Here is a 55,722-nt window from a genome sequence, read left to right as displayed (position 1 = left end):
AACCTCCGGCAGCTCGATGCCGTTCTGTTCACCCACGAGCATAAAGACCATACCGCAGGCTTAGACGAAATCCGGGCCTATAATTTCCAGTCGGGTAAAGACATCCCCGTTTATGGCCGCCCTACTGTTCTGGCGCAGTTGCAGCGTGAATTTGCCTATGTCTTTGCCGAGCATAAGTATCCGGGTACGCCCCATGTTCGGCTGCACAACGTTCAGAATGAGCCATTTGATGTGCTGGGCATCCCATTTATACCCATTGAGGTAATGCACCACAAACTGCCCGTTTTTGGCTACCGCGTGGGCGATTTCACTTATCTCACGGATCTTAACTACATTGCTGACGACGAATTAAAAAAGGTTTATGGGACGCGAATTCTCGTGCTCGACGCCCTTCAGCGGCAGGCCCATATCTCCCATTTCACCCTCGACCAGGCCGTTGCCTTAGCCCAGCGCATCGGAGCCGACCGCACTTATTTTGTGCATATCAGCCATAAACTTGGCCTGCACAACGAGGTTGAGAAAGAACTCCCTCCCACCATTCGGCTGGGGTACGACGGTTTGCAGATTCACCTGTAAACCAATCGCTTCTACGCGTCGTTATGCGTTTAGAACTTCCCTGCCACGATGCCAACACGGATTAAACCTTCCCGCACTTTTCCCAATCAGTTGTTAGACCATTACCGGCAACAGGGCGATGCCCCTGCCGATGCAGTCATTACGGCGGTAGTTGACGCCGGAGGTCCCGCCGGGTTGCGCTCACTGATGGGCTGGCTGGCCAACCCAGCCGATGGTTCAACCGTTGGCCAGCATCCGTCCGTACAGAATTTTTTTGTGACGTGTGCCGCCCTGCCCACCTGGGCTGATCCAGCCCGAATGAAGCGGGGCATGGCTTTTTTTCAGAAACATGCACAGCAAATCGGGTTAGTACTGGGGTTTTTCTCGTTGCCCTACACCTATCTGGGAGCCTATGGCGTACAGGTGCTCTGGTTAACCGAACGAATTAAAAACGATACCGCACGCCGATTACAGGAAACCGGTGAGTGGGTATTTGCTGTCAATAATTCCAACGAATGGGCTACGGGGAAAGCCATCACCAAAACCCTGAAAATTCGCCTGATTCATGCGGGGGCAAGGTGGTTTTCGCTGCACAGCAGCCGATGGACGATGGCGTGGGGTTACCCTGTCAATCAGGAAGATATGGCGGGAACGAACCTGGCCTTTTCATACATTGTGCTGCTTGGATTACGCAAACTGGGCGTAGCCGTAACGGAGCAGGACGAGGAAGATTACCTGCATCACAGCAACGTGGTTAACTACCTCATTGGTGTAACCGAAGAACTCCTGCCCCAAAACCTCCGCGAAGCCTACGTGCTGAGCCAAACCATTGCCCGGCGGCAGTTTGCCCCCTCCGAAGCGGGCGTAGGCCTGACCCGTTCGCTGCTGAAGGCCATCGTGGGCCTGATCAGCCAGCAGGCAAACCGAAAAGACCGGACCGAAACCCTCCGGAACCTCACAGTCGGTGAAATGCGTTTCTTCCTCGGCGATGACTATGCCAACTGGCTCGGCCTGCCAAACGCGCCTGTTGAAAAGCGATTGGCAGGGTTAGTTAGTCGACTGCCTATTTTTCCCAACCTGTAGAAACGCAAGGTGTTACGTCTCTACAAACCTCAAAGCACAAACTTGTACCAGTTAGAACCTATTGCTGCCTTAGCTACTGCGCCGGGAATCGGGGCCATTGCTGTTATTCGGGTGTCGGGCGAGGAAGCTATCGAGATTACTAACCGTATTTTTCGGGGGAAAGACCTCACCCGGCAGGCGAGTCACACCGCCCATTTTGGTACGCTGCGAAATCGGCCCCACCCCGGCCTACCCAACGCATCGGGCGACGGAAGCATTATCGACGAGGTGCTGGTAACGGTTTTCCGGGCGCCAACGTCATTCACCAAAGAAGACGTTGTCGAGATTTCGTGTCATGGCTCAGAGTTTATCATCCAGCAGATTCTGCGTCGGCTCTCGCAGGAGGGCGCGAGGCTGGCCCGACCGGGTGAGTTTACCCAACGGGCTTTCCTGAACGGTCAGTTTGATTTGGTGCAGGCCGAAGCCGTTGCCGACCTGATTGCCTCCGATTCGGATGCCAGCCACCGGGCCGCCCTCACCCAACTGCGTGGGGGATTTTCCCGACAACTGAAGGACCTCCGTCAGCAACTGATTGATTTTGTGGCTTTGGTTGAGTTGGAACTTGATTTCGGGGAAGAGGATGTGGAGTTCGCCCACCGCGACCGACTCCGGCAACTCATGCTGGATATTCGGCGGGTATTGCATCCCTTAATTGACTCATTTTCAACCGGAAATGCTATAAAAAACGGCGTGCCCACCGTGATCGTTGGTAAGCCCAATGCGGGTAAATCGACGTTGCTGAACGCCCTGCTGAATGAAGAAAAAGCCATTGTTTCCGATATCCCCGGCACCACCCGCGATGTTATTGAAGACGAGCTATTCATCGATGGCATCCGGTTTCGGCTCATCGACACCGCCGGGCTGCGACAGGCCACTGACCAGATTGAGGCCATCGGCATTGAGCGAACACAGCAGAAAATGCGCGATTCGGCCTTAGTTATTTATCTGTTTGATGGAAAGAACGTTGATCCTGTTGACTTGCAGACGGCAATTGCTGAAATACGCTCATCGGGCAAGCCGTATCTGCTGGTGGGGAATAAACTCGATGCCATTACAGACGCCAGGAAGCAGCATCTGGAGACCATTGCCACTGAAAAAATAGCCTGGATTTCAGCCGCTCAACAAACGCATTTAGATGAACTGAAAGCGGCCCTCTCGGCCCGCGTGCGTACTGATGCCGCTGTGCAGACAGGCAGTGCGGTTGTGACGAATGCGCGTCATTACGAACACCTTACTGGCACAGACGATGCACTCGTGCGGGCCATCACCGGCCTGGATACAGGCGTTACGCCCGACTGGCTGGCGATGGACCTCCGTGTGGCCCTGCAGCACCTCGGTGAGTTAACCGGCGAAATCACCACCAACGATTTGCTGGAGTCAATTTTCAGCAAATTCTGCATTGGAAAGTAACCGCACTTACTAACCCGATTGCATTCTGCTACTGTATAGTACCTAAAGCCCTGATAATGGGATTTTTCTATTCTGTATACTATCAGTTTATTAAGTTATAGTGTTCGTTTGTTCAGTAAATATTTGTACCTTCGTTGTATCTCCATACCGGGCTTTTAGTAGATGCCCGTTTTTTAGGCGAAATTATGGCACAAGCTGACACGTTCATACCGTGTACGACACTAACCGGCAAATACTTACATTATGAGCACCAACATTCGAGTTAAACGTATCTGCCAGCAGTGTGGTAAAGAATTTGAAGCCCGGACAACGGTAACAAAAACCTGTAGCGATACCTGCGCCAAGCGAGCCTACAAAGCTCGTCAGCGAGCCGCAAAAGTTGAGGTGAGCAATGAGCAGACGAAGCAGGTAAAAGCGAAGCCACTCGAAGATTTACGCCAGTATGAGTTTCTGACGGTCGATGAATCAGCCCGGCTCATTCGGATTAGCCGCCGTAGTCTGTACCGGCTCAACGAACGGGGAGAACTGCCCTTTGTTAAACTTAACCGCCGTACTGTAATTCGACGCTCAGACATTGACCGGCTATTTGACCGACCCGCCGAACTTATGCAGCAAAGCCGACCTGCCCCGGTTGCGCTGGTCGATTGCTACACCATGAAAGAGATACGGGAGAAGTACGGAATTTCCGAAAAAGCATTGTATTCGCTAATCCAGCGCAACGAGATACCTAAGCGGTACAGTGGCCCATATGCCTATGTGCCAAAGGTCCGTATTGATGAATTACTGTCTACCACGCCCATGCAGCCATGATTAAAGTCCACCTGCGTAAGAAGCCAATCAGTGACGGGCGTACCAGCCTGTACTTAGACTACTACCCTCCTATTCCTCATCCCGACACGGGCAAATCGACCCGGCGCGAGTTTCTGGGGTTGTATCTATTCAATAGGCCAAAGACCCCGGCTGACAAAGAGCAGAACAGCGAAACGCTGGCCCTGGCTGAAACCATACGGGCCAGACGGCAAATCGAGGTCCAGAATGGAGCGTATGGATTCCTCTCAAAAAAGAATCTGAATACCTGTTTTGTGGCCTATTGTGAAGGATTAGCCGCTCAGCGCACGGGCAGCAATAAAGACGGCTGGGACAGTGCCCTGCATTATCTACGGGACTTTACAGGCGGTTCGCTCAAGGTATCCAGTCTGACGCCAAAGAAGTGCCGGGATTTTCGGGCTTACATGATAGGCGCTCTGAGCCAGCGCAACAATGAGCCACTGGCTATTAACTCTACGGTCAGTTATTTTAACAAGTTCAAGGCTGCCCTGAAACAAGCCTATAAAGATGGGCTGATAAGCACTGACCTTAACGCGAAGGTAGATAGTATCAAACCCGAAGAGACCCGGCGCGAGCATTTGACCTTAGCCGAATTACAGGCTCTTGTGCAGACAGACTTACCCGCTCTGCCTGTACTCAAACAAGCGGCCCTGTTTTCAGCTCTCACAGGGTTACGCTACTCCGACATTGAAGCCCTGACGTGGGGAAAGATTCGCTATGATTCCCTAAGCGGCTACACGATTGATTTCCGGCAGGAGAAGACTGAAGGTGTAGAATACATGCCGGTTTCGGAACAAGCGGTTTTGTTGCTGGGAGAACGGTCGGCAGACGACCAGCCCGTACTACCCGGCTTGATGTATTCAGCTCACTGGAACGAAAAATTAAAGCAGTGGGTCAAGGAGGCCGGGATTAAAAGGCCGATTACCTTCCACAGCTTCCGCCATACCTATGCCACGCTGCAATTGTCACTTGGAACGGACATTTACACGGTCTCCAAGATGCTGGGGCACCGCGATCTGAAGACTACGCAGATTTACGCTAAAATCATTGACCAGTCTAAGCGGGATGCTGCCGACCGCATCAAGTTATAAGTCCACTCTTATGTCTGTTTCCGTCAAATTCACGAGAATTGTCCAAGAGGCTGTCTCCCCTAAATTACCGGGAATATTTTCTATGCTGGATGGTCCAGATGCCAATATAGACCCGGCACTCGACAGCATAATTAACTGGTTTGAATTACCCCCATACGAAAAGGCATTAGCTTATTACAAAAGTGCTCATCTGGAAGAAGATACCAACATCGAGCCGATGACAGTAACTTACTGTTACATTTGGATACTTAAAGAATTTAAAGATGAGGTTAACATAAACAGGCTTGTCGTGGACGACCAGGCCGAATACTTGAGACGTCTACATGAATTTTTTGAAGGTTTGGAGGAGGCAAAAGAAGCCTATTTGTCTGAGATTGAGAAGTTGAAAAGCTTACCTGATGCCGTGACTATTGGCTACTCCACGCAGATAGATATTTTCTGCCGGGCTGCAAAAGGTGCCGTTGAAGTAATTGAGAAAGGCTCAGAGTATATAAACGCACTTACCATTGTACACCACCCCACCAAGAATAATACTGAAGCCGAAGCGAAAGATGATAGAAACTATTGGAAGGACAAAGAAAATAAATTCAACGATATGCTTTTAGATGAGGTAAAACGCTTCTTCATGTTATTGGCGAATACTAACAACAAAGATGGCCGCCCGTTTTTAAGTGAAAGTGACGTTAATCTTTTTATTAAACGAGCATTTGCTAAAGAAGTTGAAATTGATCTCTTAACATTAGATGTAGCACATGGAGACAAGGGGAAAGTGTGTAGTCTTTTCTATATTTTTTTTCACCATTGCACTACGTATCACTACCCCAAAAAAGGCACAATAGAAAAGTGTGCTTATTGCCAGGAAAAGTATATAAAGTTGCTGGCTGAAAATTTTAGTAATTTTTCTATCAAGCAAATTAAAAGCCATTTTAGAAGAAGTAACATATGGACAAACCCTTTGCGTCTATCCTAACTTTTACATAGTTTTTACATCACTCACATAAGTTATTCCATCACTTACATCTGAATAAAGATAGTCATTTACGCCCTCTAATATTGCTCAGCGCATTAGAAAAGTGCATTGAGCAATATGGAGATCTTACCTATTACTTTTGAACAACTCCCGGCCGCAATCTATGAATTGGGTCGCAAAGTAGACGACTTGACCGGCCTGTTAAAGACAATGGCTGCTCAGCAACACCCCCCCGCTACCCGTCACTTCGACGTGCGCGAATTGTGTGCATACTTGCCCGACCGACCCGCCGTATCGTCGGTCTATGGCCTTGTTCAAAGAGGTGAGATACCATTTGGGCGTCGTGGGAAAAAATTAATTTTCTATCAGCCCGACATCGATTTGTGGTTGGCAAGCAAGAGGGCCAAAACAACCGCCGACTTATCAGCCGTAGCCGAAAAGTACCTAAGTAATAGGACGATTTTGTCGCGTCGGAAGGGCGGGCAGGGCCATGTCTAACTCCTTCAGCCACGTAGCAAGCAGTGGGCAACCCCCAATTTTAGCAACTGCCTGCGCCCGTGAAATCAAGAATGTCGGCGGGCGGATTTGGTATCTTCAAAAGGCGGACTTCGGCCTACAAATTCGGGCTGAAATTGGACAAAAACAAGTCAGAATCGTTCTTCGGCCCCTATCCGGGGAAGGGCCCGCCGTGCCGCTGGAGTCTAATTCTTCTCTGCTCGTCGTCAAAAACATCGACGACCTGCGCGTGTTTCTCGGCGAATTATGAAACATAAACGGGCAGCCGCTGTCCTGCCGCTACCCGTTTAAAAAAAAACTTAATATGACACCCAAAGATAGTGAATCGTTCGGCTCGTTCGTCGGGTCATCAGGTCGTTTATACGTTCGCCAACGTCTCGCGGACGGAAGCGGTTTTAGCGACCGATGCACCGTTTGGGCGACGGTCCAAGATTACGATCAGCGAAATCCTGGACCATTATTTTTCTGCGATGTCTCTGACGCGCTGGCAGATTTTAGTTATGAAGTGCTGATAAATACCGAAAATTTGACCACCTCATGGACAGCCGAGCATGATGAAACGGACACCGGCCTAACACTCGTCCGAAATCTGTGGGCTAATAAATTTATGAAGGCGAGGGGGCGCCAAGGTCATGTCGCCAGAAACTTCTGTTTTTGCTAACGTAAGCCCCACATCGTTCAAGGGCGATTTTACGTTTGAAACCGCAATGCGGATGGTTCGAAGTAAACGATTTGAACCAGAAACTAACTACCTGAGAACCCTAACCGATGCCGACGAAGCCAGGATTTATAAAGCCGGTCGGCAAGATGAGCAAGGACGTTTAATCGAGCCGGGGCACTTCTACGGAATGACGGTAGCGGGTGTGTTCAAGGGCGGTAAAACGGCGGCACACCTGGAAAGGCTGAGCGGGCTGATCTGTATGGACATTGATGGTCTGACCGCTGAGCAGGTAATGGCATTAATCGAGAAGTTACGCACCGATGAACTTACCTACGCTTGCTTTATCAGCCCCTCAGGAAACGGCGTAAAATGGATCGTCAAAATCAACATTCAGCACGCCGACGAATACAAGGCGTTCTTTCGTCAGCTTTCGGACTATCTGCATGATTGCTACAAGTTGACACGTAGGGAAGACGTAGCCAAAGGAACGAAACCCCAGATTGATGCCAGCGGGAAGAATGTGGACCGGCTGTGTTTTCTGCCCCACGATCCTAACGTCTATTATAATCCAGATAGTGAAATAATGCCCCTGCTGGACGAATACCAACCAGATAAACAGCAGGAGAAACCGAAGCCCAACCAGCGGACCAGCGAACAATACGAAGCGACCGAAGCTGTAGCGGACAAAACCCGCCTATTAATTAACGACAGCATCAGCCAGTTACACGCGAAAGGAATTGACCTGACCGACTCCTATGATACTTGGGTAGAGATCGGCTTTGCATTTGCCAGTATGGGGGACGAAGGGCGCATCTATTTCCATGAAGTTAGCCGCTTGAACGCCGGGTACAATTATCAGCAATGCGACGCCAAATTTACAGAGTTGCTCAGAAGCCGCAACGGAAGCATAACGATTGGCACGTTCTTTCGCCGTTGCGAGGAAGTCATGGGAAAAACCTGGGAGGGGTCGAGCCGTGAGACAGGAAACGACCCAAAAGACCAAACATCAAGCGATTGGGCTACCCCACAACCGCTGAATACCCCTCTTTTGCCGGTTTTGCCGGTAACCCCCGCTATGCTTCCCGATTCGTTGCGGCCCTGGCTTAGCGACATTGCCAACCGGATGAAATGCCCGCTGGACTTTGTGGCCGCCGGAGCCGTCGTGATGCTATCGGCCCTCATCGGCACGCGGCTCGCCATTAAACCAAAGACGCGGGACGACTGGACCATCGTTCCCAACCTCTGGGGTGCAGTGATCGGTGATCCGAGTACGATGAAAACCCCGTCAATCGCGGAGGTGTTCAAACCGCTCTACCGATTAATAGGCGAATCTAGGGCGGAGTTTGACGCTCAACAGAAAGAGTACGAAGCGCATTTGATGACTTACGAAGTTCAGAAAAAAGTCTACCAAGCCCAGGAGCAGGACCGGTTAAAAGGCAAACCCGTAAGCAGTCCAGTTGCCTTCCCTGACGCTCCCCAGAAGCCCACCGAACGGCGCTTTATTGCCAACGATGCGACAATCGAGAAAATCGCGGAACTACTCAATGAAAACTCGCCGGGCCTGCTGGTTTGGCGAGACGAATTAACCGGGCTATTGGCTGGCTGGGATCGCCCCGGTCGCGAGGAGGATCGGGCCTTCTATTTGGAAGGCTGGAACGGTAACGGCTCGAAAACGGTGGACCGAATAGGCAGAGGTACGATTCATGTAAAAACGCTTTGCCTCTCGTTGTTTGGCGGTATTCAGCCTGCGAAACTTTTAGGGTATTTACAGGCGGCTACCGGTTACGACAACGACGGCTTTGTCCAACGTTTGCAGATGGCTGTTTACCCCGACCGCCCGCACTGGCAGTACACCGACGAATACCCCGATGCTTACGCCCGAGACGCTGCGTTTGCCATTGTTTGCCAAATTGTTGACTCGGATTTTACCAATATCGGCTACGATGCTGACGACTACAACCGCTATCCGTATACCCGATTTGACGATGATGCCCAGGAGGTATTTAAGCAGTGGCTAATTGACTGGGAGACAAATGTACTACCCAATGAAAGCGGGCTACTCTTGGAACATTTCACGAAGTACCGCTCGATGATACCCTCTTTGGCGCTGATCTTTCATGTCGTTAATTGTGCTAGCCAACCCACTCCCGATTTGACTGTGAAACAACTGGTTTCTGAGCAAGCAACGCAGATGGCTGTTCGTTGGTGCGAGTATTTAATGAGCCACGCTCGGCGCATTTATGGGTTACTGGAAACGGCAAATGTGGCAGCCGCCAGAGACTTATTGCGCCACCTAAAGGCGGGTGATTTAAAGGACGGATTCAAGATTCGGGACGTAACCAAAAAAGGCTGGTCTGGTCTGACGACCGCTGAGAAAGTTGAATCAGCATTGACTGAATTAACGAACGCAAACTGGATTCGGGAAGTACAGCCATCGGCTACGACTACCGGGCGACCCGAGGCTCCGCATTACCTCATTCACCCTAAAATTTTTCGGAATGCGTAGGGCACCTACCCGGCAAAACCGGCAGAACTACTTCTGCCGGTTTTGCCGGGTGGTCATTCTAAACATTTTAATAAACATACCAGCCGATGAAGAAGACCACTCCGCAACAACGATGGGCCAGCGAGTACCAGGACAAAGAAGTCTCTGCACATTACTAACCTATTTTTTTATGAAAATAATGACCCCTACCCACCAGAGCGCTACCCACATTTTCTACCAGATCCAGATGGCGGGGCGACTGCTCAACCTGGTTCGCAGCAACCCGACCGGGGAGATCTTCTTCGATGCCGACTCGCTGGCCCTGGGCTATCCCGACACGACGGCTATGCTTGCAAATGAATACGCGCTGGTTACCATTAACAGCTACGCCATCGAGAACGGGAGCCATTCGACTCGCTGGGCTTACGGAACTCCTATCTGGCTATGATACCAATCACCGAAGCCCGACCCCCGGTCGATAAACCGGTCTTCGCCTACCACTGGGCCGACTATTCCTACGCGCCTGGTTTTGGCTGCCACCTCCGAACGCGGGATCGGGGCGATGAGCACCCCCTGCTGACCGACCAGATTACGCTCAGTAAACCCCTGAGCGAACACGAACACCAGATTCATACCATCGCTAGGGCCAGCGACAGCCAACGAACCTGTCGCTGGTGCGTGTTCTGGCATCATACCGAAGCCTTGCCCAATGTCTTTTTCGCAGACGAAAAACAGGGGGATGAGGTATTTCTGCTCCTGTTTTTTCAAACCAAACCCCTGGGTCATACACGAAATTTTCGCCTGATCGTCTGCCCCATCCAAGCTGACCTCCCTAAAGCAGTGCACTTCTGGAAACTCATTGATCAGATCAGGGCCGATCTGCCTTCTATTTAACCGCCCTCCGACAAGAATGAGTACCAAAAAAGTGCGGGTGGAGAAATCGAAGCTGACGTAGCCACTGAGAGTAGTGGTAAAGGCATGTATTAGGAAGACAGTCCCTCCCTCTCTTTTCTCCCCAATATTCCCCCTCTACTGTTCAATTTAACCTATAGTAGAGTTTTATATAGTATTTAAATCAATAAATGCACTGGGTAGATTATATTCCACAACTGTAGGAAGTTTGTTAACCCTATGCTCCCATTGCGGCCTGAAATCAAGAAATAGTTATAGGCATTCTCCAATAAATACATTACTATAGTGATTAGCAGATAGTGATTAGTTGGTTAGAAAGGGGGTATTTTTTTCGCTTATATATATAGCAGATAGCCTATAGTAGTCAGGTACCGGTCTTTTTTTGCCCATCCCGCCTGATTGCTTTTTGGCTGGGGATTAAGAAACCTGCACTTAAAATAATCACCCTTGCTCTAAAAGACTATCTCCCCGTCTGGCGTCGCGGTTACTGGTTTTTTTCCCTCTCCCCGGCTAGTAGAATGACGGAGCAATAAGGAATCCCTTATTGGATGAAGGCCTGATTGTGGACGAACGAAGTGTATGTTTTTGTGACATCGCTGGCAGGCGTATGATGGGGAGGTAATTCAGCAGAGGGAGCCTGTTGGAGAGGGTTACGTAACTATCAAGACCGTTTATAGCGCTGGTTTGCCATAACTTGCGTCGGCTACTGCTTGAATAGTCCGCCGAACAAGCCCGTAGCTTAATTCACATGCATCTGGAAAATCAGGCAGGGGTCAATGGCGATATGGTCTATTTTGAATTAGACCCTTACTGGGACTTGCCGGAATCGGTTGACCTGAATCTCAAACCAGATTACCAGTCTAAGAAGTTTACCTCTCACGAGGATAGCATGAGTCCTACGATTCCAGCGCGGTCCACCTTTTCAGGCCTTCTACTTGATGAGGCTGAGTACGAAACGACACGGGGCGTCGTGTGCATTTTTTACCGGTCGAGTTGGCGAACGCCCCGCGAAATCACTGTGGGTAGGGCCGCCCACATTGACCAGAACGGCATCTACCTCATTCATGATCAAGTAAAACTGGACTCGACAGACCCGAACTGGATGTACATACCCATACCTATGATTGTATTTATGTACAAAGTTCAAACCATTACCCTGACCCTGCCTATACAATTATAAATAGGTCGTTCATTCACAGCAGACACCGTAAAAAAGTAATAACAAACTAAAAATTCATGAACCCATGAGTCACGAAGAATTTGTCAGCCAGCTACGGCTCCTTCTGAATACCTACGGCCTGCGGGATTATGCGCTCTACGCCCGGTTTGCCCAGACTGTTGGGCCTGACGGGAAACTACTGCCCGCCCAACGACTTCTTCGCGCTGCGAGGGCGACGAATGGGTGGCCGAAGAAGCCGCTTATTATATCGGCACCCTGACCGAGAATCAACGGCCCTGAGTAGCTCTAACGGCGTATCATCAACCAACGACCCTGACAGACGGTAGGGTCGTTATTGTTATCCGGTTCTACGAACCGCCTTCTAAACACTCCTAACCGTTTTTTGCCCATCCGCCTAACCAGTTACTCCCTGCATCCATTGCCGGGAAGTGAAATGACCTTTAATTTGACCGCTTGCTCAATATACTTGAACATACGGTAACCCTTGCTGTTAATCTTCTGCCAACTACACTCAGTAGCTGGTTTAACTCAACAAAACTCAACTTCCATGACTGACAACATGAACAGTGCTGGCTTCCCCTCGTCTTCGTCCGAAGGCTCTTCGCGTTTGATGACGGCTATTTATGATAACCGCGACGCGGCTGAGACCGCTTACAACGCGCTGTTAGCTCATGGCTTCTCGAAAGATGATGTGAACATCGTCATGACCGATGAAACCCGTAAACAGCATTTTGACCATCGTGATGCGGATGAGTCTGCCCTGACGGATAAAGCCATGGAAGGAGCTGGCAAAGGCTCCGCCATTGGGGGTACAGTGGGCGCGGTAGCGGCTGCTATTGCCGCTATTGGCACAACGTTGGCGTTGCCGGGCTTGGGCTTACTCATCGCTGGTCCACTAGCGGCTGGCTTAGCCGGTGCTGGAGCCGGTGGCTTAGCCGGTGGCTTGATCGGTGCTTTAGTAAATTCGGGTATTCCGGAAGAAACGGCGAAAGCCTATGAATCGGGTCTAAAAAGCGGTGGCATCGTCGTAGGGGTCCACCCTCGGAATGAAGCCGATGAGCAGTATTTGACTCAGCAGGGCTTTCATTGATCTGTAATCAAATAGACCTGTATACAGTTAGTCATACAAAACCTCTTGAAAATGCCATTGGTGACATAATATGTCGCCAATGGCATTTTTGTACTTTATCTCCTTTCATTGGATGGTGAAATTTTTTAGGAGTTATTGGGAGCCGCACACCGTTTCCAGCATTCCATGATTACGGAAATGGTTTTTTCTAACTCAGCCATTGTGTTCTGCTTGATAAAAAATCCCTGAGCCGACAGACTGTAGGCATTAATAACCATTTTCTGGCTGACAGCCGTGGAAAATAACAGATAAGGAATACACCTGACTTGTAAGGCCGCATCAATCTGTATTTATCCTTCAAAACAAAGCCGTCCAGTCTGGGTATGTTGATATCAGACAAGATCAGGAAGGGGCTAACCGTAGTATCCTGCAAATAATCAAGCGCATGCTGCCCATCAAAAAAATAAAGAACTTCGTTGGTGTAGCCTAACTTTTTAAAAACTTCCGATAGCAGATACTGGTCATCATGGTCATCCTCAATCACGATCACTGGTCCATTTTTATTCATAGCAGATGTGACTGTTGCAAAAGTAACTCATTGAGGGATTAGCCGGTTATTAACTCATGCTAGGCTATCATCCATCGAACACCGCGCTGGTTAAACTTGTGCCAGCCCACCACTTCTACCAGCAACTGCTAAAGGCCGTTGATTTTAGTTTCATTAGACCCTTGTTTGTGCCCTTTTATAGCGCCATCGGACGACCATCTATCGATCCACTGGTGTTTGTTAAGTTCCTGTTAGTAAGCCATCTCGAGAACATTACCTCGGATCGAAAACTGCTCGAACTGGCCAACTTGCATATAGGCACCCGCGCCTTTTTAGGCTATGGGCTAGAGCAGCCTTTACCCTGGCATAGCACCCTGTCCCGGACCCGCCAACGTATCCCGATTTCGGTCTTTGAAACCTGCTTCAGTCACATCGTCGGCTTATGCATTCATAAAGGATTGGTGAGTGGTCATACTCAGGTAGTTGATTCAGCCTATATCAAAGCCAATGCGTCCATGAGTAGCCTGAAGCCTAAACCTTCCATCTGGTCTTCTGAGGCACACTTTACTACGTTAGGTAAACCCAGTGCCCCTCGGCTAACCGCTTCTGAAGATCGCTTACAGCACATTCACCGCTTTCATAGAAATATTAAGAAAGCAGCCCCTAACAAAGCTGGCCAACTTCTCAGCAATCTCACCCATTGTAGTCCCACTGATCCCGATGCCCGGATTGCGTTTAAAACGGGTAAGCCTCGCCAGCTAGCGTATATGGCCAGCGTGAGCATGGATGCTGCCCAACATGTGATCACCCCTATCCAGGCAAGCTCGGCCGACTGACGCGATAGCCGCAATCTGTTGCCCATTGTCGACATGACTCAGGAGCGCTTGAAGCGTTTTGGTGTAGTAATGAGTAATGTAGTGGCCGACGCTGGCTACAGTTCCGGCGAAAACTATGAGCAACTAGAAGAGCGAAGGCTGAACGGCTTCATTCCGCCCCATGGTAAGTACAAAGTTGAACGTTCTGGTTTTCGCTACGATGCCAAGAGTGACAGTTATAGTTGTAGTCAAGGGAACCGATTGGCCTTTGATCGACTGGTCGTTGATAAGCAAGGTAACCCCAAAAAGCGTTACATAGCCAAGGCATCCGATTGTAGAGGTTGCCCTATTAATGAGCAGTGTAAGGGTAAAAAGGCCAGTGAAAAGCGGTTGCATCACACCTATTACAAAGCCCCCTATGAACGAATGGTGGAGCGATTATCGCGTCGATTCGGCAAGCGGATGATGCGGATACGTTCGGCGACGGTTGAGCCGGTTTTAGGTAGTTTGATCAACTATTATGGTTTGCGCCAAATCAATATTAGGAGCCGAGAAACCGCAGCTAAAGTGATGTATGTAGCGGCCATGACCTACAACTTGAAGAAATATCTGCACTTTTATCCGGTTGAACAAAGCGGGATGGTGATCGCTCTACCAGTACCTGATCAGTTTTATTATATACTGCTCTACTTTTGCAACAGCCACTCAAATTATGTTAATGGAATATCCGTAGATTAAGCTCATCCGTCATGAGCAAATTACCCCAAAAATGATAGTTGAGTTATTGTAATATTTGATTGGATAACATAAATAAGTGCAATTTTGTAAAAATAAGTTCATAGTTACACGAAGTACACTTTGTTGTATAATAGATGACCCATGCTACAAGAAAGATCTTACTTTTTGGCCTTTTAGGTCATTCTTGGCTCTGTCAAATACGAAATAAAATGTCACTAAATAAACCGTTTCAAAGTACCCTACCCTACAGCCGCAACGCTTGGCTAGTAGGCTTTCAGGTAGGGTATTCCAAGGGAACTTATGAGCGAGAGCGTTATTGGGGAGCGGCCAACATTCGTATCGCCAAGTTATGAAACGTTTATCATTTCTCAATTCTCCTCTGCTTACCGATCCTTTGACCCAACAAGGCCAATTCCTACCTGTAAACATGTCTTCTACTATAAACCAGTCTATATCATCTGCTAGACCAGTTGCACAGACTGAACGTCTCATAAGCTTTTGGGGTGAACCACTCTAATTTTGTATGCAAATTTTATAAGCCAAAAAAACAGATTATCATGAAACGATCCATCTTTTTAGTAACGCTGCTTATGCAGGCAGCTATCTGCGTTTCTGGCCAATCTACAGACGAAAAAGCCGTACGAAAAACGCTTGATGAACTGGCAATCGCTATGAGAAACAAAGATGTTGCCGAACTCGACCGAATCTACGCCATTGATTACACTTTTGTTAGTCCTTCTTCCGGTGTGTTGTCGAATAAATCGGAGCGCATTGCCGCTGTCAAATCTGGAAAGCCCCTAGAATATCTAGCTTATGAAGACAAAAAAGTTCGTATCTATGGGAAGACGGCTGTAGTTACTACAACCGTTAAGAGTAAGTACGCAAGCCAAGATAGCACCCAGTCTAAAGCAACGTTGACAATGGTGAAAAATAATGGACGTTGGCAAATCGTCGCTGGACATGCAACACCGATTGCAACTAATCAGGCAGGACAGAAATTAAATTGAAAAGTGTTGTGGCTCTTCCATCATCGGGTTTCGGTTTTAGTCGGGGTTTAGAAGTCGGCGGCATAGGCTACCACCTATTTTGTTTCTACCATTCCCTCACCCAATTTAACAACCTTAGTCAAAAACGGTTTAAGCGGAAGAGAAAATAGAATACATAAGTGAGAATACTAAAAAACGGCTTCGCTTGGGGCCGTTTTTTTACTACTTCCTCACTTCCTAAGTTAATGCTCGGCTAATCGGCTTATACTAACAGAATTGCTTTAGAGTTCAAAGCCCGGTTTAAGATGAAACCGGGTTCTTTGTAACCATTTCCTCATAAAATTAAGCGATTGCTGAACCTGTAGGTTTATTTTATGTTGCAATTTTTTCTTTAGGTTAATGGCGTCTAAACCGGCTTCCATGGGGCCGGTTTATATTTAATCGTAGCTGGCCTGTCGGTCTTTAGTTAAAGAAATTGCTTAAGCCACTCGTTGTCCGATAGCTTGAGAGTCTCACATACCTCTTTAATACGCCTGCGGGAGATGGGTAGTTTCGCCCCATCCTTCATCAACATCACCGCCGACTTTGGGCCGGTGCGCTGGCAATTCAGGGCATAGGCAGGGTTGATAAGATGCTCTCGATGGATACGGATAAAGTCTGGGAGTAAGGGAGCGTAGTGGGCCAATGTCCGGGACGTCAATTTTTGCCGACCCTTTGTAAGGTGAAACCAGGTGTAATTGCCTTCCCCGTCCAGATACTGAATGTCCGACACCGCCACCTTCAGACCGGGCAATCTAAATAGTTGAGCATCCATGCCATTGATAACTCAGGCAAGTAACTACTTGTTTGTTCGGCTAACCGTGTACGTACTGCCTTCAGCCTATCCTCATCATTCGCTTCTGACTTAATTGGCCCAAGACGTTCCGTTAGCTAAAATCCTCATTTTTGTAGAATCTTATACACATATTATGTAAAAGAAATTACCTACTGAGTAGATAGTAAATCTGATTTAGTAACAATTAGTGGTGTGAGGGATCGGCCTTTAAAGTAGTTTAAACCTTATTTTTTTGTGTAAATACAGGAAAGCCATTACAGGATTAAACACGGCAATTGTACTCGGCAAACATATTGCATCTATAGGTAAATACCACCATTCCTTTTTAAAGTTATATATACGTTAAAAAAGGATTTATTAACTCGGTTCAATGCTTATGCGACAGACATTGGTTATCCTGGCAGTCATCATGGGGAGTCTTGCTAGCTTGTTTCTGTACTGTGCGGCCCTCATTGATTGGGTGCAGGATTACAGAACAGGCATCTACGCCAAAGACTATACCGAGGCCGTCGTCGAAACCTCAGCCATTTTTATTTACTCCTACACGGGCTATAGGTTTCTTAGATGGAGAACCGCACACTAACACTTACTAGAGTGAGTCGATAAAAAATGGGCTGGTTACTGACTGGCCTTTTTTTGGCAACTAACACAACGGCAGGGAGTGGTAGCCAAGCGACGGCTTCAAGGATTGGCAGGTGGATTTCTCAGTTTATCAACGTTCATACTTAAAGCGATGGGACACTTTGCAGCAAAACGGTCTGCCTATTGGCTGACCCTAACGCTGGGGCTGATGGGGCCTCATGCACACGGCCAGCGCCCTCCTTTTGAGGGGGCCAATGTGATTTTAATTACCACCGACCTGGCCGATAAGCAAACCTATCAGGCGATTACTCAGGTACTGACCGAGCAATCCATTACCTTCTCGGCTGCCAGTGATGGTTTGTTGCTTAACTCGTCCATAAAACCAGTTGATGGACACCAAACCATTGTTTTTGCTGGTCAGGTGTCAGTCAGGTCGGGGCTGGTGAAACTAACCGGTCGGCTGTACACCCCGGAGCAGGTGGCTGGAGAGGATAAATTAAGTGCTGGCCAAGTGCTGCCCATTGCCTATAGCAAACGAAAAAACTCCCTTCAGCGGGCAGGCTTTTTGTACCTTAATGAACTGGCCAAAAAATTACAGGCTCATTTCCGGGGCGTGATCTTCTATAAGGTGGAGCAGAACCTCGCCTTGTAGACTACTGGAGAGGTACCCCTAAAACAATACCACCATTGGGTCAATCAACCAGTGTATTGACTGAGTGAGTTTTTTTCTTTCCTTAAATTGTTGCCCCTCTAACAAATCCGTCCAGATGAGGTTGTTGAGGGTAGTCTATTTTACTTCATTTTAAAAATCGTTTACTATGAACTCATTTTCCAAACTCCTTTTGGCTACGCTGTTGAGCGGGGCTGTCTTTTCCTCATGCAGCCGTCCAGTGGCCTATTTCCAGCCTACGGCACGGCAGCAAATTCAAGTGACCTCAACGCAAACCTCTGCGGTGGTAGTTACACCAACGGAAGCGAACCCATCAACGTTATTGGAGGAGGCATCGCCTACTGTAACGGTTTCTTCCCCTCAACCAGTGGCCGGGGTGCCACCAATAACTCAGGCTAATCAGGCTATACGGCAGATAGAGACGTATGTACGCAACGATAGCAAGCTGGCATCGAATAAAAAGGTAGTCCAGCGTATGGCGCGGATGAGCAAATTATTAGCAAGTCCAACCGCCCAGGCGGCTATGGCGACAAAGACCGCCACGGCTCAAAAAACGACGTTATTTCAGCGGCTAATACTCAAGAAACTGGATAAGAAAATAAAAAACCAGTTGGCACCTGAGCGTACCATGGCTAAATCCCTGTTGACCATCGGTCTAATTGTCGGCGTAATAGGTCTTATTCTGCTCCTGCTTAATGTTGCCTCCCCGTTAGGGTTAATTGCCTTAATTGTCGGGTTAGTTCTTGTTCTGGTCGATCTGTTGCGATAGGTGACGTAGACAGGCTTACCACTATGGAGTATTAAACTATAGGTTTAGGTAGATGCCTTACTAACACAGGGCATTTACACTATCCCAATGAACTAGGTTGTGGAGAATGGTAATTAGTTTGCCGGGAACGGGATAGGGTAGTTGTATTGCTGTGGCTAACTTTGACTAGTCTTGTTGTACATTTTCAGGGTTTTAAGTATTGAAATTTTATATACGTTTAACGTCTACAGCCGTGAAAATGAATACCCAATCCTTGATAAACCTGGAGGTTAGCCTTGAAGAGTTAGTCAACGCTTTTAAGCAGCTTCCTGCCAACCAATCGGGTCAGCAACAGCATCATGCTATTAAATTCGCGCTCATCGACGATTATGGCAACCCCTGTGAGCGTGAACTGCTATTTCGCTGGAACCAACCGCACAACGACTGGGAGTTGAATACGAAAGGGCATGATTTACTGATTACAGCCTCTGTCCGATAAGTGCTTAGAGCACCTTTAATAGCGCACCAAGTGAGTAACTAAGTAGTTTACGAAGTAAAACGCATAACATCGTCGGACAGAAATAGTTATTACATTAATGCACCTAATTTTACCTTAACTAACTTACCAACATGGGCAATATCTTATATACCATCGCCGTCGTGCTGATTATCATCTGGCTACTGGGCTTCTTAGGCGTTTTGGGCGCGGGTATCGGCAGCAGCGGTCTAATTCATGTGCTTCTGGTCATCGCGGTTATTATGATCGTGCTACGGCTGATTCAAGGCCGAAGCGTGTGACCAGAGGTGGATTGTAAACAGGTAGACTCACAACGCCCGGCTGCTGGTAGGCAGAACCGGGCGTTGTGTCATTTTAGCGTACGATTATACTATTCCTTATTTTTGGCAAAATGTTACTTCATCTAATTTGCCCAATGGCAGAATGTAAATACTTTCGGCTCGCTGTAAAAGAGTCGCTATTGGTCGGGATGGTGATTGCCCTGGTGCTGACCACTACGCTGGTATATTTGTTTGGGGAGATATGAAACAGGCTCAACAAAAGTGCTGATAAGTAAACTGGTAGGTTAATGTTAAACAGGAAAGCCGGTTGTCTGACCGGTTTCGTGGTATTTGTGATTATGTTGATGCTCACATTTTGGTAAAAGTAATTACTTTTTAACAAACATTTCAAGTTCTATCTATACATAAATTTAAGATTTATTTTATGGTATATATTTGTAAATCAACTAATTGACCTGTAAAATTATTACTTAACTTTCAGAAAACAAACCAAGTAATAAGTACATAAGACTTGATAAAAATAATGTACTTTTCCATAAAATTATTTCTGTCTTTTGAAGATAATTAGGAATGTTTTCGCCTAATAGCGCATTAAATACGCTGCTTTTTATTAATACACATTTTTAATTCCTAATATCTTTTTCGTAGACGCCTTATTGAACCTACCCAACTTATTATATTAACTTTGCTTATGGCAACCAACAAGCAGCGTGAATTGATCTTTAATAAGTGTGGGGGCAGATGTGCATACTGCGCTGTGAATTAGAAAAAGGTTGGCATATTGATGAGTTGGAACCCATTCAGTGTAACAAAAAGTGGGACCAAAAAAAGCGTAAATGGGTATATGATGGCACCTGCAAACATTCCGACCGGCTTCATGTTAATAATAAATCACCCGCTTGTGCCAGTTGCGACATCAACAAGCATAGCATGTCGCTTGAGGAGTTCAGAACCTTGATTGGTGGCTTTCTCAACTCGCTCAACCGGGATTCAACCCAGAACAAAATAGCTAAGCGGTACGGGTTTGTTGAGGAAGTTGAAAAGCCAGTTGTTTTATTGCGAAACATTCAATAATGATGGCTCCTCAGGCATACAACAGCCTGCCGAATTGGAAGACCATTACCGTTTGAAAACCACAATATCTATATTGCCCTTCTACTAAATCGAAACGTCATGTTTATTGAAGTCACTGTGCTTGATGGTAGTCAGCTAAAAGACATTCTTATCAACACAGCTAACATCGCTGAAGTGAGGCCCCATTCTACAGATAGGTCGCAAATCAGAATGAATGATGGACGGCTCTATGAAATCCGAAACTCCTATGCTTCCATTAAGCAAATGGTTTACCAGGAGCCGCATTAACTAAAACCGATGTCCAACCCGACCCGCACCCAGCAGTCGGGCTTTTTTAGATAGTGACATTAGTATGCTCGCAGACACCACATTTTAAAAGGGCTACTTACAAAGTGGCGAGTTGATTGTGTAGCTGTTGAATCTTCTCCCGACTCCGCTTAAGCCGCATCTTGATGGCACTGGCTTTAAGGGCATATAATTGGGCAATTTCATCAATACTTTTACTGTCCTCATATTTTAATCGTAATAAGGCCTGCTCCTTTTTTGATAGCATGTTCATCGCTTGCATAACCAACTGAAGCGTCTCCTCATGTAAAGGAGTATCCTGCCCGTCAGCTACGTCGTGATGACCGATAGTGTCGATGGGTGTGGTTGGCAGTCGCTTGTTGGCTCGAAGCTGATCTGTGCAATAATTATAGGAGACCGAATAGAGCCAGGTTGAAAAACTTGACCGTTCCTAAAAAGCGGGCAACTTATCGAATACTTTCAGGAAGATGTCGTGAGTATAATCCTAGGCTTTTTCGGAATCCTTCGTCATGGATAGGCAACGTCGATAGACTTTGCTCACATAGCGGTTGTAAAGCGTCTCAAAGCACTGATTGGGATGACTCGGCAAGATTTGACGAATCGTCTCTTCATCCGTTAACGAAGTAGGCATAGTTGATGTAACTAATAAACGAACGCGAAGTTCCGGGTTTAGAGATATACTCAATTAGGTTATACTTTAGATGTATAGACACGAAACTTGTAACAATAAATATACTAAACGGTACATAAGGCATCACAGAAATTAGATATAAAAAAGCCCGATTCATCCTTGAACCGGGCTTTTTTATGCAGTGGCCAACCGGCTGGTTCGAGTCTAAAGCATAATGAAGAGATAGTTTATGCCGCCCTCTATCACTGTCTTTTTTGAGTTAACGCCCATCAATGTGTTTACGGCCGTTGCCGAGCGGCTGGGGCTTAAGAACGGTCAGCAACTGCACAGTCAGGAGGAGTTGCTGACCGTCGTGACCGAAAACGCCACGCACTTTGCCCTGCTGGCCAGAGAGAATCTACGGAGGTTTAACTAAAGCCGTTTGGTTCGGCGTATCCGGCGAGCCTTCGTTGGAGAGAAAAAACCAGCTTTTTTTGTAGGTTTGGCCATGGAAAACCCCAGCCCCAGTCTGTTACCCCTTTTTATCTGGCAGTCGACGACGACGCCCCCACCCGCGTTTATGGCCGAAGGCATCCGCTTAAGTTTGGTGCTTTTGCACCCTGGATACGGCATTCGCTCAGGGTACTACGATTACGATGAGTCCAGATACTACATCAGCGTGGCCTACTACCGCAGCAATGATGCTGATTCCGAGGATGAGGTTATTCTGGAAGAAGCCGTTAATTCGAACTTAGGCAGTGAGATGCAGGCCGATGAGCAGTCCACGCACTGGATGATTGTTCAATTGCCTGTTGTTATTGAAGGATGACAACGTTGGGCTTTATCCTTGCCGTTGCTCTGAACTGAAATCCAACAAATCAACCCTCGAACGAGTTAGGGTGGCGTAGTATAGTAAACGTTAAGTTGCCAAAATCTGGCTCTTCCCTGAGTGCCGGATTTTTTTGCTCCACCCACCCCAGGCCCGGTTCGCCCGACCCGCAAGGGAATCAGCCGGGGTTGTGGGTCGGCCCTCATCAGTGAGTATGTAGCCCATGTTTGCAGGCCTGGATTCGTAGCGAGTTCGGGCTTTTTTGGTTTAAATATTTACATAATTGACTAATCAGCCTGCTATGGTGCTGCCTTTAGGCGCTGGCAACTGGATGGTAAACTTGGTGGCTTCGCCTTCCTGACTTTGCACCAGCAGCGAACCGCCATGCCCTTTGGTGATGATGTCGTAGCTCAGCGAGAGTCCCAGCCCCGTCCCCTCGCCCGTGGGCTTCGTCGTGAAAAAGGGCTGGAAAATCTTGGCCTTCACGGATTCAGGAATGCCGGTGCCATTGTCCCAGACCCGAATGACTATCTGGCCTGCTTCTCGTTGTGTGCTGACCCTAATGGTGGGTTGATACGTATCCTGACCGTCTCGCTGGAGACGTTCTTGTACTGCGTAGAAGGCGTTATTGTACAAGTTGAGCAGTACACGGCCTATCTCCTGCGGCACCACTTCCACCTGGCTCATCTCAGCGTCAAAGTCGGTAACTATTTCACACTGGAAAAATTTGTCTTTTGCTCGCTGTCCCTGATAAGACAATCGCAGGTATTCGTCCGCCAGCGCATTCAAGTTGGTCGGCTGGCGTTCGCCGGTCGTCGTTCGGCTATGTTCGACCATGCCTTTGACAATGCGGCTGGCCCGACCCCCATGATGGATAATCTTTTGGAGATTGCCGCTAAGGTCGTCGGCGATAGCCACTACTTCATTTGTATTCCCTGCCAAGGCCTCATCTTTTAATTCCGCAATCAGTTCCATACTCACTTCCGAGAAGTTGTTGACGAAGTTGAGCGGATTCTGAATCTCATGGGCGATACCCGCCGTCAATTCGCCCAAACTAGCCATTTTCTCACGCTGAATGAGCTGGCTTTGAGTGGCTTTGAGTTCGGACAGGGCGTTCTCAGCTTTGCTTCGCTGAAGGTCGATTTCTTCTTTTTGCCAGTTTAGCAGCGTATTGGCTTTCTGCTTTTGCTGATTGTTACGCCACAGCACATAGGCCAACAGTAATAACACCCCTAAACCGGCCAGCAGGATGTAAAACCGAATTTTATTTTGGTAGTCTTTCTGGGCCGCTACTGATTCCTGTTGGCGCCGTTGTTCGTCCAGAGTGAGCAGTTGGAGTTGTTGAAATTTTTTAGGCCCATACAAACTGTCATTAGCAATTCTGGCGATTTCCTGATACTTGAAGGCCGTATCCCGGTTGTTCTTTGCTTTGTAAATTTGTACCAATAAATTGCTGACATTCAGTATTCTTAACCGGTAATCTTGTTGTCGACTACTGATTAAGGCTAGATGGGCGTATTTCAGGCTGGAGTCGGATTGATTGGTCTTCTCGAACAAGTCGGCCATGTAAAATTGAGCGGTAGACCGGCTTTGGAGATCGTTACCGGGGTAGGACAGACGCAAGGCTTCCCGATAATATTGCAAGGCCTTCTGGCTGTCGCCCGCCTGGGCCTCCAGACGCCCAAAGTTATTCAAGGCCCAAAGCTTAATCGAAAAGGCAAATCCATCCGGTCGATACCTGACAAATTGGTACGCCTGCTGATTGACAAGTCGAGCGGAGTCTGGTAGATTCAAGCTCAGGTAACTACTGGCCATGTTGACCAACTCTCGGGCAATTCCTATTTTGTTTGAAATGGATTCGTCAACGTTTTTGGCCTGCTGATAATAATGGATCGCCTGTCGGTACTCCCCCAAATCATAGTAAGTGAGTCCGATTCTGTTTAATGTTTCTGCCTCTTCTTTTTCATGATGCCCGGTTCTGGCAATGCTGAGGGCCTTGAATGCATAGTTTAAGGATTGGGGTAACTCCCCATGATTCCGCATCGATGCACCAATTGAAGATAACGCCAGGATTTCGCCTTTGCCAAAGTTCAGCCTTTGAGCCAGTTGGAGGGCCTCCTGGGCCAGTTTGAGGCTGGAATCGGGCGAGAAGGTGCGGTAGTTATTCGCCAGTCTATACAGTAGCAACACGCGGCTGGTATCCTGAGGGGTGTGAGCCAACACGCGGTTAAGGCTGTCAATTCGGGTTCTGGTATTCTGACTGATACATACACCCATCGTTGCTGCCCACAGCAGGTGGGTAACGTATATTCTTTTCATAATCAGATGCTGTGCAGAGTGATGACAAACTCGGTTAACTTTCCTTTCTGGCTCTCCGCGCTGAGCATACCGCCGTGTCCTTTAATGATGATGTTATAGGGCAACCCAATACCTTCTCCAATGGGTTTAGTGATGAAAAAGGGCTGGAATAGTACGTTAATTAACGGCTTTTATGGATAGCATCAAGAGCCGGTCAACAAATAAAATTGTAGTGGACAAGGAATTAGGAGAGCGAGTGTAAAAACAACATTCCAATTAGGACAAAAGGGGAAAAGTTGAATGGATTTGAAAAGAAATCGGGAAGAACAGGCATTGGGCATCCGTGAAGCACTCATTTATAAATGGAAACAATGGACAAAAGGGGAAGAGAAACACCTTCTTTCGAGTCAAGCTTCTAATGTAGCGCATGAGAATCACCGGCTACTACAACGGATTAGCCAACTGGAAGTGGAGCGGGCGATCTTAAAAAAAGCGTTAAGCATTGTCAGCCAACAGACCTAAGGCAATGGTATGAGCTGGTTAAAAGCCTGGCTGACGAATTTAAGGTGGAGACACTGTGCCTGGTGTTGGAAGTTAGTCGTACGGCTTATTATCGGTACCTGCGGGGTGAAAGCTACCAACTAACCCCTCAACAAGCTGAGCATCAACAACTAGTGGAGCAGGTCTTTCGTAAGCACAAACGACGCTACGGCAGTCGACGCATTACGGCTGAGCTGCAAGAAAAGGGTCATTTATTGGGTCGTCATTGAGTACGAGTGCTGATGAAAACAGTTGGTTTACAAGCCATTCAGCCGCACCGGCGGCCCGGCTAAATCATTTGTGCCCCGAACGACGGATAGCACGCATAGAAGAGGCTATTGGCCGAACTTATTACTAGATCAGCCTCTGCCCAAGGCTCCCAATTTGGTCTGGGTCAGCGACATCACGTATCTACCTTTAATCAATGGCGATTTGGCCTACTTAGATACTTGGATGGATCTGTTTTCACGTAGAATAGTAGGCTGGCAAGTAGGAGAAACGATGGAAGATGAACTGGTTATGTTTTATGAAGGGTCAGATTTGAAATCGCAGCCTTACCCCCTATCTTGCCCACTGTAAACTAACCTCTATCTGTACCAATGGAAGAATCAACTCAAGCCTTAATGGAACTACTTATGGCCAATAACGCCCATTTACGGGTTCTCCAGCAATTGGAGGTCGAGCGGATTGTTAGAGAAACAGGAGAGCCAATTGAGCAAATCAGCGAACGGGTTCAACATTTAGCCGAGCGAACCCTGATGCAGGTGAGAAAGGAAATCTTCGAAAGGCACTCTCAGTTCCGTCCCTAACTACTCTTTCTTACACTCAATACCGCTCGCTACTGGCTAAGTTAATCTGAACAGCGTTTTCAGTGGAAGAATACAACCGCATTCGGCGCTTAAAGTAGACTATAAAACCTCGCTGCTACTGCCGCAACCTAACCGAGTAAGCCGCAGGTCGTAAAGCCCTACCCGCAACGGTGGGACCTACTTATAGGAACCACCTGTTACTCGCCTTCACTAGTAGCAGTATCGGCTCGAAGTAACCGCTCAATTTCCACCGCTCGGGCTTGTAGCCGGGATAGTGTTGAGCCCCTTTCACCAATGGAGGCTGAGCTATCCCCTGCTGTTGGCGAAAAGTAAATTAAATCCGCTTCACTCTCGCCGTGAGCCAGGTTGTAGGCATTGACCTGTGCTTGGGTTTGAGGGTTGGGATAGACCGGCAGCTCATCGGCAAAGACTTTGATGGTTGTATAAAGGGTGGTTATGGTTTCATTCTCACTGGTTGGCTCGAGTTGGAGAAACTCCCTGATTGCCTGGTATAGATCTTGCTTAACGGCTTGGTTGTCCATGAATTTGCTTGATAAAGGAGCTAACTCCGTAGGGTTAACGCAAAACACCGCATCATGGTTATGACCAATCCATTTAGGATATGCAGGCGCAAAAACATCTTTTTATTTTTTGCTGCTTCTTAGCCCTCTAACCGAATCAACCGAAAACGGCATATCGGCAATGTGTAGATTTTCTTTTGGGCAAAGCCGCCGATTTAAAGAGAAAAAAATAGGCAATTATATACTTGACGACCCCATTGGAAATAAGTCTACGGATTTAAATTTAATTAATAGATACGAACACGCCCTTACCAAACCTTCTCCAAAAGACAATCAGCATTGCCCATTTTTCGGGTGAATAAGGGCCGGACAGCGGCACAAAATCTATGCAGTAATTCATGTGATGAACGATTAAGGATAGTTTCAACTATTTGATAATCAGCTATTTATTGCTATCTTAGAATCATAATAGAACGGCATTATGGCAGATTCATATACACCCAAATTTAAGTCTTTAGTCGAACTAAACGACTACTTTTCTGACGAATATACCTGTAAACAACACCTTGCCAATATCCGCTGGAAAGGAACGCCCGTTTGTCCCCGGTGTGGTTGCGTGAGGAGACTACAAATGTGCCGGATGCCGTAAGAAGTTTAGCGTTCGCTTAGGAACCATTTTTGAAGATAGTCCATTACCCCTGCGTAAGTGGTTTGTTGCTGTCTACCTGCTGAACTCGAGGAACGGGTTGTTGAACGTACCAATCAGTTGCAGCAGGCCAACACCCAGTTGGGCCAGTTGAATCAAGAGTTAATGCGTAGTAATGCCAATCTGCAACAGTTTGTCTTCATCGCCAGCCATGATTTACAGGAACCTCTACGCAAGATTCAATCCTTTGGTGATCTGCTAAAAGCCCAGTACGCCGACCAGTTGGGAACCGGCGTTGACTTTGTGGATCGGATGCAGTCTGCGGCTAATCGGATGTCCGCTCTGATCCGGGATCTGCTAATATACTCCCGCCTAAGCCACCAACCAGAAGCCAATACGCTCGTATCATTAGCCGAGGTGCTGCACTCGGTGTTAACCGATTTGGACTTGCGTATCCAGGAAAGTAGGGCTGTCGTCGAAATTGAAGCGATGCCCACCATCCCAGGCGATGCCTCCCAGATGGGTCAGTTGTTTCAGAACTTAGTGAGTAATGCTCTAAAGTTTTGCTTACCTGGCCAACCCCCTAAGATTCGGATATCGGCTGAGCGTGTGGCCGCTTCAGACTTACCGCCGTCGGTCAGGCCCACTCAATGGGTAGAGACTTATCATCGGATTGATGTGTCGGATAATGGAATTGGCTTTGAGCCTATGTATGTAGACCGCATCTTTGCGCTCTTTCAGCGCCTCCATGGCAAGCAGGTGTACCCAGGCACCGAAATTGGTTTAGCCATCTGCGAAAAAGTAGTTACCAATCATGGGGAAGCTATTCAAGCCAGTAGTCAGCCAGGATTAGGGGCCACCTTTGGCGCGTACCTACCGGTTTAAATCGGTTTTAGCCACCGATAAAGACCTTTCTTTTTTGAAACCGCGTTACCTTTTCAGGATTGTTCCGTCTTAGGCATACGGGTTGGTAACGGATTACCCATTGATACCTTTCGCCAAACTACACCTTCCGCAACTTGGTCATAAGCGTATCGCTAGTTGCGAAATCCAAGCCAACTCAGAAATCGTCGCCCGATTGAATCCGGTGCGGCTTTTTGTGGAATGTCGGGTAGGTTTATCTCATCCGGCGTTGCCTGTTTGAGTGCCTCCAGCAGCGAAGCCGTTGAAAGTTGCTGGCAGATATAGTTCCTGTCGGATGAGCTAAGGACAGCTTCACCAAGCAGGCGACGCGGCACATGAATGTTCTTCACCCCGACCGGCGTTTGCACCAGCACCCGATAATCCAGGTCGGCCATTAGTTGGTAAAAGATGTACTGCGCTCCACCCACCTTGGTAAACAGGTGTTCCATGCGCTCCCGGTCATTCTTAAACGGCGGATTCATGGTAGCCCTTATTTTTCATTACATTAATCACTGGTCTGATAACATACTACAGCCCATGCGCTAAAAAAAGTGTTGACCACGCCCCGCCGTTGGCTTCCTCCTACGGACTAAGTAGAGGGCTTTTAGTCTGGCATAGGAGGGCTACCGATGCCTCCGCACGACCGAATGGGGTGACGGGCGAATCTTTGGCATCAAATATGCGCTACCGGGGAGTGTACTCAATAGCCAAACCGTAGGGGCCGTCCCCGTAGCGATGAATAAGTATGACTATTTACTCTGCTTACCTGTTGGTATAGGTTTTTTCTATCTTGGGTTCACCCACCACCGCTATAGCTATTTTCTGGCGGGTCTGCTGTTTTGGCTTGCCGCTTATATACGCAGCAGGCGTCCAAAGTATTGAGCCAGGTAATAGGATTATGCAGCCTGGCATGGCCTGCTCACCAAATCGGCTCGATGAACAGAGAACCGACTTATTGGCGCCCAAGATAGGTCTTAGCGCCCTTTCGGTTGTAGTAGTACCGTTCCCCACCAGGACCCGTATAGATTGCTGCCCCCGGCGTAGGGGTGCTATACCGGGTAGATACCGGTGGCTTGCGGGCTGTAGAGAGGTCCCTATAAGCGGAATGCTGGTTAATGGACCGGGAGAAGAGGCTATCCCCAGGTATTGGTGTATCGGTTTGTCCTTGAACAGGCAACAGGCTGGGGTTACGAAGGAACCCCACCGTGCCTTTTCGTTCCACTGCCTGCCAGCCCCGTAGCTGGCCTGGTGCCCGTACAGTACGGATGGTATCTCCCGGCGAAAGGGGTATCAAACGCTGGCTGGTCGAGTCGGGCTTTTCGTACCAATCGGTAGGCTTTAGCGCCACATAGTAAGGGCGGCTTACCTGCTCCTGGCCGGGCCGGAGTTTGGGCGAACACGACCCCCCAAGCAGTAACAGCAGCAGTAGTCGTTTCTTCATAGGAGATTTCCAGCACAAAAGATGCCAATTCGCGGTTTGTCCGGTTATCTTTTATTGAGCGGTCGAAAGGCAATCCCTCTGCCCGTCAGGACGTTAGCTGCCAGGGCGTTAAGCGCTATGTTGTCAGCCGCCCAATTGGTCAACTAACGGAGGGTCATAAAAAGCCCTAACTTGGTCAGGGCAATCACTTCATGGTGTAACTTTAGTAAACTGACTACCCGCTGATGGAAAAACTACTCAGGCTCTACTACCGCTTTAAAGCCTTCTACAGCCTGTTGAGGGCCGATACGTACATTCTGATAATCACCAATCCCGATGAGCCTAACGCTCATCGGACCAGTATACGGACCAGCATTGAGGACGATCGGGAATTGATTCAAGGGTTAGCCTCGGCAACCGCGCAACTGCATCTGGCCAGGCAAGCGGCTGAAACATTGACCAACGAATTAGGCATTAAAGGGTCTGAAGACTAAACGAAAAGGAACGCTCTGCCGACAACCGCATTCCTCGTATCGCATTACCTTCAATCACTGACCTAACGTAGATTTTTTCGCCATTAACTTCACAATTTCCTCCCAGTGATCTTGCAAAAACCAATGCAGTTGTATATTGGCTTCCTCGATTTTATTAAACTCCTCGAGTAGAACTTTAGGGGTTTTCCGATTGGCCCTTTCGAGCACAAATTTCAGGCCAAAGTAAACAGCCTCTAACTCGGTTTGACTAAACTCGTGGCCCCATTGACGGGGTAGTATACCGGGAAACACGACTTCTGTGGCCAGGAGCGTCTTTATGTATTCTTTCAGCAGATCGGTAGTGGTAGGATTGACCATTGACGGGGTGGTTTAAGCCTACAGCAACAGCCAAAATCTTGCCAATTACTCAGGAATGCAAAAAAAAGTAAACAGGGTGTCAGTTTTTAAGTAGTTATTAATCAAGAGATTATCATCTTATAAGCCACTCCACCTACCCCTCCACTGCTCAATCCCTGATTCTCCTAATCGTCTGTAGGTACGTCATCGAATCACGCTGGCCTGATTCTGCGCGGGGGGTGTATTGCGGGTTATTCGTCAATTTGGCTATAAATAAGGGGGATTGTGTGCCAATACCCCAGGCTAAACCAGCTATGGCTTTGCGGTTAATTGATTGAGATGAGTACGCCTTCCCTAAAGTTCATAATAAACACATAGAGCATTACCCACTAATTTAGTCAAATGGGTTCTTTAATGGCTAAAACGTCAATACACCAATTTAAAAACTACCGGTAGGTAATGCTTCATAAAAGAATTGATACAAGCTAGAAAACAATGGCAATAATCCTGCTTAGTGTTCAGTACGTACAATTTTTATGATATGGAGGGTTAGAAACGCTGATTCGAATGAGGTCAGCGTTTTTGTTGGCCCAATAGTTGCATAGGCTTTAGGACACATATATTCTTCATAGGTAGTATAGAAACGCTGGCATCGCTGAGGTCGGCGTTTTTTGCCGTCTACTCAATAAGTTACCGTTTGGCAAAACTATAAACTATTTTGTTGGCCCCTATATATGTCTGGGGTCTTAATAGATACTCAACCTACTTACTCGTCTCGTTAAAGTTGCCATTTTCTATAGCGCTAATCTGGCCCGATAGTTGCCTGAATGCCAACTGATTGAGGACTGGCACGCGTCAGTCTGAAAGCTTTACATTTATGGGTTTTCAGAAACGCTGGAACCGTTGGAGCCAGCGTTTTTTGTGTCTTGACACTAATCCCGAAGTTTGTTACTTATGCCAGCTTGCTGCGTCCTAAGTATGGTCTTTCTAAGAACCATAACCCATAAATGTGAAGAGGCCACTACGCGGATGCGTAGTGGTTTTATGTTCTACTTAAAATATATATAACAAAAGTATAATATAGTGGTTCTTGCGTTTTGAACTCGTTATGTTAGACACCATTGACCATTTGCCACCCAGTAGCATCGTGCAGGCCAAACCGGACTTGCGCCACCTGACCCCGTTTTTCTCCTCGATGGTGCGGGGCGACTTTTCCTCCCACGCTGAGTAACCATTCATCCCAGAAGATGCTTTGCGATTTCAGACGCGTAAGCCTTTTTTAGCCTTCTCTCATAGAACAATTTGCTCGTTTTTTTGTAGAGTCTGCACAGTATAGCTAAAATATGATTTAATAATGGGTACTTCTATCTACGCGTCTACCAGTCGATGATAAGGACGATCACTAATTGATTGGCCCTTTTCGGTCCGCTGCTGTACGCTCGGCCAGTGCTGCGATAATGATATCTTAAAACTATGATGCGCCATGCCAAATAGTAGTGTCAACTCAATTTTTGCAAATTATGAGATCTCAGAAGAACTGAGGCAGGGGCCTATTCGCGTTCTTAAAGCTCAGCACCAGCCTTCGGGCGATCTAGTAATTATTAAAGAGTATCCCTTAGTGGCTGATGCCGATACGCTGCGACGTTTTGAGCACGAGTCGCAGCGTATGGTTTTCATAGACCATCCCAACCTGGTTCGAGTGCGGGAGGTGCAGTTAAACGCGACGATGTCCTACACCTACATAGTCATGGACTTTGTGGAAGCAGCAGATTTATACAGTCTGCTTAAAGAGAACGGTTATTTAGATGTACTAACCACCATCCGGCTGGGATTACAGTTAACAGGAGCATTCCGGGCTATGCACTCCAAGCCTATAATTCATCGGGCTATTAATCCCAAAAATATATTATATCGCCGGTTATCCAGTGGGGAGTTACACTTCCTGCTGACCGACTTAGGTATTGCGAATGTCTGGATTGACAGTACTATACAAACCCAGAGTGAGGAGTCGCAAACGACCTATGAGTATACGGCTCCCGAGCAGTTCGACAATCCACTTCAGGTCGATGAAGCAGTTGATTATTATGCGCTGGGCGTAATATTGTACGAATGCCTCACGGGCAAAGTGCCCTTTGCCCTGCACAACGAAGTGGGACTATCCCAGTTTAGGCAGCAGGTATTGACCGCTCCACTACCCGTATTTACGACGCCAACTGGTCTGCCCTTACCGCCAAGTCTAGCTACGTTACTCATGTGCTTGCTGGCCCGTAATCCACAGGATCGGCTTCACAGTGTCGACCAACTGGAGTTACTGCTTGAGCAGAGTCGAGTTGAACAATTGAATGCAAGCTGGTCTACTCCAAACGTGCCACTGACCAAGATCGAATCCAACTCCGTTATGACAGTTTTGGATGGGGGCAAAGGGATTGATGAACCAGTGGATGGACTTCCGAAACCAACATTTAGCAGACTTCGGAAGTGGTGGGTTGAGATTTGTATTGTCTTAGCCGCAGGATTAGCCTTTAGCTTGTACAACCGCACAATGCCCCAACTACCGGGTGACTTAGATGTCGGTAAGGATTCAGTATCAGGAAAAATGCCTGAGCGTAACAAAGTCAACTCTAAATCAGCGGTCGTTAAGCCATTAATTAATAAAGAAGAGAATGAAAAAGAAATAAACATGGAGAAAAATGCGGAGATGGACACGATACATCCAGTCAAAGCCGAACCGGTGTATCAACCAAACCTGCCTGCCGATTCAAATGAAATTAATAGATCTGTCAGCGATTCTGTCATAGTCATTCCGCCAGATAGTACTTTTTAGGTGCATCTCAAAGTTGTTAAATACTGTCTAATAATCCCTATAGGGCCATTTTAACATTGTTTTGTAGCTCTGTTGGTAGAGCGCCAGAATTTGAATCTGGAGCTTTCAGACGGCCGGTCGCTGCCGCTCGTACCCTGACAGGACATTTATATTGCCGGATCGTACAGCGGTTCGTACGGCTGACGTTGACTCAGCGAACCTTGACGGTCCGCCGTTGCGGTTCGATTCCAGGTCCGGTAACTTTGTTGGTAGCTTAACGGCCTAAGCGTCGGTTCAAATCCGACCCAGCACCTAAAAAGTATATCTGTCACATTAAGCAGCTAAGTGGGGTGTAATAATCGGTTACACCCCCTTTCAGATTTATCCACTTAACAATGAAGTAGCCCAATAGACCATTCGCGCTTTCCTGTTTAGTGGATGCCACATGAATAAAGAGTACCCTTGACTATGATCCAACTTACTTATACGTCAATACCCGATACGTCCGATACCAACTATTGGCAATTAAAGTTGATGACGGGCAATGTCCGCAGCACAACGTTTGTGCCCCGCGATAAGGAACTTCACCAGCAGTTACGGGTGAAAGCCTGGGCTGTTATTCAAGCTTCACTGAGGAAGAGCAATCGAAAGGGAAACTACTAAGTGGGGTAGGCTCCTGTTAGAGAAGCTTTTGTTAGTCTGGTGGGTGAATAAAGCCTATAACCTTTGGCAAGAATGTTGCTTGACACTTACTGATACAAACGGACTTATTGACAAGTGGTGGTTTGAAAACGCTGATTCGGATAGGGTCAGCTTTTTTTGTGACCGCCTACTTAATAAGTTACCGACTAATCTAATTTGTCTATTTTGTTGGTCATATGAATTTATGGGTACTTAGTAGTTGCACAAAGTAAAGACTGGTTTCATCGAAGCCAGCCTTTTTTGTACCTAACCAGTTGACGTATGGAAAGCAATCAGGAGCTAAGGCAGTATTATGAACAGTCGTTTGCGCCGAATCAGTTGTCGGTGGGCTTTCGTCCGGTGTTTGAGCAATTGAGTGATGCTCAGAAAAAACTACTACGAAACTCATTGGGGTTTACCTGCTGGCGGCAAAAACTGACCGGCAATTAAACATCCTGGTGAGTGATGTCAGACTACGAATATTATGCCTCTGAGAAAGAGAGTAAGCAGTTGTTACAATCTACCAATTTATGCGTATGGCCTTAATAGTTAGTAATGTACTTAACGATTTGAATAAAATATGTTGAAATTAACATCCTTAAAGCCAATAATTTATTTCCAATATCTTACCTTGTAGAGCAAAACTGTAGTCATAAACTATAAACTTTCTGTGCATGAAAAATATCACACTTGTGACAAGCGTCGTGGCCATTTGTAGTATCCTGGTTACAGGCTGTAAAGAATCCATGATTGACAGTGGACTTACCCCAGGTAATTCATCAGCTACTCAATCAGCCCGACTCTCGGCTGACTTAGAAAACAAACTGGCCCAACTGTTCTCTTCCCTGCCTTTAGGCACTGGAAACAGCCTCCAGCAAAATCCAGATCTTTTGTTGAAGACTCACCCAGAGTATCGGGATCTGGTTCAACGAGTTGTGAATATAACACCGACAGCCTGTAATAGTAATACCGAGATTAACCAATGGTTGAGTGGGCAACTTACCGACTGGAATAGAACGCTTCGTACCTATGTTTCCAATACCGCTATGCTGGATTTGCCAACTTATGATGCCTTGGTTTTTGAAAATAGTTCAGCTAACCAGTACTTTGGCGTTAATGGCGAGTACACACATAGGTTAACCAAAACGTTCAAGGATTTACAACGTTTCTGGAACATTCAATCCAGTGATATGGTATTGGCGGCCATGCATGGAAGTATGCTGCGCGACAGAAGCAAGCTTCTTAGAACCTATACTGTCGTCTATGGGTTAAGCGCTGCCGATGCGGCCTTTTTTGCGGACTTCGTCTTAGCCTTGCTTGATGCATTCCCACAATTAAGACAGGGTAATCATCCAGTCTTTACCTTCAATGCTTTTGCTCTGCAAGGATTTAGCTTTCCGCTAGTAGGTAAAATCCCCGATAAGATTATTATGGGTGACGGTATTCTGGAAGGATTTACCGCTATCGGGTATGATGATGTCGCTCCCCAGGCCATACTAGCTCATGAGTTTGGCCACCAGATTCAATTTCAATTAGACTTATTCGAGGATGAAACCAGTCCCGAAGCTACCCGCCGAACTGAATTGATGGCGGATGCGTATTCGGCCTATTACCTGTCTCATGCCCGAGGAGCTTCTATGCAGTGGAAACGGGTTCAACAATTTTTTCAGGTATTTTTTAATATTGGTGATTGTGGCTTTACCAGTGATGGCCACCACGGAACGCCTACCCAACGATTGGCGGCTGCTCAGTGGGGGTATAGCGTTGCCAACAATGCCCAAAAACAAGGGCATATTCTGACTGCTCAGCAATTCACGGCACTTTTTGAAGCTCAATTACCTGAGCTTATCGCGCATTAACCCATCGCGCCTGACCGAGAGCTGTGTTGGTAAAGCCATCACTAGGCCCGAATTTGCGTTCGGGCCTAGTGATGGCTTTACCAACACAGCTCTCGGTCAGGGAACACATCGTATCCATAAGCAGTAGGGTTTTGCAGCCAAGCAGTACTACAATTTCCACTCGATTAAGGTAAAGGCGAAGATGGTTTAGTGTTTTACCATGCTGGTCAGCAGCTTTACCCGGCAACTACAGTGTGCGATACGGGGGCCATCCCCAGACAAAGCCCATACCATAATACCATAAGCTTCTTCAACTATCTTCACTGTTACCCGTGCTAAAAGGCGTTCGTGTGTTAGGTATTACGCCGTCAAGCTTGCAAGTTGTATCAACAACCTCACCAGGTAGGCAGTTAGCGTTAAACTTAGAATAGCGACAATCAATCAAAAAGTCTATAGTGACCACCCGGCAAAACCGGCAGAAGTAGTTTTACCGGGTAGTCACCCTACGCTTACTCAATAAAATCGTGTGCCTGAGCAGATGGGAGTAGCTTGCTATCGTCGCACGCTTTATCAGATAAGAAACCTATGGTCAGGTGAATAGTAGCTATTCTGGTTGAGGTCAACTGTACGTATATGTGGATAGGAACTATAATGCAATGCGGGCTGGCGAAACCGAACCCCCGATTATCCCCAAATTGCATAATGCGCGCTAAATAGTTACTACTATAAGTCAAAAAGCCCCTTCATGGAGGGGGCTTTTCTAATAAGCTCGATTACTAAAGCGTACCACCGTGACGCGGTCAGATTTGACCAAGTAGAGGCCTTCGTATCTATCTGGGCGGTTAGCAGTTGACAAGCGACTTGGTTGTGACCTGCTCATGGGACTCAAGTCCAAAGAATAGTCATCAGGGCCAAAACCAGATTACTGGGTAAGTGTCACAGGTTGGTTTTCATCCTGATCAACGATTTAACTCCTAACCCGGTGCAGGGTATTTAATCACTACTTAACGAATGATAGAAGGGGTATGAAGGATGTAGAAGCAAAAAATAGGATAATCAACATTTTATCGACGAAAAGCTTGACAGCTAACCAATTAAAGAGTCACCTTGCCATCCCTAACCCGCTGTTCAATCGCTTAATCAGTGCGTTAATTACAGAGCGCAGAATACGTTATACGGGCAGGGTGGGTGAGGAGAATATCTATGAACTGACCGAGTTGGGCAAGTTACCGTCTCAACCTGATTATTGAACAGGCCTCAAACAACCTTCAATATCCACCACACCTGATGGTCTGACTAAGCCTGCTCACCTGCGGCATTGGTGTAGTACTTCCAGACTGCAATAATCTGCGTCTGGGTGGTTATCCGGTTTACATCATCCGTACCTACGGGCAGAACGACAATCACCGTCCATAGTACAGCAGGCACCGTCAGTTCACCACTGGCTATTGGATTCGCCCTACTGTTATCACCTTTTCCGCCTTTACCCTTGCTCTGGCAATGATGTATAGCCCGTTGCCTGAGCACACCCCCTAACAGTATTCTTTCAGCCGTAGCCAAGCTGGCCGGTTATGTTGTGATGCCAAGTAGCTAACCAATCAAAAAATTATCCAGATTAGCCTTGGTTTACTCGCCATTCTCATACCATGCTAAAAGGCGGTCGCCCGTTGAATATTACTCTTTCAAGTCCGCAGGGCTTATCAACGACATGAGGAGGACAGTTAGCCACTTACTTACAGCATCAATTAAAAAAGCCTGTACTGACCACCCGGCAAAACCGGCAAAAAGGATTCTGCCGGTTTTGCCGGGTAGGTACCCTAAGCATTCTGGAAAAAAGTGCTACGATTCACTTACTTTATCCAAACAGCCAACAGGCAATGTTTGGTCAGGAATGAAATTACCTGTATGTCTCGAAGCAGGCCTTTTCCAGGCAACTGATAAATGACAGCCACACCAGTTGGCTATACCTGTCGATTAGTTATAGAAAATAGGTTGACCGGGAATCAGATAGGCGTTCGGGCTGGACTCAGAGGATTTGGCACCATCGGGATTTCCCATCGCCATATTATCGTCACGGGCGGGTAGGGCGTTAGCCGGAACGGGGACTGATGGCTGTTTACACTGGTCGAGCGCAACGACCACCAGAAGGCAAAAGCAGAGCCGGTAATACGATTTCATAGCCTAAAGATAAACGATGTAATTACCCTGTCGAAATCAGCCTTACTTAACTAATTCGCAGATTTTGAGCACTATTTGTACCTTTTAAAATACACTTTAAGCATACATAACTGATAGTGAGTTATTTAAATTTGTAGATTACTTTCTGCATTGGAAAGTAACCACACGTAGAGCCTGTTTAAATTTCTTCAAAAGTGAGCTTGGCGCCTTTACCCCCGCCCTAAAGGGAGTTGGCTGGCGCATCCGGAAGCATGCACTGGATTGATTTGTCAACCTGTCGGAATGGGTTTCCAGCCATCACGATAGGGAGTACGGTTGGCCTGATTCGCATTAAACGATTACATCAATCCGAGCGGTTGAGTTTCACTAATTGATACGAATACGTTGGTCTAATCAACATTTTGTGGTGCCATAGGGAGTCAGCAAAAACGACATAAAGTTTTGCCGGCTGTTTTTACTACGTTTAATAAATTAAATAGTATGCTTGTGATCACTTCAGTAACTTGCTGGTCAAGCATATTTGGTCAGCCATAAAACGTCTGATCAGATGAATTGTAACCATTTTGTCGAGACCTTACCGGCACGTGTCGCAGGAACTAAAAGGCGGCTGCGGGGCCTGCGAAATCGATTGCCCTATTAACCCAGTTTACAGAATGCCAAACTGGAAAGCCCGACGGCTGGTAGGTGTTCTGGTGTTGCCTACAGCAGAAGCAGGGCTACGGGACCACCTTCTGTGAAAAATACTGACCGGAACGATTTTGGCCCTATGCTTACAGTCTTGGTTTTTGATCGGTCTGCTGGTGGTAGAGAGGCTGATTCCGGGCGGAAAAACGTAAAAGAGCAGCCCGATATGTCAGACCAAAACAATCCTCGGCTACCAATTCGGGCCATGTTGCTGGCAGTTCTGGTGCTGGCCTTCATGCTGGCAATTGCCTGGGTATATATCTATGGAGAGGAATAAGACAAACAAGCAAATGTCTGAACGAAGCGACGATAATTCTCTCATTACAACCACGATCTTTCTGGTGCTGGTAGCCCTGGAGGCTTGCACCTAATCGGTAAAAGCCAGCGGTTTGTCGGCAACAAGTTGAAAGAACTCTAATCAAAGTTACCCCTATACATGACATGCTCGATTGGCAGGTTATTTCACGATTGAACAGCATTCTTCTCCATAAGGGCCATCACATCCGTCAGTTCTACAGGTCGAAAATTAATTCAGACTTAACAAATAGAGGTGATGAACCAGAAAGAGAACCCCAACCGAAAAAGAAAGTGACACAGCTTATATGAACTATTGGTCAGGCGAATGATTCTGGTAACAACTTGATAGTAGATCCAAGAAGAGTAGCTCTTAACGTACAGTTAGGTAACTAACAAATCAATATTGAATGCTATTTGTTGTTTATCCTCACAAAAAAGCAATATTTAGCCGAAATCAACTAACCCCTCAATCATACCCTAATGAAGAAAATTATCCTGACCCTATTGTGTTTAACTCCATTGGCTGGAGTACTTGCCCAGGATTTAGACTGGAATCTGTATCCTGATGGCAGCTTCGCTTATGTCTACACCAACATTGGTAACAAGCCCGTTTCGGCAACCGTCCTTGTGACGGGGGCTACCAGTGCATTCGCAGCCAGCGGTGACCCCTCCGGAATGGCTAATCCGTCCCGCTTACGGCTCGAAGCCGATTTTAAGCCCAACGAATGCGTGACCCTGACTATCACCTTTTCTCAACCGGTGGGGAACCTTAATTTCTATTTGGCCGATGTTGATCGGCAAACCGGAGCGCCGGGTAGTGACAGTAATTATCAGGATCAGGTAACGGTAACGGGCAAAAACGGGGCAGCCAACAAAAACCCCACCATTGGAGCCAGTTCCATCGCCAATGCCAACACCGTTTCAGGCAATACCATTACGGGTACAAACCCTGCTACCAACAATTTAAACTTAGTTACTTTTAGTGGCGATCTCAATCAGGTAAGTATTCAATATTGCAGTGGTAGTCAGGTCGCAGGCGACCCTGGTACCCAGCGTATTTTCCTTAGCGGTCTCAACTGGGACGACGCGCCGATGCCCGTGCGTCTGGTCTCCTTTAGCGGTCAGGTAGTAAAGGACCAGGTTGAGCTGGTCTGGGAAACGTCGCTTGAACAAAACAGTGATCGGTTTGAGGTTGAGCGTAGTGCAGATGCGCGTTCGTTCGAGCGGATTGGCAGCCTCCGTAGTGAAGGTTTCTCAACCAGCCGTCAGGTGTATACGTTCTCCGACGAAACACCTCAGCGGGGGATAAATTACTACCGTCTGCGGCAGGTTGACCAGGATGCCACCGTTGACTATTCGAAGGTTATTGCCGTTCGGTACGAACCTGGAGCGCTTTACCTAACCGCTTTTGCGCTTACCAACACGGAAGTGCTGGTGCGTACCAATGCTCCGGCACCTGAGTTCGCTGTTTATTCGGTGGGCGGGCAGCAAAAGCTTCGGCAAGTTGAGCAGCACACAGGCACTGAGTTTGTCCTGCACGTGACGCCCTCATCCAGCCCTCAGCTTCAGATTATCCGAATGCAAACGGGTACGCGTGTCTTTTCCCGGAAACTCCTGCCAGCGTTCTGACCGCTCCCGTAGGGATAGAATGAGGAACTTACCAGGCCTACTCTTTCCACATCGAGTTCGATTCGATATGGAAAGAGTAGGCCTGATGCCATCAGTGGCCAAGCTGTCCCCTTCTTTTTCTAAACACTCACGACCTGATCAGCTAAAAGTAACCCAATCCGTTAAACCTCATCCCTCATTGTTCATTAGGTTAAGGCCCTCCCCCGTCAGGCAGACGTATCCATCTGCTTAGTTGAAAGTCCGATTTGGGTGGTTAGTCGAGGCAGGCAACCGTTTACTACGTATAAATAGTTATATTTTGTAAACGATAGGTCTAAAAAGCAGTAGATTGGCGTGGATGTTGGTGCTTACTATAGGGTAAGCCTACCGTAATGACTATTCGCAAAAACTATCTTTTAATTGGCCCGTGGTCAATCCTGATTGCTATCGCCACCTTTTTGTTTTGTCTGACAAGTTGGTGGTTCTGGAATCTACTGGTGTAAGAAAGCAATCTCCTTACCACTCAGCCTATCTGGTTGGCTTTGTGCCCTTGCTGATCTCCCGGCAACCCCACTACCTCATCGGGTAGTAGGCTGATTTTCTGTGCGTTATTAGTGATTGACCAATATGGATTCTGATGGATTCTTCGATGCTATTGCCCTGCTTGTCAGCTACAATAGCCTCAACAGTGTCGATAGAAACGAAACTGGACGAGGACTACCATTAAGATTAATCGGGCTAATGTTATAGTAGTAGTGTTCCAGAGGAATCTTTTTTTATTTTTGAGTGTCAACGCATTAAGCGCACAAACTCCCTTGTGCAGTCAAGCTGGAAATCTTTATGAACCTCGAAACACTCATCAATTGGCGGGTGCTATTGCTGGCTATCACCTTTCTATCCGCTCATTTCTCCGTTTTGGCTTATTGGCTGAATAAACCTGGCGTGGCAAAAATTACACTGCTGCTATTCGGTCTGTTTATACTACTAACTCTTGCCTTTTTTTTGATAACTCCCATCCGGAAGAGTAACTAAGTCTATAAAACCAATCTACTTTATAAAACTTTTTTCGTGTCACTATCGTTATACTAATTGAACTAACTCCCTATCAGGTACATATGCGTAGAATCTACCTTGATCATCCAATTTACTGTTATGATTATTCGGAAGAATTCGCTTTTGCCCGGACCCTGGTCACTTATGCTTCTTGTTGCAGGTTCGCTTTTCCTGCTGGTTGTTGAATCGTTCCTCAAGTTTTTCTAACGAATTGAGCAAGGCGTTGTCGGCTAAACCATTAGCCGACAACGCCTTGCTCAATTCGTTATGTATGCCTGATTACGGATTATAGCTACGAAAGGCAGCAAACTTACTGCACCCCGCCCATCCACTTTTTCAGGGGTTTGGAAAAAAGCAGGAGAAGCAACCCTGAGCCTAAACCGAAATACGCTACACTCTGGAACAACTCAGGCATTTGCTGCACGTTATTTTCATCGAATCCACCGGCAAACAGACCGGCAATAAGATTGCCCAGCGACGTACCCACAAACCAGATGCCCATTAACTGGCTGGCATAGCGTTTTGGCGCCAGTTTGGTGAACGAACTCAATCCTACCGGACTCAGAAATAATTCGCCGAGGGTAAAGAACAGGTAGGTGAACGTTAAATAGAGGGCCGATGTGCGTACCCCTGTGAGGGCTATTCTTGACGCAATGACCATGATGACGTAGGCCAGACCAAGCAGAATTAACGCCGTCGCTAATTTGGCTGGCACCGAGTAATTCAGTTTCCGATTCGCCAGAAAAATCCACAACATGGCCAGCATAGGGGAAAAAAGAAGGATAAAGGCGGGATTGAAGTTCTGAAACCAGCTCGACGGCATTTGCCAGCCAAAAAATGTTAGATCGGTGTAGCGGTCGGCAAAGATTTGCAGCGAGGAGCCTTGCTGTTCATTTCCGGCCCAGAACAGAGCGGCAGCTATGAAAAAGACAAACAGCACTGCCACCCGTTTCTTCTCAACGGGCGTCAGGCCACCGGCCAGCAAAATATAGAGGAAGTAACTGATGGCGATTAAGGAGATGATGGTGCCCATTGCCTTCGCTAAGCCTAAGGCCGTTGTCAGATCCAGCACACCCGTTACCTGCAACACCACGAATAAACCAATTATGCCAACCAGGAAGCCAATCAGCGACTTGTTGCCAGCTGTAGTTCCGGTCGTTTCCGTTTTTTTGGTCGAATCCGCAGCCGGCTGATTGCCATACTCGCCGAGGTAACGCTGGCCAAACAATCGGAAGGTGACAATACCTAAACCCATACCTACCGCAGCCGCGCCAAACCCGTAATGCCAGCCCACTTTCTGGCCCAGATACCCCACAATGGTGATGCCCAGAAATGAACCCAGATTGATGCCCATGTAGAAAATCGAAAAGGCGGCATCCCGACGCGCCCCGCCCTCAGGGTATAGTTCACCCACAATTGTACTGATATTGGGTTTAAGCAGGCCCGTACCGAGCGCCACAACACACAGCCCCAGATAAAACAAGGTTGTTCCAGCCGGAAATGCCAGGATAATGTGGCCCAGCATGATAATAAGCCCACCATACCAAATAGATTTGCGCTGCCCCAGAATGTTGTCGGCAATCCAGCCGCCGGGCAGTGAAAGCAAATACACCGATGCCGTGTAAATGCCGTAGATGGCCGCTCCTTCGGCTTCACTTAGCCCCATTCCCCCCCGAACGTTGTCGAGCAGAAAAAGCAGCAGAATGGCCCGCATCCCGTAATAACTGAACCGCTCCCACATTTCGGTGAAAAACAGGACATAAAGGCCTGTTGGGTGGCCGCTTTTTGGAATGGGTTTCTCGAGAGTGACTTCCATGCAGGTAGGTAATGAGTCTGTTGACAAAATGCTATATCAGTCCGTTGTTACGCGGTCCGTCGTTACGGTAAATAACGGGCAAAATAGTGTTAAATATACCGCCATTGTCTAAAACTGACAACTAACTTGCCTGGCTAATTCAGGTTCCTATGCTTCTCGACTTCAATTTCAGGAAAGACTCTTACGTCGTGCTCAATTTTTCGGCCACAAACCCTGATCTCGCCGACCTCGACCTAACCGACACGGTCAGTTTTACAAACTACGTTTTTGGCAAACTGCGGGCTGCGGGCGTAAACGTCGGTGTGGGTGGCTACAACGAACACCGTATTATTTACCGGCGGAGCGAGCACTTCAACACGGCCCGGGAACCACGCGAGATTCACCTCGGCATTGATCTGTGGGCAGAGGCCGGAACACCCGTTTTTGCTCCCATAGACGGCATCGTCCACAGTTTTCAGGACAATACCCATTTTGGCGACTATGGTCCGACCATTATTCTGGAACATGATAACGCCACTGAAAAGCTGCGCGGCCGGGAAACATCTCGCGCGGCTTTCCAGGCGCGTTACTCGCTCTACGGCCATCTGACGCGCCAATCGCTAAATGGGTTGTATGAAGGAAAGCCCATTCAAGCAGGCGATAAACTGGGCGAAATTGGCCCCTATCCTGAAAATGGCGACTGGCCTCCGCACCTGCATTTTCAACTAATGACCGATATGCTCGGCCTAAAGGGCGACTTCCCCGGCGTTTGCTCCGTGAACGACCGGGCGAAGTTTCTGGCGATTTGCCCCAACCCGAACAGGCTGTTGGGCATTTCCGGACTACACTATAGGAACGGGGATGACACTGATTAAAACGGATTTTATCAATGCTGATCCGCTCAATCTGTTTAATCCGGGTTCCCATTATTTTCTCTTTAAATTGTTTCAAAATATTTTGAAACTACAAAAAGAATTAATTATCTTTGAGCATGACATTCGATGAAGCCAAAGCTAAGTTCATTCATACCTGGGGCACGCTTGCTACGCAGTGGGGCATCAATCGCTCGATGGCCCAACTTCATGCGCTCCTGCTGATTGCGCCCCATCCGCTCGCGACGGAGGACGTTATGGAACAGTTGCAGATTTCGCGGGGCAATGCCAGCATGAATCTGCGCGACCTGATGGACTGGGGCCTGATTTACAAACAATTGAAACCGGGCGAGCGACGGGAGTTTTTTATGGCAGAAAAAGACATCTGGAAAGTGGCCCGGCAAGTGGCAAAGGAACGCCGTCGGCGGGAAATTACGCCCGTTGCCGAGGTACTCAACGAACTCAAAAGCATCCCGACCGACACGCCCGAAGCCGAAGAATTTCAACGGATTATGGTAGGGCTAAGCAACGTGGTTGGTTTCGCCGATAATACCCTGAACGCCGTTATCAAGGCTGAAGAAAACTGGCTGATGGGCCAATTTTTAAAAGTTTTCCGCTAATTTTTTGCTTGTTATTTTCATTTATTTCTGAAAGTTTAAAAATTAATGAGTCATGAAAAAGCTGATTATTTATGACGAAAGCTGCCCAATGTGTCGTCTGTATACAAAAGGGATGGTTGCCGCCGACAGCAGCGGCTGTTTAAATCGACTTAGCAATAACCAGATAACGAATGACTTGCTAATTAACCAGATAGACAAAGAACGGGCACGACACGAAATACCAATGATTGATCTGGACGGGGGCGAAACGCTCTATGGGGTCGATACCTGGACCTATGCTCTGGGCCAGCATAATCCACAGGTTGAAAAGCTGTTGTCGGTCAACTGGCTGCGAGCTATCCTGCAAAAACTCTACGCCTTCATTTCCTACAACCGACGAATCATTGTCACGTCGGCTCCCGGTCGCTGGCAACTGCTGGACCTCCAGCCCGATTTCCGGCTAAGCTACCGGCTTGCATTCGTGCTGCTGGTGCTGGGTGTGGTTAGCAGTTTGCACTACGCCGTTGCTGGCTCGTTCGTATGGCCCGTATTTGGCTTGTTGGGCGGGCAACTTAGCTTAGTCAGTTTGTACCTGCGGCTAACAAAACAAACCCAGTTCCTCGAAACGCTACTTGATTATACGGGCCATCTGGCCATGAGTTTGCTCCTCGGTGGTATCGTGATGGCAACAGGACTGGCGTTGAACTGGCCTGCAAGCATTCTGATTGGTGGAACGCTGGCTATCAGTCAACACTTCATTCGGACATACCGGCTGGGACTGAACCCGTGGCTGAGCGCAAGTTTTACGCTGCTTTATTTACTGATCGTGTTATCCTGAAAATCAGGCGATACGAATCGGGCTACTCACAGCTTCGGCTATAGGCTAAAACCTTAATAACCAATCGATTGTCGCTTTCGGATCAGCGATTGACCAGGAATGCGGGTTGCGCGTTTTCGGTTGCTTCCGGTAGCCTTTTCCGGTTGTTTGAAAAAACACCGCTTTTTTGTTTCCGGCAAGGCGCAGGTAGTTGATTAACCCAACGCAGTCCAGCGTGTTGAGGTCATGCAGATCGCGGTTGCGCTCATCCATTTGCCAGGAAATATCTGGCTCACAGATTAGGCAAACGGGTGTTTTTAGAAGCAGCTTCGCGTTCTGATTGGTCGTGTCTGAGTAGCAATACGGCGATTGCAATGCGTACTCCATCCGGTGCGTCGCCGGTTCTCCGCCAAACTCCTGCCGCATTCGCTCGGTAAAAAATGTGGCTTCATTAACAGCCACCCCGGCTTTACTTTGCCGCTTCACCCGCATCATGCTTTCATACAACCGTTCAAAATCAAGCGGTGGGTCAATCGCAAAAACGGCGCGCGGTTTGGGTAGCGTTGTTGAGGCAGCGGCTCGTTCCGCATAGCGAACGGCTCCGCTGCCACCCAGCGAAAAGCCACCGATGTAGAGCGGTTTATCCGCGACTTTGTACCGGCTTTGCACTTCCTGAATCACTGCATCAAGTGTCTGTTGTGAGGCATCATCCACGTAGAACGATTGGAAACCCTGTTGAAGCGTGGCTATAATGGTGATCAATCCTCGCCGGGCGGCTTCGTTCGGTATGTCAGTTTCCATATACTCTCCCTCGGGCAATCCGCCAAAGCCAGGCAACACTACCAGCAAGCCTTTGGGTATGCCCACCGGTCTGACAGTCAGGTAATAATTGGTACTACTATCGGTTGGGTTGCGAAAGGTCAGTACAGGCTTTTGCGCCCAGCCAGCAACGGACACCAAAAAGAGAAGACAGAGCAGACAGGTTTTCATGCCGAAACGGTTTACGAACAAAACTAATCGTTCGTAAACTGCCCTGCTCGTTAAATGATGTTAATGACTACTGTTTCAAAAAAGATACGACAGCCGTTGCAAATTCCGGCGTTCGCATGGCACTGCCATGATTGCCCGGAACAACTACTAAACGGGAACCGGGTACCGCATCGACCAGCGTTTGGGGGTCGCCGTTGTCTTTATCCTGATCGCCGTTAACGACCAGCAAAGGCACCCTGATGTTGCCCAGTTCAGCACGGGTCGTAACGGGCTGAAACTCCTGCAACCGGGCCAGCACCACCGTATCGGCACCTGATTTTTTGGCGTTATCGACGGCTGGCTGCAATTCGGGATGGCTGCCGGGTTTGGTCAGGGCTTCGTAAAAATTCCGGCGTCGATACCAGTTGGGATCGGAGAAATCGACGCTTATGCCGCCCATCACAGCCCGGCGTACCTGCTTGTCTAAGGTCAGTAGTTTGGCCGTCAGAATGGCCCCGCGCGAGTAGCCAACCACGTCATAATTGGTCAGGCCGAGGTGTTTCATCAGGGCCATCACATCCGTCAGTTCAGCATTATTTTGATAAGCTTCGGCACTGTGGGGTCTGTCGGATTGGCCGTTGCCTCGCAAATCGAGCGTAATCACTTTAAATCCCGCATCGGCCAGTGCCTGCCGGACGGGTGCCCGCTTCCAGCTTTCGCCATTCGTGATAAACCCATGCAGCAGCACAACTGGTTTGCCTTCGCCCAGAACATCATAATGAATTTTTGTCCCATCGAATGAGGTAAACAGCGGCTCACGGCTCGATTGGGCGCAAACTGATAGGGAGAGGAGCAGGCTGGCAAGTATCAGAATTGGTTTCATGCGCTACGTGATGAGGTGGACTATACAACTGGGTACGCCGTTGCGGAGTTCGTAAATAAGCCTAACCTTTCGGCATTCTACCGGTTATCTACTCACAAACCAACACACAACGACAATGATAACGCCGGTTGACCATCAAATGCCTGCCGATGTCGAACTAATTGGGTCGCGCATCGGCCGAATCGACCCCGCCAACTTTAGTAACCCCAGCAGGGCCGCCCTTGACGATAAGGAGGACGATGTTGAGGAAGAGAACCCGGACCAAAGCGATGAACTGGATGACGAACCCGTTGATGAAGATGGCGATCCGACAGGCGAACATGACCATCACCAGGACGATAATTACGCATTAGGCGGTCACGTGACCCGATCCGGAGGTATATAAACTAAACCTAAAAGGTCTTTAAAAGATCGTTACGACGACCCGGCTTTTAGGTTTATTAAACGCAACAATCGCATGAACCCCAACGACAACAACGATTACAACCCCGCCGAAGACGACAACCAGGGCGTGGTGCAGCTCATGGCCCAGAGCGAAGAAGCCAATGCGGGCGTTGCACAGGCGCAGTATATGAACCCAGTGACAGCACCGGGGCCTGAAGCCGAGAAAGCCGAAGTCAGCGACCGTGCCGACCTGTTGCCATCCGACACCGATACGGAGTCCGATGGTATCAACGACGATCTATTGGCAGAAGAGGCAGTAGAAGCAGGCGAAACCGGCCAGTAGACGCATTCAGGTTCTTACTGTTCAAAAGCGCCCCGGTCGCGGCCTGCCTTTTTCGGGCGTGCCCTACCGATAATGTCGGTTGGCTGAGCCACGTCATTACTTCCGGAATTGTGGGCGCGGCTATCTTTTGCCAACCCGAAATTCCCTTTGGTTATGTCCGGCTGAACGTCGATAAACCGAGGGTCGGCAACAACATCATTTGCGCCGGGGAAGACATCCTGCGCCGAGGGGTACAGGTTGTAGTCCCAGCGAATATTGGTATTTCGGTTGTTAGAGGTCACTTTTCCACCCGGCCGGGGAACGATGATGTTATTCAGGATAACGACATCGTCGGAGCGATTGGGAAACAGTTCCTGATACCCAACAATGCCTCCATTGTGGTAGGTTGTATTGTTGATAATATCGACGTGGCTTGTGCGGAAGGTGTGAATACCAGACCCGCCATTGAACGCGCTGACGTTATTGGCAATCAGGGCACGGCCCTTCCAGTCGGGGCGTTTCGGCTTCTCGGCCGTTGGCGTGGTCGTTGTTGAAGCTGGGGCTGTAGTCTGATTTACAGCCGGTTTTACGACCGCATCGGCATTGGGGTTGGTAGCGCCCTGAACCTGGTTCTGGTCGGTAACGTCGAGCAGAATGCCGTTGCCATCACTTAATTTTCCGATTTTTTCCCAGGGAACCAGCGTTTTATTGTTCCAGACAAAATTGCGCTGAATGATGATGTGATACCCCGGTGCGTCATCGTGCGCCCAGTTATTGAGCGTTGTGATGCCCGACCCGCCGTAGCGCATAAACCAGGCATTTTCAAACACCTTACAATCTTCAACTGTGAGGTAATCCATTTCAATACCAACGATGCCGCCACCGGGACACTTGCCCACCACGCAGTTACGAAGGATAAGGTGGTGCGGTTTTTCGTCCGGCTTTTTGCCCCGTCCGTTGAAGAAAATCCCATTGGTGTTGTAATACGGGTCCGGAGTAGGTTTTTTGCCGTCTTCCTGCGCCCTCAGCAGCACGATAGAATCGTTGCTGCCAATAACGCTCAGGCCATCAATAACATGATAGGACCCCGAAACCTGAATGCCGCACCAGCCAACTGGGCGAACTTCGGGTTTATGCCCCGGACGCGCTTTCCAGGTAATCCAGGCATCGGCTTTGCCGGACCGGGTAATGTTCAGCACGGCGCTGCCGTTCGACTTGTCATCATTCGTATAGGTGCCATCTCCAACCAATATCACATCGCCGGGCTGCACCAAATCGGCGGCTTTTTGCAGAGAGCGGAAAGCCGTTTCCGGCGATTTACCATTGTTTGCATCGCTTCCTGTACCGGAAACGTGCCAAACCTGCGCTGAAACTAACTGGCTGGTGGCCACCAGCAGAAGACCAAGAAATAGTGTATGCTTCATACCAACCTAATGCTTTTTTTAACGGTTACAGATAGTCAATAACTATAGATGTAGACTTGAACAAACGGGCTTTCACGACCACGTAAATAGCCGCTGGGGATTATCGATCAGGAACTTGTCGATTGTTTGTTTGGGCAGCCCCTGCTCTTTCATCCAGGGGACAACTTTGCGAAGCGGGTAGGAGTAGGTACGGTCGTTACCCTCCCCGTTGGTGTCGCCCCAGAGAATTTTGATGTTTCCGTTCTCGAAGGTCCACGTCAGGTCGATGGTCGCCACCATCCGGTCGTCGTACCCCCATTTTGACAGTTCCTGGATGATGCGGGCCAAATCTCCCGGTTTTGTGTGGTTCCAGTTACCAAAGTTATTGAAACTGAGACTGCTTCCCTTCTTAACCACGCCCTCCAGATAATCGATTTCCTGTTCAACAGTCCGGCCACTCCAGCCAAATGTGGCTTCAACGTGCGAGAAGTAGCAGTGCCTGAGGTCGGCCCCGGCCTCTTCCAGTATTTGCTGCTGCTCGGCACATCCGCTTACAGCATGGGTGCAGATGGTTAAGTTGTATCGTTTCTGAATTTGGGCAGCGGCAATCAGCAAATTTTTCTCTGCCGGTGTGATGGGTAATCGTCTGGTTGCCACCTTAATCACTCCCGGCCGAATCTGCGTGCCCTGAAGCCCGTCCTCCACATCGCGTCTCATGCGGTTTTCAAAATCGGCCACCGTTAGTGACTGCTGATCTTCTTTGAGAATATACGAGCCGGTACAGCAAACGACATGCACGCCCGTAGCCAGCGAAACCTCCCGGATACCAGCCACATCGTCGGTCGGCCCCACATCGACAATGGTTTGGAGGCCGAGTGCTTTTGCTTTTTTCAACTCGCTGACCGCGAACGCCATGCTTTTCTCGCGTTGTACCGGGTCTTTGGGCAGCACGATATGCTCATGCACGCTGGTGATGCCCATCTGACCCGGAAGAATCTCGCCCGTGGCGGTAGGGATTTTAGCCGGTGCCTGACCAGCAATCGAAAATGATGGCAGTATGGCCACTATTGAGCCCGTTCCAGCAACTTTTAGAAAGCTTCGGCGCGTGAGGGATTCGGTTTCGCTTTTCATATCTTGTTATTTCGCTGGTAAATAGGTCGCTTTTCCCAGGTTCACACTCCCGGCCCGGAGCGGAATATCAGCCTCCGACGCGACCGGCTTTCCGTTCAGAATGACCTTGTCGAAGGTGACATCGCGGGTTGTGTTTTTGATAAGCGACGGAACCGGCTCACCCGTCATCGTAATGTCTTTTAACACTACATTCTCAAACTGCGATTCGGGGTTCTGCAAGCCAAACAGGGCTGCTGGTTCTTCAAACCGGATACCCTCAAACAAATACCTGCTGTGCCGGGCCTTGCCTTTGCTGTTTGGACTGACCATGCAGAACAGCGACCAGGGCGCATACCACTCGCTTTTGCTGATGTGAATGATATCCGTATTTTTCATGCTAATGTTGCTGGTTGTCAGGGCCTGCCCGTTGAAACCAATTCGGAACACATTCGCCAGGGTGGTCCACAACACGCAGTTTTCAATGGAAATGTCCTTCACCTCGCCCACCGAATTTTTGGTGGTTGCCCACATATCCTGGCTACTGCCTTCGGTAAAAAACGCGAAGCAATCGTCCATCGAGCGAATAAAACTGTTGACCACTTTGGTTCGTCCACCGCCGTACCAGTCGATGCCATCGCCGTTGATATTCTGCGGGTTAACGGCAATGATTTTGATATTGTCAAACACCGCGTCGAACGTCGTGTGCGTTTGCAGCGACCAGGTACGGCTGCGCCCAACGAACGTAATTCCCCGCATAGTCAGCCCCTGTACGTTATGCGTCGTGAGCGGATGCCAGTTTTTCTGGTGTTTCCAGCCGTCGTCGTGGGTTTCGGATTGAGGGCCGTAATACACCACCGTTCCGCGCCCCAGAATACTGACATTTTTAGCATCCCAGACGTTGATACTGCCAAATAAAACCGCACCCGCATCGAGGTAAAGCGTTTGCCCACTTTTGAGGTCGATGTGTCGCTGATGAATCCCGGCTTTCAGGTGAATGACGCCGGATGCGGTTAAATCAGGCTGTTTTGGATCGGGGCGGTTGGCAAACAGGAAAATTGCATCGTCTTTAAACCGGTCTGCCGGTGCGGTTACTGTTCCGGCGCGTTCCACCGAATATTGACCGGCTTCGGTTAATGTGAATGTGACGGTCTTGCCGGTTAATTGGGGTTTGATGTTTTTAACTAATGGGCGAATGCTTACCTCCCCCCGCCAATAACCTTTCTCATCAATTTTTACCGCTTCTTTATTGGACGTTTGCCCCGAATAGCTGTCCGTATCAGCCTTAGACGTGACCGATACGGTTGCATCGCCCGTGAAATCGAAACTGGCGAAATAGATGTTCAGCCCAGCGTGGAAAACCGGTACCGATTGGCCGTTGACGGTCACGGCATAATAATCTGCCGCAAACTCTTCGGGCACGGGATGGGGTATTACGGTTTGGCCATACCCGCTGGTTAGGGCGAAGAAAAGGGCGCAAACGATGGGAAGCCAGGGTTTCATAAATCTCATTTAGTTTTCCGGGTATATTGACCCCGGCCTATCAGGTTGGTTTGCACCGCATAAGCTGGCCTATGGTGTCAGAACTACCCGTTTTTGTAGCGTACTACAGCGCAAATGTCCATTGGTTAGCCTCTTTTTCGCGCAGGTGAAGGTCCAGCGTTTGCTGGCTCCCATCGGGTTTGGCCACGACCACCTGATATCGACCATAGAAACCCCTGAAGGCCACGTTTCCCTGCTTATTGGTCGTAAGGCTGACGTTTTTTGTCATCCAGTCCTCTTTGATCAGCTTCATCAGTGTGTTGTAAACCGGCTTGGGGTTATACTCCTCGTCCAGCATTCCCCCGCCTTTCAGCCAGATGTTTTTGTCGGATAAACCCCACCAGTTGATCGACGCAACGGCGGGATGTCCGTAGGCCAGCGTGTAAAACTGCCGGGCAAATTCGGCCTGTGCGGCTTCGGTCCATTTGCCGGTTCGCCAGCCGGTAATATCCTTGCCGGAAGACTGTGGAATCAATTCAGTAATATGAATTGGCAGGCCGAATTCCTGATAGAGGTCAAATGTTTTGTAGACCTCAATGGGCGAAAACCACATTTCACGGGGTTCGTGTCCCTGAATACCAATGCCACTGATGGGCGTGTTCCGGCTTTTCAGTTCCTTAATCAGGGTATAAAACCGTTCTCTGACTTTGGGGATGGCCAGGGTAAAATACTCGTTCAGAATATAATTCCCGTTTGGGTTGGCTTCGTGCGCCCACCTGAATGATTTCTCAACCCAGGGTACAATGTCGCTTACGGGTACATTTTTTACATTATATCGAAAGTCATTCGTATTGGCCGTGTCGCTCATGGCGGTTTCCCAGGGTACTGTGTTCACGGGTTCGTTCACCACGTCCCACATATCGATTTGCTCCCTGAAACCCGCCACGTTGTTGACAATTCGGGCTTTATAAACCTCCTCGGTGGCTTTTAGGGGCATCTGCAGGAGCCATTTTGGTGTGCCCGACGGGGAAGTCCAGCCCAGCGGATGTCCTTTTGTGGTTATGCCATTGGCCCGGCACCAGTCGATGGCTTCCTGGTTGCGTTTCCACTCAGGCATTCCCGGCTTTCGTTCGTAGTTTGCCCAGTAGAACGGCAGCACGGCAAAGTTGAATAAGGCCTTAAAGCGCTCCTTAAACAAGTCAACTTTATACGGCTCTTTGGGGGCGAATCCAGCAATGTCAAAGACAAGGTTGCCAAACAAAAAATCCTGAGAAACCTGATTGATCGTTACCAATACATTCCGCACGGGTTTTCCTGCCGCATCGACAACGTGAAGCTGGGCATCGCCTTTGCGGTATTTTTCAATGTTTTTGGTGGCACGGGCGAGGTATTCGATTTCAATTCGGCTTCGTTCTCTCCCCAGCGAATCAAGCCCGGCATTAACACCATCCGCAGCGGCCTGTTCGGCTATTCGCTTTCCGGTTGGCTGGGCATAGCAGACGGGGAAATTCAATAGTAAACACAAACCAATCGCCAGTCGGCCCAGGCGAAATAAATTGGTCAGCAAGGGTAAATAAGGGTTCGTCATTGCATTGCTACCAGCGTGCATAGGGCAGGGCCGTTGTGACGTGTCGTTCATCTGTCAAACAGACGACTTTCTAATTCTTCCTGCTTTTTGCCTGATTATTTTTCGGAGCGACTCCCCTATCCTCCTTTACAAAAGCGTTCGCTATTCAGTGGTTATTACAGTTGCCCAGGGGCGTTGTTTTATCCCGGTCGAGTTGCCAGCAGTTGCCGTACACGTCTGAATAAACGGCCCGGAAACGGAAAGTTGTATCATGGGTAAGCCCGTATAAGGCCCTGGCTGCAGCGTTATTGTTGCGAACCGATATCAAATCCAAGTTTTCACCCGATTTCAATACATCTCCACCCTCGATGGAGCTAAACCCTTTTCCCCCTTCAGTACCCCCAAAATTATCTAAATACAGGTCCTGAGCCGTTTTATAGGTCTTGCCTTTAAATCGCCATTCACTGTACTTAACAACAGCGGGGCCTACCCCTTTATTTTCGACACCGATATGGCACTCATCATCAAACTGGCTGACCAGTATCTGTAGGTAAGGCCACACCGACGCCTGCTGTTGCTCGCGGGCAATGCGGGTCTGAAAAATCGAGACAACTAAAGCCGCCAGGCTCAGGAAGGTAGCCGAAATACCGAGCAGTAGTTCGATATTAATACGTCGTTTGGGAGGAGTTCTGGCCATGAGGTTATCTAAGCGGAAGTGCCCGAAATAACGGAAAGTTTACGATATTTGTCCAGCCCACCCGGAACGTACCCACCCCTAAACTTGTTAAAAATAGAGCGCTGTGGCGTAATTACCACGTGACTAACCGAGACTATGAGCAAGGACGCTGACATTTTAGAAAGCATAACCAATGCCGAATATAAATACGGATTCGAGACACTTATTGAGGCCGATGAAGCCCCGGTAGGTCTTGATGAGAGTACCATTCGTTTTATTTCTGCTAAGAAAAACGAACCCGACTGGCTGCTCGAAAATCGGCTCAAAGCCTTTCGGATGTGGCAGGAAATGACCGAACCGAAATGGCCAAACGTTTTTTATCCAAAGATTGATTACCAGGCCATTAAGTATTATTCGGCCCCCAAACAGAAGAAAACCGTTAACTCGCTCGACGAAATTGACCCCGAACTGATTGATACCTTCAACCGGCTCGGTATTTCGCTGAACGAACAGAAGCGGCTAACGGGTGTGGTCGACGTGCTGGACCCGATTCCCGGCGAACGGCCCCGTGTGGCGGTCGATGCTGTTATGGATTCGGTTTCGGTGGCCACCACGTTTAAGAAAGACCTGGCCGAGCGCGGTATCATTTTCTGCTCCATTTCGGAAGCGGTTCATGAACACCCCGACTTAGTGAAGAAATACATGGGGTCGGTGGTGCCGGCAAAAGATAATTATTTTGCAGCCCTCAACGCGGCTGTCTTTACCGATGGGTCGTTCTGTTATATTCCAAAGGGCGTTCGTTGCCCCATGGAACTCTCGACCTATTTCCGCATCAATGCCGCCGGAACGGGTCAGTTCGAGCGGACGCTGATTATTGCCGACGAAGGCTCGTATGTGAGTTACCTCGAAGGCTGCACGGCCCCCATGCGCGATGAAAACCAACTCCACGCGGCTGTGGTCGAACTGATTGCGATGGGCAACGCCGAAATCAAGTATTCGACAGTGCAGAACTGGTATCCGGGCGATAAAGACGGTAAAGGCGGGATTTATAACTTCGTGACCAAACGCGGTATCTGCGACGGTCCGAATGCTAAAATCTCCTGGACGCAGGTCGAAACGGGATCGGCTATCACCTGGAAATACCCGTCAGTGATTCTGAAAGGCGACAACTCCACCGGTGAGTTCTACTCGGTGGCGGTCACCAACAACATGCAGCAGGCCGACACGGGTACCAAAATGATTCACATCGGCAAGAACACCAAAAGCCGGATTGTTTCGAAAGGTATTTCGGCAGGCAGGAGTCAGAATTCCTACCGGGGGCTGGTGCAGGTGATGAAACGCGCCGAAAACGCCCGCAACCACTCGCAGTGCGACTCGCTGCTGCTGGGCGATAAGTGCGG

Annotated in this window: 62 protein-coding genes and 1 pseudogene (2 of these 63 running past the window's edge); 43 read left to right on the top strand and 20 right to left on the bottom strand. The window is 48.4% G+C overall.

Annotated elements, in window-relative coordinates; genetic code table 11:
• From ACYVI1_RS16330 to ACYVI1_RS16260, 15 genes are all read left to right on the top strand, one after another.
• On the top strand, nt 1–576 hold the 3' portion of the coding sequence (locus ACYVI1_RS16330) for an MBL fold metallo-hydrolase (RefSeq protein WP_460911698.1). The gene continues 186 nt to the left of window position 1, outside the view; 576 of the gene's 762 nt are visible here — the last part of the coding sequence; its start codon lies beyond the left edge, outside the window; the stop codon is at nt 574–576.
• Nucleotides 577–624: 48 nt separating this feature from the next.
• Nucleotides 625–1,638: an oxygenase MpaB family protein gene (locus ACYVI1_RS16325; RefSeq protein ID WP_460911697.1), complete on the top strand. Its 1,014-nt coding sequence runs from the start codon at nt 625–627 to the stop codon at nt 1,636–1,638.
• Nucleotides 1,639–1,680: 42 nt separating this feature from the next.
• A complete protein-coding gene (gene mnmE, locus ACYVI1_RS16320) occupies nt 1,681–3,087 on the top strand; it encodes a tRNA uridine-5-carboxymethylaminomethyl(34) synthesis GTPase MnmE (protein ID WP_460911696.1) in 1,407 nt (468 codons plus the stop codon).
• A 243-nt stretch (nt 3,088–3,330) separates the two neighbouring features.
• Entirely contained in the window at nt 3,331–3,897 is a 567-nt protein-coding gene (locus ACYVI1_RS16315) for a helix-turn-helix domain-containing protein (RefSeq protein WP_460911695.1), read from the top strand.
• Complete coding sequence (locus tag ACYVI1_RS16310) at nt 3,894–5,006, top strand: tyrosine-type recombinase/integrase (RefSeq protein WP_460911694.1); 1,113 nt, start codon at nt 3,894–3,896, stop codon at nt 5,004–5,006. The genes ACYVI1_RS16315 and ACYVI1_RS16310 overlap by 4 nt, the downstream gene beginning before the upstream one ends.
• A 10-nt stretch (nt 5,007–5,016) precedes the next feature.
• Complete coding sequence (locus ACYVI1_RS16305; RefSeq protein WP_460911693.1) at nt 5,017–5,976, top strand: hypothetical protein; 960 nt, start codon at nt 5,017–5,019, stop codon at nt 5,974–5,976.
• A gap of 117 nt (nt 5,977–6,093) precedes the next feature.
• Nucleotides 6,094–6,474, top strand: coding sequence for a helix-turn-helix domain-containing protein (locus tag ACYVI1_RS16300; RefSeq protein WP_460911692.1), 381 nt, complete (start codon nt 6,094–6,096; stop codon nt 6,472–6,474).
• Nucleotides 6,467–6,742 (top strand): hypothetical protein, encoded by a 276-nt coding sequence (locus ACYVI1_RS16295; RefSeq protein ID WP_460911691.1) that lies wholly within the window; start codon nt 6,467–6,469, stop codon nt 6,740–6,742. Before ACYVI1_RS16300 ends, ACYVI1_RS16295 begins: the two co-directional genes overlap by 8 nt.
• A gap of 70 nt (nt 6,743–6,812) precedes the next feature.
• The gene (locus ACYVI1_RS16290) at nt 6,813–7,004 is read left to right on the top strand and encodes a hypothetical protein (protein WP_460911690.1); all 192 of its coding nucleotides are present in this window, start codon (nt 6,813–6,815) and stop codon (nt 7,002–7,004) included.
• A gap of 201 nt (nt 7,005–7,205) precedes the next feature.
• Nucleotides 7,206–9,659 carry a DUF3987 domain-containing protein gene (locus ACYVI1_RS16285; protein WP_460911689.1) on the top strand — a complete coding sequence of 818 codons (2,454 nt, stop codon included), beginning with the start codon at nt 7,206–7,208 and terminating at the stop codon, nt 9,657–9,659.
• Between the two features lie 169 nt (nt 9,660–9,828).
• Nucleotides 9,829–10,086: a hypothetical protein gene (locus ACYVI1_RS16280; protein WP_460911688.1), complete on the top strand. Its 258-nt coding sequence runs from the start codon at nt 9,829–9,831 to the stop codon at nt 10,084–10,086.
• Nucleotides 10,083–10,532: a hypothetical protein gene (locus ACYVI1_RS16275; protein ID WP_460911687.1), complete on the top strand. Its 450-nt coding sequence runs from the start codon at nt 10,083–10,085 to the stop codon at nt 10,530–10,532. Before ACYVI1_RS16280 ends, ACYVI1_RS16275 begins: the two co-directional genes overlap by 4 nt.
• A 766-nt stretch (nt 10,533–11,298) precedes the next feature.
• Complete coding sequence (locus ACYVI1_RS16270) at nt 11,299–11,730, top strand: hypothetical protein (protein ID WP_460911686.1); 432 nt, start codon at nt 11,299–11,301, stop codon at nt 11,728–11,730.
• 64 nt (nt 11,731–11,794) lie between these two features.
• On the top strand, nt 11,795–11,989 hold the full coding sequence (locus ACYVI1_RS16265; RefSeq protein ID WP_460911685.1) for a hypothetical protein: 195 nt from the start codon (nt 11,795–11,797) through the stop codon (nt 11,987–11,989).
• Between the two features lie 288 nt (nt 11,990–12,277).
• Nucleotides 12,278–12,820 (top strand): hypothetical protein, encoded by a 543-nt coding sequence (locus ACYVI1_RS16260; protein WP_460911684.1) that lies wholly within the window; start codon nt 12,278–12,280, stop codon nt 12,818–12,820.
• 187 nt (nt 12,821–13,007) lie between these two features.
• Here the strand turns inward: ACYVI1_RS16260 and ACYVI1_RS16255 are convergent, their stop codons facing one another.
• Nucleotides 13,008–13,367, bottom strand: a complete 360-nt coding sequence (locus tag ACYVI1_RS16255; protein ID WP_460911683.1) for a response regulator — start codon at nt 13,365–13,367, stop codon at nt 13,008–13,010.
• A gap of 56 nt (nt 13,368–13,423) precedes the next feature.
• On the opposite strand from ACYVI1_RS16255, the gene ACYVI1_RS16250 reads away from it, so the two are divergent.
• The 3 genes from ACYVI1_RS16250 to ACYVI1_RS16240 all read left to right on the top strand — a co-directional run bounded on the left by ACYVI1_RS16250 (nt 13,424) and on the right by ACYVI1_RS16240 (nt 15,906).
• On the top strand, nt 13,424–14,182 hold the full coding sequence (locus ACYVI1_RS16250) for a transposase (protein ID WP_460911682.1): 759 nt from the start codon (nt 13,424–13,426) through the stop codon (nt 14,180–14,182).
• Between the two features lie 15 nt (nt 14,183–14,197).
• Nucleotides 14,198–14,899, top strand: coding sequence for a transposase (locus ACYVI1_RS16245; RefSeq protein WP_460911765.1), 702 nt, complete (start codon nt 14,198–14,200; stop codon nt 14,897–14,899).
• A 557-nt stretch (nt 14,900–15,456) separates the two neighbouring features.
• Nucleotides 15,457–15,906: a nuclear transport factor 2 family protein gene (locus ACYVI1_RS16240; protein WP_460911680.1), complete on the top strand. Its 450-nt coding sequence runs from the start codon at nt 15,457–15,459 to the stop codon at nt 15,904–15,906.
• Nucleotides 15,907–16,351: 445 nt separating this feature from the next.
• Here the strand turns inward: ACYVI1_RS16240 and ACYVI1_RS16235 are convergent, their stop codons facing one another.
• Complete coding sequence (locus ACYVI1_RS16235) at nt 16,352–16,699, bottom strand: LytTR family DNA-binding domain-containing protein (protein WP_460911679.1); 348 nt, start codon at nt 16,697–16,699, stop codon at nt 16,352–16,354.
• Nucleotides 16,700–17,096: 397 nt separating this feature from the next.
• Between ACYVI1_RS16235 and ACYVI1_RS16230 the strand changes: the two genes are divergently transcribed.
• From ACYVI1_RS16230 to ACYVI1_RS16210, 5 genes are all read left to right on the top strand, one after another.
• Complete coding sequence (locus tag ACYVI1_RS16230; RefSeq protein ID WP_460910638.1) at nt 17,097–17,303, top strand: hypothetical protein; 207 nt, start codon at nt 17,097–17,099, stop codon at nt 17,301–17,303.
• 150 nt (nt 17,304–17,453) lie between these two features.
• Nucleotides 17,454–17,954, top strand: a complete 501-nt coding sequence (locus ACYVI1_RS16225) for a hypothetical protein (RefSeq protein WP_460911678.1) — start codon at nt 17,454–17,456, stop codon at nt 17,952–17,954.
• Between the two features lie 166 nt (nt 17,955–18,120).
• A complete protein-coding gene (locus ACYVI1_RS16220) occupies nt 18,121–18,741 on the top strand; it encodes a hypothetical protein (RefSeq protein WP_460911677.1) in 621 nt (206 codons plus the stop codon).
• Between the two features lie 238 nt (nt 18,742–18,979).
• The gene (locus tag ACYVI1_RS16215; RefSeq protein WP_460911675.1) at nt 18,980–19,219 is read left to right on the top strand and encodes a hypothetical protein; all 240 of its coding nucleotides are present in this window, start codon (nt 18,980–18,982) and stop codon (nt 19,217–19,219) included.
• A 131-nt stretch (nt 19,220–19,350) separates the two neighbouring features.
• Nucleotides 19,351–19,518, top strand: a complete 168-nt coding sequence (locus tag ACYVI1_RS16210) for a lmo0937 family membrane protein (protein WP_460911674.1) — start codon at nt 19,351–19,353, stop codon at nt 19,516–19,518.
• Nucleotides 19,519–20,977: 1,459 nt separating this feature from the next.
• On the opposite strand, the pseudogene ACYVI1_RS16205 reads toward ACYVI1_RS16210, so the two are convergent.
• Nucleotides 20,978–21,262: pseudogene (locus ACYVI1_RS16205) on the bottom strand (sigma factor-like helix-turn-helix DNA-binding protein); the annotation flags it as partial.
• A 120-nt stretch (nt 21,263–21,382) separates the two neighbouring features.
• Nucleotides 21,383–21,529, bottom strand: a complete 147-nt coding sequence (locus ACYVI1_RS16200; protein ID WP_460911673.1) for a hypothetical protein — start codon at nt 21,527–21,529, stop codon at nt 21,383–21,385.
• A 229-nt stretch (nt 21,530–21,758) separates the two neighbouring features.
• Between ACYVI1_RS16200 and ACYVI1_RS16195 the strand changes: the two genes are divergently transcribed.
• Complete coding sequence (locus ACYVI1_RS16195) at nt 21,759–21,944, top strand: hypothetical protein (protein ID WP_460911672.1); 186 nt, start codon at nt 21,759–21,761, stop codon at nt 21,942–21,944.
• Nucleotides 21,945–22,016: 72 nt separating this feature from the next.
• Entirely contained in the window at nt 22,017–22,337 is a 321-nt protein-coding gene (locus tag ACYVI1_RS16190; RefSeq protein ID WP_460911670.1) for a hypothetical protein, read from the top strand.
• A 90-nt stretch (nt 22,338–22,427) separates the two neighbouring features.
• On the opposite strand, the gene ACYVI1_RS16185 is transcribed toward ACYVI1_RS16190, so the two are convergent.
• Both ACYVI1_RS16185 and ACYVI1_RS16180 read right to left on the bottom strand, forming a co-directional pair.
• Nucleotides 22,428–22,562 (bottom strand): hypothetical protein, encoded by a 135-nt coding sequence (locus ACYVI1_RS16185; protein ID WP_460911669.1) that lies wholly within the window; start codon nt 22,560–22,562, stop codon nt 22,428–22,430.
• Nucleotides 22,563–22,628: 66 nt separating this feature from the next.
• Nucleotides 22,629–24,656 carry a tetratricopeptide repeat-containing sensor histidine kinase gene (locus tag ACYVI1_RS16180; protein ID WP_460911668.1) on the bottom strand — a complete coding sequence of 676 codons (2,028 nt, stop codon included), beginning with the start codon at nt 24,654–24,656 and terminating at the stop codon, nt 22,629–22,631.
• A gap of 545 nt (nt 24,657–25,201) precedes the next feature.
• Here ACYVI1_RS16180 and ACYVI1_RS16175 point away from each other — a divergent pair.
• The 3 genes from ACYVI1_RS16175 (at nt 25,202) to ACYVI1_RS16165 (ending at nt 25,984) form a co-directional block, all read left to right on the top strand.
• Nucleotides 25,202–25,405: an IS3 family transposase gene (locus ACYVI1_RS16175; RefSeq protein WP_460911667.1), complete on the top strand. Its 204-nt coding sequence runs from the start codon at nt 25,202–25,204 to the stop codon at nt 25,403–25,405.
• 70 nt (nt 25,406–25,475) lie between these two features.
• Nucleotides 25,476–25,754, top strand: a complete 279-nt coding sequence (locus tag ACYVI1_RS16170) for a DDE-type integrase/transposase/recombinase (protein ID WP_460911764.1) — start codon at nt 25,476–25,478, stop codon at nt 25,752–25,754.
• 44 nt (nt 25,755–25,798) lie between these two features.
• Complete coding sequence (locus ACYVI1_RS16165) at nt 25,799–25,984, top strand: hypothetical protein (protein ID WP_460911666.1); 186 nt, start codon at nt 25,799–25,801, stop codon at nt 25,982–25,984.
• A gap of 197 nt (nt 25,985–26,181) precedes the next feature.
• Here the strand turns inward: ACYVI1_RS16165 and ACYVI1_RS16160 are convergent, their stop codons facing one another.
• On the bottom strand, nt 26,182–26,526 hold the full coding sequence (locus tag ACYVI1_RS16160; RefSeq protein WP_460911665.1) for a hypothetical protein: 345 nt from the start codon (nt 26,524–26,526) through the stop codon (nt 26,182–26,184).
• A gap of 460 nt (nt 26,527–26,986) precedes the next feature.
• Here ACYVI1_RS16160 and ACYVI1_RS16155 point away from each other — a divergent pair, with 460 nt between their 5' ends.
• Nucleotides 26,987–27,154, top strand: coding sequence for a transposase (locus ACYVI1_RS16155; RefSeq protein ID WP_460911664.1), 168 nt, complete (start codon nt 26,987–26,989; stop codon nt 27,152–27,154).
• 57 nt (nt 27,155–27,211) lie between these two features.
• On the top strand, nt 27,212–28,036 hold the full coding sequence (locus ACYVI1_RS16150; RefSeq protein WP_460911663.1) for a sensor histidine kinase: 825 nt from the start codon (nt 27,212–27,214) through the stop codon (nt 28,034–28,036).
• 152 nt (nt 28,037–28,188) lie between these two features.
• On the opposite strand, the gene ACYVI1_RS16145 is transcribed toward ACYVI1_RS16150, so the two are convergent.
• Both ACYVI1_RS16145 and ACYVI1_RS16140 read right to left on the bottom strand, forming a co-directional pair.
• On the bottom strand, nt 28,189–28,536 hold the full coding sequence (locus tag ACYVI1_RS16145; RefSeq protein WP_460911662.1) for a hypothetical protein: 348 nt from the start codon (nt 28,534–28,536) through the stop codon (nt 28,189–28,191).
• Nucleotides 28,537–29,006: 470 nt separating this feature from the next.
• Complete coding sequence (locus ACYVI1_RS16140) at nt 29,007–29,495, bottom strand: hypothetical protein (RefSeq protein WP_460911661.1); 489 nt, start codon at nt 29,493–29,495, stop codon at nt 29,007–29,009.
• A 224-nt stretch (nt 29,496–29,719) separates the two neighbouring features.
• Here ACYVI1_RS16140 and ACYVI1_RS16135 point away from each other — a divergent pair, with 224 nt between their 5' ends.
• Nucleotides 29,720–29,968: a hypothetical protein gene (locus ACYVI1_RS16135; RefSeq protein WP_460911659.1), complete on the top strand. Its 249-nt coding sequence runs from the start codon at nt 29,720–29,722 to the stop codon at nt 29,966–29,968.
• 54 nt (nt 29,969–30,022) lie between these two features.
• Here the strand turns inward: ACYVI1_RS16135 and ACYVI1_RS16130 are convergent, their stop codons facing one another.
• Nucleotides 30,023–30,325: a hypothetical protein gene (locus ACYVI1_RS16130; RefSeq protein ID WP_460911658.1), complete on the bottom strand. Its 303-nt coding sequence runs from the start codon at nt 30,323–30,325 to the stop codon at nt 30,023–30,025.
• 1,087 nt (nt 30,326–31,412) lie between these two features.
• Here ACYVI1_RS16130 and ACYVI1_RS16125 point away from each other — a divergent pair.
• The 5 genes from ACYVI1_RS16125 (at nt 31,413) to ACYVI1_RS16105 (ending at nt 35,647) form a co-directional block, all read left to right on the top strand.
• Nucleotides 31,413–31,535 (top strand): hypothetical protein, encoded by a 123-nt coding sequence (locus ACYVI1_RS16125; RefSeq protein WP_460911657.1) that lies wholly within the window; start codon nt 31,413–31,415, stop codon nt 31,533–31,535.
• Between the two features lie 252 nt (nt 31,536–31,787).
• Nucleotides 31,788–33,128 carry a serine/threonine protein kinase gene (locus ACYVI1_RS16120; protein ID WP_460911656.1) on the top strand — a complete coding sequence of 447 codons (1,341 nt, stop codon included), beginning with the start codon at nt 31,788–31,790 and terminating at the stop codon, nt 33,126–33,128.
• A gap of 447 nt (nt 33,129–33,575) precedes the next feature.
• Nucleotides 33,576–33,770 (top strand): hypothetical protein, encoded by a 195-nt coding sequence (locus tag ACYVI1_RS16115; RefSeq protein WP_460911655.1) that lies wholly within the window; start codon nt 33,576–33,578, stop codon nt 33,768–33,770.
• A 300-nt stretch (nt 33,771–34,070) separates the two neighbouring features.
• A complete protein-coding gene (locus ACYVI1_RS16110) occupies nt 34,071–34,238 on the top strand; it encodes a hypothetical protein (protein ID WP_460911653.1) in 168 nt (55 codons plus the stop codon).
• Between the two features lie 224 nt (nt 34,239–34,462).
• Entirely contained in the window at nt 34,463–35,647 is a 1,185-nt protein-coding gene (locus ACYVI1_RS16105) for a M48 family metalloprotease (RefSeq protein ID WP_460911652.1), read from the top strand.
• A 1,275-nt stretch (nt 35,648–36,922) separates the two neighbouring features.
• Here ACYVI1_RS16105 and ACYVI1_RS16100 read toward each other — a convergent pair.
• Together ACYVI1_RS16100 and ACYVI1_RS16095 are read right to left on the bottom strand one after the other, a co-directional pair.
• Complete coding sequence (locus ACYVI1_RS16100) at nt 36,923–37,186, bottom strand: hypothetical protein (protein WP_460911651.1); 264 nt, start codon at nt 37,184–37,186, stop codon at nt 36,923–36,925.
• Nucleotides 37,187–37,600: 414 nt separating this feature from the next.
• Entirely contained in the window at nt 37,601–37,804 is a 204-nt protein-coding gene (locus tag ACYVI1_RS16095; protein WP_460911649.1) for a hypothetical protein, read from the bottom strand.
• A 1,461-nt stretch (nt 37,805–39,265) separates the two neighbouring features.
• Here ACYVI1_RS16095 and ACYVI1_RS16090 point away from each other — a divergent pair.
• On the top strand, nt 39,266–40,414 hold the full coding sequence (locus tag ACYVI1_RS16090; protein WP_460911648.1) for a hypothetical protein: 1,149 nt from the start codon (nt 39,266–39,268) through the stop codon (nt 40,412–40,414).
• Nucleotides 40,415–41,756: 1,342 nt separating this feature from the next.
• Here the strand turns inward: ACYVI1_RS16090 and ACYVI1_RS16085 are convergent.
• A complete protein-coding gene (locus tag ACYVI1_RS16085; RefSeq protein ID WP_460911647.1) occupies nt 41,757–43,262 on the bottom strand; it encodes a peptide MFS transporter in 1,506 nt (501 codons plus the stop codon).
• 149 nt (nt 43,263–43,411) lie between these two features.
• Between ACYVI1_RS16085 and ACYVI1_RS16080 the strand changes: the two genes are divergently transcribed.
• The 3 genes from ACYVI1_RS16080 (at nt 43,412) to ACYVI1_RS16070 (ending at nt 45,550) form a co-directional block, all read left to right on the top strand.
• Complete coding sequence (locus ACYVI1_RS16080; RefSeq protein ID WP_460911646.1) at nt 43,412–44,116, top strand: peptidoglycan DD-metalloendopeptidase family protein; 705 nt, start codon at nt 43,412–43,414, stop codon at nt 44,114–44,116.
• 116 nt (nt 44,117–44,232) lie between these two features.
• The gene (locus ACYVI1_RS16075; protein ID WP_460911645.1) at nt 44,233–44,733 is read left to right on the top strand and encodes a GbsR/MarR family transcriptional regulator; all 501 of its coding nucleotides are present in this window, start codon (nt 44,233–44,235) and stop codon (nt 44,731–44,733) included.
• A gap of 52 nt (nt 44,734–44,785) precedes the next feature.
• Nucleotides 44,786–45,550: a thiol-disulfide oxidoreductase DCC family protein gene (locus tag ACYVI1_RS16070; RefSeq protein WP_460911644.1), complete on the top strand. Its 765-nt coding sequence runs from the start codon at nt 44,786–44,788 to the stop codon at nt 45,548–45,550.
• A 45-nt stretch (nt 45,551–45,595) separates the two neighbouring features.
• Here ACYVI1_RS16070 and ACYVI1_RS16065 read toward each other — a convergent pair whose 3' ends face one another.
• Nucleotides 45,596–46,519 (bottom strand): alpha/beta hydrolase, encoded by a 924-nt coding sequence (locus ACYVI1_RS16065; protein WP_460911643.1) that lies wholly within the window; start codon nt 46,517–46,519, stop codon nt 45,596–45,598.
• A 67-nt stretch (nt 46,520–46,586) separates the two neighbouring features.
• Nucleotides 46,587–47,381, bottom strand: a complete 795-nt coding sequence (locus ACYVI1_RS16060) for an alpha/beta fold hydrolase (RefSeq protein WP_460911642.1) — start codon at nt 47,379–47,381, stop codon at nt 46,587–46,589.
• Between the two features lie 115 nt (nt 47,382–47,496).
• On the opposite strand from ACYVI1_RS16060, the gene ACYVI1_RS16055 reads away from it, so the two are divergent.
• Nucleotides 47,497–47,766, top strand: coding sequence for a hypothetical protein (locus ACYVI1_RS16055; RefSeq protein ID WP_460911641.1), 270 nt, complete (start codon nt 47,497–47,499; stop codon nt 47,764–47,766).
• A 72-nt stretch (nt 47,767–47,838) separates the two neighbouring features.
• The gene (locus ACYVI1_RS16050) at nt 47,839–48,108 is read left to right on the top strand and encodes a hypothetical protein (protein ID WP_460911640.1); all 270 of its coding nucleotides are present in this window, start codon (nt 47,839–47,841) and stop codon (nt 48,106–48,108) included.
• Between the two features lie 14 nt (nt 48,109–48,122).
• Here ACYVI1_RS16050 and ACYVI1_RS16045 read toward each other — a convergent pair whose 3' ends face one another.
• From ACYVI1_RS16045 to ACYVI1_RS16025, 5 genes are all read right to left on the bottom strand, one after another.
• Nucleotides 48,123–49,511 (bottom strand): choice-of-anchor Q domain-containing protein, encoded by a 1,389-nt coding sequence (locus ACYVI1_RS16045; protein WP_460911639.1) that lies wholly within the window; start codon nt 49,509–49,511, stop codon nt 48,123–48,125.
• A 72-nt stretch (nt 49,512–49,583) separates the two neighbouring features.
• Nucleotides 49,584–50,621, bottom strand: a complete 1,038-nt coding sequence (locus ACYVI1_RS16040) for a phosphotriesterase family protein (RefSeq protein WP_460911638.1) — start codon at nt 50,619–50,621, stop codon at nt 49,584–49,586.
• A gap of 6 nt (nt 50,622–50,627) precedes the next feature.
• Nucleotides 50,628–52,100 (bottom strand): glycoside hydrolase family protein, encoded by a 1,473-nt coding sequence (locus ACYVI1_RS16035; RefSeq protein ID WP_460911637.1) that lies wholly within the window; start codon nt 52,098–52,100, stop codon nt 50,628–50,630.
• 103 nt (nt 52,101–52,203) lie between these two features.
• Nucleotides 52,204–53,688, bottom strand: coding sequence for an endo-1,4-beta-xylanase (locus tag ACYVI1_RS16030; protein WP_460911636.1), 1,485 nt, complete (start codon nt 53,686–53,688; stop codon nt 52,204–52,206).
• Nucleotides 53,689–53,812: 124 nt separating this feature from the next.
• Nucleotides 53,813–54,343, bottom strand: coding sequence for a hypothetical protein (locus ACYVI1_RS16025; RefSeq protein ID WP_460911635.1), 531 nt, complete (start codon nt 54,341–54,343; stop codon nt 53,813–53,815).
• Nucleotides 54,344–54,478: 135 nt separating this feature from the next.
• Here ACYVI1_RS16025 and sufB point away from each other — a divergent pair, with 135 nt between their 5' ends.
• Nucleotides 54,479–55,722, top strand: partial view of a Fe-S cluster assembly protein SufB gene (sufB, locus tag ACYVI1_RS16020; protein WP_460911634.1) — the 5' portion only. It continues 244 nt past the right edge of the window; 1,244 of the gene's 1,488 nt are visible here — the first part of the coding sequence; the start codon lies at nt 54,479–54,481; the stop codon falls past the right edge of the window.

The organism is Spirosoma areae, from assembly GCF_054781775.1.
Note: the sequence above shows the minus strand (reverse complement) of the source record. Positions and strands in the feature narration are given on the sequence as shown.

Excerpts from the sequence above, each read along its gene's own strand:
- ACYVI1_RS16125 (WP_460911657.1), top strand. The coding sequence starts at position 31,413 with ATGTTAGACACCATTGACCATTTGCCACCCAGTAGCATCGTGCAGGCC.
- ACYVI1_RS16200 (WP_460911673.1), bottom strand. The coding sequence starts at position 21,529 with ATGCCTACTTCGTTAACGGATGAAGAGACGATTCGTCAAATCTTGCCG.
- ACYVI1_RS16145 (WP_460911662.1), bottom strand. The coding sequence starts at position 28,536 with ATGAATCCGCCGTTTAAGAATGACCGGGAGCGCATGGAACACCTGTTT.
- ACYVI1_RS16080 (WP_460911646.1), top strand. The coding sequence starts at position 43,412 with ATGCTTCTCGACTTCAATTTCAGGAAAGACTCTTACGTCGTGCTCAAT.
- ACYVI1_RS16040 (WP_460911638.1), bottom strand. The coding sequence starts at position 50,621 with ATGAAAAGCGAAACCGAATCCCTCACGCGCCGAAGCTTTCTAAAAGTT.
- ACYVI1_RS16110 (WP_460911653.1), top strand. The coding sequence starts at position 34,071 with ATGGAAAGCAATCAGGAGCTAAGGCAGTATTATGAACAGTCGTTTGCG.
- ACYVI1_RS16270 (WP_460911686.1), top strand. The coding sequence starts at position 11,299 with ATGCATCTGGAAAATCAGGCAGGGGTCAATGGCGATATGGTCTATTTT.
- ACYVI1_RS16255 (WP_460911683.1), bottom strand. The coding sequence starts at position 13,367 with ATGAATAAAAATGGACCAGTGATCGTGATTGAGGATGACCATGATGAC.
- ACYVI1_RS16265 (WP_460911685.1), top strand. The coding sequence starts at position 11,795 with ATGAGTCACGAAGAATTTGTCAGCCAGCTACGGCTCCTTCTGAATACC.
- ACYVI1_RS16070 (WP_460911644.1), top strand. The coding sequence starts at position 44,786 with ATGAAAAAGCTGATTATTTATGACGAAAGCTGCCCAATGTGTCGTCTG.
- ACYVI1_RS16095 (WP_460911649.1), bottom strand. The coding sequence starts at position 37,804 with ATGAAATCGTATTACCGGCTCTGCTTTTGCCTTCTGGTGGTCGTTGCG.
- ACYVI1_RS16305 (WP_460911693.1), top strand. The coding sequence starts at position 5,017 with ATGTCTGTTTCCGTCAAATTCACGAGAATTGTCCAAGAGGCTGTCTCC.
- ACYVI1_RS16225 (WP_460911678.1), top strand. The coding sequence starts at position 17,454 with ATGGGACACTTTGCAGCAAAACGGTCTGCCTATTGGCTGACCCTAACG.
- ACYVI1_RS16315 (WP_460911695.1), top strand. The coding sequence starts at position 3,331 with ATGAGCACCAACATTCGAGTTAAACGTATCTGCCAGCAGTGTGGTAAA.
- ACYVI1_RS16215 (WP_460911675.1), top strand. The coding sequence starts at position 18,980 with ATGAATACCCAATCCTTGATAAACCTGGAGGTTAGCCTTGAAGAGTTA.
- ACYVI1_RS16160 (WP_460911665.1), bottom strand. The coding sequence starts at position 26,526 with ATGGACAACCAAGCCGTTAAGCAAGATCTATACCAGGCAATCAGGGAG.
- ACYVI1_RS16295 (WP_460911691.1), top strand. The coding sequence starts at position 6,467 with ATGTCTAACTCCTTCAGCCACGTAGCAAGCAGTGGGCAACCCCCAATT.
- ACYVI1_RS16130 (WP_460911658.1), bottom strand. The coding sequence starts at position 30,325 with ATGGTCAATCCTACCACTACCGATCTGCTGAAAGAATACATAAAGACG.
- ACYVI1_RS16060 (WP_460911642.1), bottom strand. The coding sequence starts at position 47,381 with ATGAAACCAATTCTGATACTTGCCAGCCTGCTCCTCTCCCTATCAGTT.
- ACYVI1_RS16195 (WP_460911672.1), top strand. The coding sequence starts at position 21,759 with ATGCCGCCCTCTATCACTGTCTTTTTTGAGTTAACGCCCATCAATGTG.
- ACYVI1_RS16135 (WP_460911659.1), top strand. The coding sequence starts at position 29,720 with ATGGAAAAACTACTCAGGCTCTACTACCGCTTTAAAGCCTTCTACAGC.
- ACYVI1_RS16325 (WP_460911697.1), top strand. The coding sequence starts at position 625 with ATGCCAACACGGATTAAACCTTCCCGCACTTTTCCCAATCAGTTGTTA.
- ACYVI1_RS16280 (WP_460911688.1), top strand. The coding sequence starts at position 9,829 with ATGAAAATAATGACCCCTACCCACCAGAGCGCTACCCACATTTTCTAC.
- ACYVI1_RS16165 (WP_460911666.1), top strand. The coding sequence starts at position 25,799 with ATGGAACTACTTATGGCCAATAACGCCCATTTACGGGTTCTCCAGCAA.
- ACYVI1_RS16230 (WP_460910638.1), top strand. The coding sequence starts at position 17,097 with ATGCGACAGACATTGGTTATCCTGGCAGTCATCATGGGGAGTCTTGCT.
- ACYVI1_RS16185 (WP_460911669.1), bottom strand. The coding sequence starts at position 22,562 with ATGGGCTACATACTCACTGATGAGGGCCGACCCACAACCCCGGCTGAT.
- ACYVI1_RS16180 (WP_460911668.1), bottom strand. The coding sequence starts at position 24,656 with ATGAAAAGAATATACGTTACCCACCTGCTGTGGGCAGCAACGATGGGT.
- ACYVI1_RS16190 (WP_460911670.1), top strand. The coding sequence starts at position 22,017 with ATGGAAAACCCCAGCCCCAGTCTGTTACCCCTTTTTATCTGGCAGTCG.
- ACYVI1_RS16085 (WP_460911647.1), bottom strand. The coding sequence starts at position 43,262 with ATGGAAGTCACTCTCGAGAAACCCATTCCAAAAAGCGGCCACCCAACA.
- ACYVI1_RS16260 (WP_460911684.1), top strand. The coding sequence starts at position 12,278 with ATGACTGACAACATGAACAGTGCTGGCTTCCCCTCGTCTTCGTCCGAA.
- ACYVI1_RS16155 (WP_460911664.1), top strand. The coding sequence starts at position 26,987 with ATGGCAGATTCATATACACCCAAATTTAAGTCTTTAGTCGAACTAAAC.
- ACYVI1_RS16050 (WP_460911640.1), top strand. The coding sequence starts at position 47,839 with ATGAACCCCAACGACAACAACGATTACAACCCCGCCGAAGACGACAAC.
- ACYVI1_RS16055 (WP_460911641.1), top strand. The coding sequence starts at position 47,497 with ATGATAACGCCGGTTGACCATCAAATGCCTGCCGATGTCGAACTAATT.
- ACYVI1_RS16035 (WP_460911637.1), bottom strand. The coding sequence starts at position 52,100 with ATGAAACCCTGGCTTCCCATCGTTTGCGCCCTTTTCTTCGCCCTAACC.
- ACYVI1_RS16275 (WP_460911687.1), top strand. The coding sequence starts at position 10,083 with ATGATACCAATCACCGAAGCCCGACCCCCGGTCGATAAACCGGTCTTC.
- ACYVI1_RS16300 (WP_460911692.1), top strand. The coding sequence starts at position 6,094 with ATGGAGATCTTACCTATTACTTTTGAACAACTCCCGGCCGCAATCTAT.
- ACYVI1_RS16115 (WP_460911655.1), top strand. The coding sequence starts at position 33,576 with ATGATCCAACTTACTTATACGTCAATACCCGATACGTCCGATACCAAC.
- ACYVI1_RS16120 (WP_460911656.1), top strand. The coding sequence starts at position 31,788 with ATGCCAAATAGTAGTGTCAACTCAATTTTTGCAAATTATGAGATCTCA.
- ACYVI1_RS16285 (WP_460911689.1), top strand. The coding sequence starts at position 7,206 with ATGGTTCGAAGTAAACGATTTGAACCAGAAACTAACTACCTGAGAACC.
- ACYVI1_RS16075 (WP_460911645.1), top strand. The coding sequence starts at position 44,233 with ATGACATTCGATGAAGCCAAAGCTAAGTTCATTCATACCTGGGGCACG.
- ACYVI1_RS16025 (WP_460911635.1), bottom strand. The coding sequence starts at position 54,343 with ATGGCCAGAACTCCTCCCAAACGACGTATTAATATCGAACTACTGCTC.
- ACYVI1_RS16210 (WP_460911674.1), top strand. The coding sequence starts at position 19,351 with ATGGGCAATATCTTATATACCATCGCCGTCGTGCTGATTATCATCTGG.
- ACYVI1_RS16030 (WP_460911636.1), bottom strand. The coding sequence starts at position 53,688 with ATGCACGCTGGTAGCAATGCAATGACGAACCCTTATTTACCCTTGCTG.
- ACYVI1_RS16045 (WP_460911639.1), bottom strand. The coding sequence starts at position 49,511 with ATGAAGCATACACTATTTCTTGGTCTTCTGCTGGTGGCCACCAGCCAG.
- ACYVI1_RS16140 (WP_460911661.1), bottom strand. The coding sequence starts at position 29,495 with ATGAAGAAACGACTACTGCTGCTGTTACTGCTTGGGGGGTCGTGTTCG.
- ACYVI1_RS16090 (WP_460911648.1), top strand. The coding sequence starts at position 39,266 with ATGAAGAAAATTATCCTGACCCTATTGTGTTTAACTCCATTGGCTGGA.
- ACYVI1_RS16220 (WP_460911677.1), top strand. The coding sequence starts at position 18,121 with ATGAACTCATTTTCCAAACTCCTTTTGGCTACGCTGTTGAGCGGGGCT.
- ACYVI1_RS16240 (WP_460911680.1), top strand. The coding sequence starts at position 15,457 with ATGAAACGATCCATCTTTTTAGTAACGCTGCTTATGCAGGCAGCTATC.
- ACYVI1_RS16250 (WP_460911682.1), top strand. The coding sequence starts at position 13,424 with ATGCTAGGCTATCATCCATCGAACACCGCGCTGGTTAAACTTGTGCCA.
- ACYVI1_RS16065 (WP_460911643.1), bottom strand. The coding sequence starts at position 46,519 with ATGAAAACCTGTCTGCTCTGTCTTCTCTTTTTGGTGTCCGTTGCTGGC.
- ACYVI1_RS16310 (WP_460911694.1), top strand. The coding sequence starts at position 3,894 with ATGATTAAAGTCCACCTGCGTAAGAAGCCAATCAGTGACGGGCGTACC.
- ACYVI1_RS16105 (WP_460911652.1), top strand. The coding sequence starts at position 34,463 with ATGAAAAATATCACACTTGTGACAAGCGTCGTGGCCATTTGTAGTATC.
- ACYVI1_RS16235 (WP_460911679.1), bottom strand. The coding sequence starts at position 16,699 with ATGGATGCTCAACTATTTAGATTGCCCGGTCTGAAGGTGGCGGTGTCG.